The sequence below is a fragment of the Nocardia barduliensis genome (assembly GCF_013315795.1).
GTDB classification, from domain to species: domain Bacteria; phylum Actinomycetota; class Actinomycetes; order Mycobacteriales; family Mycobacteriaceae; genus Nocardia; species Nocardia barduliensis.
On the sequence record NZ_JABLTE010000025.1, the window covers coordinates 1 to 57,671 of the forward strand.

Sequence of the window (57,671 nt, forward strand, 5' to 3'; positions counted from 1 at the left end):
CCCCGCGCCCCCGCGCAAGGGCGCCGGTCTGTGACGGGCCGCACCGCCCGCCCGGCGCCGCACGGACGACCTCGACCAGCGGCGTTCGACCCGTCCCGTAACGTCTTCCGTCGCGTCTTCCAGTTCTGTTCGGGACTTCGAGCCGCATGGTCCGGTTCGCCTACTCGCCGTATCAAGGCCGAGCAGCCGCGCCACGGGCGAATCTCGCTCCAGCGGCCGAAAGAATTTCACGGCGCGCGACCGACCCCGCGAATACACCGCGCCTTCGAACGGGCCGCTTCCGGCAACTCTCGCCGCGGCGGCGAGAAATGCGGCGAAGCGGTCGCTTGACCGAAAATTCCCCGTCCCACCGCAGACGAGCTGACGAGCGCATTCGCCGCCCGCCGCGCGTTCGAAAGGGCCGGGCCACGTGCACCGATGGTACGCGTCTCGTCCCCCTGCAAGTCCGCCGTGCAAGGCCGCGAACACACCGCCGCCACAGGCGCGGGCACGGAAACACCACCTGCGAACACACAGCGCAGCGGGACCCGCGCGACCAACCCAGGGTTAATGGTGTGCCGGTCAGCGGGCACATCTAGGGTAGGTGGGTACAGCCGGTAAGCACGCCGTAGCTGCCGCGCGATCATCGCCGTCAGAAACCCACCCCGCCGTCGACGAAACCAATGTCAGGAGAACCTCGGTCGTGTCGATCACAGACGACATCCGCGCCCTCACTCAGCCGAACCACCCGGACGACTGGACGGATCTGGACACCAAGGCCGTCGACACCATCCGGGTCCTGGCCGCCGAGGCGGTGCAGAACGCCGGAAACGGCCATCCCGGCACCGCGATGAGCCTCGCGCCGCTGGCGTACACGCTCTACCAGCGCACCATGCGCATCGACCCGAGCGATCCCAGCTGGGTCGGCCGGGACCGGTTCGTGCTGTCCTGCGGACACTCCAGCCTCACCCAGTACATCCAGCTCTACCTGGCGGGTTACGGCCTGGAACTGGACGACCTGAAGAACCTGCGCAAGTGGGGCTCGCTCACCCCGGGCCACCCCGAATTCCGGCACACCGACGGCGTGGAGATCACCACCGGCCCGCTCGGCCAGGGTCTCGCCTCGGCGGTCGGCATGGCCATGGCCGCCCGGCGCGAGCGCGGTCTGTTCGACCCGGACGCCGCGCCCGGCACGAGCCCGTTCGACCACTTCGTCTACGTCATCGCCTCCGACGGCGACCTGGAGGAAGGCGTCACCTCCGAGGCGTCCTCGCTGGCGGGCACCCAGCAGCTGGGCAACCTCGTGCTGATCTACGACGACAACAAGATCTCCATCGAGGACGACACCACCATCGCCTTCACCGAGGATGTCGCCGCGCGGTACGAGGCCTACGGCTGGCACGTGCAGGTAGTGGAGGGCGGCGAGGACGTCGTCGCCATCGAGGCCGCGCTGGAGGCCGCCAAGGCCGAGACCGGCAAGCCCTCGATCATCGTGCTGCGCACCATCATCGGCTACCCCGCCCCCGGCAAGATGAACACCGGCTCGGCCCACGGCGCGGCGCTGGGCGCCGACGAGGTGGCCGCCACCAAGAAGGTCCTCGGCTTCGACCCGGACAAGACCTTCGACGTGGACCCCGCCGTCATCGAGCACACCCGCAAGGTCGTCGAACGCGGACGCGCCGCGCACGAGCAGTGGCAGCAGTCCTTCGACGCGTGGGCCGCGGCCAACCCGGAGAACAAGGCACTGTTCGACCGTCTGATCGAGCGGCGGCTGCCGGAGAACTGGACCGCGAATCTGCCCACCTACGAACCGGATCCGAAGGGCATGGCCACCCGCAAGGCGTCCGGCAAGGTGCTCGCCGCGCTGGCGCCGGTGCTGCCCGAGCTGTGGGGCGGCTCGGCCGACCTGGCCGAGTCCAACAACACCACCATGCCCGATCAGCCCAGTTTCGGGCCGGAGTCGATCTCCACCGGCATGTGGAAGGCCGACCCGTACGGCCGCACCCTGCACTTCGGCGTCCGTGAGCACGCGATGGGCGCGATCCTCAACGGCATCGCGCTGCACGGCCCGACCCGTCCGTACGGCGGCACCTTCCTGGTGTTCAGCGATTACATGCGTCCCGCCGTCCGCCTGGCCGCGCTGATGCGGGTGCCCGCCATCTACGTCTGGACCCACGACTCCATCGGTCTCGGCGAGGACGGCCCGACCCACCAGCCGATCGAGCACCTCGCCGCGCTGCGGGCCATCCCCGGCCTGAACGTGGTCCGTCCTGGCGATGCCAACGAGACCACCTACGCCTGGCGCACCATCCTGGAGCGCGACAGCAGCGAGCATCGGTCGCACTTCTCGGTGTCCGAGCCGCCGCACCAGGACGGCCCGTCCGGGCTGGCGCTGACCCGTCAGGATCTGCCGATCCTGGAGGGCACCAGCTACGAGGGCGTGTCCAAGGGCGGCTACGTGCTGGCCGAGGCGTCCACGGGCACCCCGCAGGTGATCCTGATCGCCACGGGTTCGGAGCTGCACCTCGCGGTCGCCGCCCGCACTACCCTGGAGGAGCAGGGCATCGCCACCCGCGTGGTGTCGATGCCGTGTGTGGAGTGGTTCGACGCGCAGGACAAGGCTTACCGGGACGAGGTGCTCCCGCCCGCGATCGCCGCTCGCGTCGTCGTCGAGGCCGGTATCGCGATGCCGTGGCACCGGTTCGCCGGTGACGCGGGCGAGATCGTGTCGATCGAGCACTTCGGCGCCTCCGCCGACTACAAGACCCTGTTCCGCGAATTCGGCTTCACCCCGGAAGCCGTCGTTGCCGCCGCGCAGCGCACGCTCGAGAACGTGAAGGGATAAGCGCCCATGGCTCAGAACGAGAATCTCGCCGCCCTGTCGGCGGCGGGAGTGTCCGTATGGCTCGATGATCTGTCCAGGGACCGGATCAAGTCCGGCAACCTGCGCGAGCTGATCGAGACCCGGTCCGTCGTCGGTGTCACCACCAACCCGACGATCTTCCAAGGTGCGCTCAGCCAGGGCCACGCCTACGACGACCAGCTCAAAGATCTTGCCGCGCAAGGCGCCGACGCCGACGCCGCGATCCGCACCATCACCACCGACGACGTCCGCGCAGCCTGTGACGTGTTCGCCCCGGTCTTCGAGGCCACCAACGGCGTGGACGGCCGGGTCTCCATCGAGGTCGACCCACGCCTGGCCTTCGACGCCGACCGGACCGTCGCGCAGGCGGTCGAACTGTGGAAGATCGTCGACCGCCCCAACCTGTTCATCAAGATCCCGGCCACCGAAGAGGGCCTGCCCGCCATCACCGCGGTGATCGCGGAAGGCATCAGCGTCAACGTCACGCTGATCTTCTCGGTGCAGCGCTACCGCGCGGTGATGGGCGCCTACCTCGAAGGCGTGAAGAAGGCCAAGGTCGCCGGACACGACCCGGCCAAGATCCATTCCGTCGCTTCGTTCTTCGTCTCCCGGGTGGACACCGAGATCGACAAGCGGCTCGACGCCCTCGGCACCGAGGAGGCGCTCGCACTGCGCGGCAAGGCGGGCATCGCCAACGCCCACCTGGCCTACGCCGAATACCAGGACGTGTTCGACGGCGGCAAGCACACCTCGACCTATCAGAACCTGGCGGCGGCGGGCGCGAATCGGCAGCGTCCGCTGTGGGCGTCCACCGGTGTCAAGAACCCGGACTACTCCGACACGATGTACGTCACCGAACTGGTCGCGCCGAACACGGTGAACACGCTGCCGGAGAAGACGCTCCAGGCGGTCGCCGATCACGGCGTGATCCGCGGCGACGCGGTGAGCGGCCAGGCCGCCGCGGCCAAGGAGGTCTTCGACCGGCTCGCCGCGGTCGGCGTCGACCTCGACGACGTGTTCGCGGTGCTCGAGCGCGAGGGCGTGGACAAGTTCGAGAAATCCTGGGAGGAGCTGCTTTCCGCCACCGCCGACGAGCTGAAGTCGGCGTCGACCGGGAACGGCTGACCGATGGCCGGGGCAGCGCCCGCGGAGGGGCCGGACGCCGCCGAATGGCGGAACCCGCTGCGTGAGAAAAGGGACAAACGGCTCCCGCGCATCGCCGGACCGTGCAGCATGGTCATCTTCGGCGTCACGGGAGATCTGTCTCGCAAGAAGCTGATGCCGGCCATCTACGACCTGGCCAACCGGGGGCTGCTGCCCCCGGCCTTCGGCTTGGTCGGCTTCGCGCGCCGGGATTACGCCGACGAGGACTTCGCCCAGGTGGTTCTGGAGGCGGTGAAGGCGCACGCGCGTACGCCCTTCCGCCAGGAGGTCTGGGACCAGCTTTCGGAGGGCATCCGCTTCGTCCAGGGCACCTTCGACGACGACGCGGCGTTCGACCGGCTCGCCGACACCCTGATCACGCTGGACAAGGAGCGCGGCACCGGCGGCAATCACGCGTTCTACCTGTCCATCCCGCCGAATATGTTCCCGGTGGTGCTCGATCAGCTCTCCTCGCACGGATTGGCGCAGACGTCCGGGCCGGACGGGCGCAAACCCTGGCGGCGGGTGGTGATCGAGAAGCCCTTCGGGCACGACCTGCAGAGCGCCCAGGAACTCAACGCGCTGGTCAACGGGGTGTTTCCCGAGGAGCGGGTGTTCCGCATCGACCACTACCTCGGCAAGGAGACGGTACAGAACATCCTGGCGTTGCGCTTCGCCAACCAGTTGTACGAGCCGATCTGGAACGCCAACTTCGTCGACCACGTGCAGATCACGATGGCCGAGGACATCGGCTTGGGCGGCCGCGCGGGCTACTACGACGGCATCGGGGCCGCGCGCGACGTGATCCAGAACCACTTGCTGCAACTGCTGGCGCTCACCGCCATGGAGGAGCCGATCAGCTTCGAGCCCAGGCAATTGCAGACCGAGAAGATCAAGGTGCTCTCGGCGACCAGGCTAATCGAACCGCTGGACGAGACCACCGCGCGCGGGCAGTACACCGCGGGCTGGCAGGGCAGTGAGCACGTGGACGGTCTGCTCCAGGAGGAAGGCTTCGACCCGAATTCGAGGACCGAGACCTACGCCGCGATCAGCTTGGAGATCGACACCCGCCGCTGGGCGGGCGTGCCGTTCTTCCTGCGCACCGGAAAGCGGCTCGGCCGCAGGGTCACCGAGATCGCGGTGATCTTCAAGCGGGCGCCGCACCTGCCGTTCGACCAGACCATGACCGAGGAACTGGGGCAGAACGCGCTGGTCATCCGGGTACAGCCGGACGAGGGCATCACCACGCGGTTCGGCTCCAAGGTGCCGGGCTCCGGCATGGAGGTGCGCGACGTCAATATGGACTTCACCTACGGCGAGGCGTTCACCGAGTCCTCCCCCGAGGCCTACGAACGCCTGATCCTCGACGTGCTGCTCGGCGTGCCGTCGCTGTTTCCGGTGAACGCGGAGGTCGAATTGTCCTGGCGCATACTGGATCCGGTGCTCGAGCACTGGGCCGCCGAAGGCAGGCCGGAACCGTACGAGGCGGGCACCTGGGGTCCGCCCTCGGCCGACGAGATGATCGCCCGCACCGGGCGGGAATGGCGGCGCCCGTGATCGTCGACATGCCCGAGACCAAGACCGGCGAGGTCACCAAGCGCCTCGTGCAGCTGCGCGAGAGCAACGGCGTGATCACCGTGGGCCGGGTGCTCACCCTCGTGGTGTGCACGCTCGACAGCTCCGAGGCCGAGGACGCGATCGACGCGGCGAACGAAGCCAGCCGCGAGCATCCCTGCCGGGTGGTGGTGCTGGCGCGCGGCGACCGGGAGGCCGCCACCCGGCTGGACGCGCAGATCCGGGTGGGCGGCGACGCGGGGGCGGCCGAGGTGATCGTGCTGCGGCTGCAAGGCGAGCTGGTCAGCCACGAGAGCAGTGTCGTCACCCCGTTCCTGCTGCCGGATACGCCGGTGGTCGCGTGGTGGCCGCGCGGCGCCCCGGAGTTCCCGTCCAAGGATTCCGTGGGCCGCTTGGCGGGCCGCCGCATCACCGATGCCACGTTCGCGCCCGATCCCCAGGCGGCCATCAAGAAGCGGCTGCGCTCCTATGCCAGCGGTGACACCGATCTGGCCTGGAGCCGGATCACATACTGGCGCGCGCTGCTGGCGGCGGCCATGGACGAGCCGCCGTTCGAAGCGGTGGAATCGGCGACCGTGTCCGGGCTGCGCGACGAGCCCGCCCTGGACATCCTGGCCGGCTGGCTGGCCGCCCGGCTCGACTGCCCGGTTCGCCGTCGCACCGGCCCGCTGGTGGTGGAACTGCACCGCCCCACCGTCTCCATCGCGATCGAACGCCCGCAGACCGGGCGCACCGCGACGCTGACCCGCACCGGCGAACCGGTGCAGCGGATCGCGCTGGCGCGCCGGGAGACCCGGGACTGCCTCGCCGAGGACCTACGCAGGCTGGACGCCGACGAGACCTACGCGGAGGCGCTGGCCGGAATCGAGAAGGTGATCTATGAGTGAGCACACCGATTCGCCATTCCCCAGCGACACCGTCGAGGTGCACCTCGACACCGACTCGCTGGTCGCCGCCGCGGCGGCCCGCTTCGTCTCCGTCGTGGTCGCGGCGCAGGCCGAGCGCGGCTCCGCGTCGGTGGTGCTGACCGGCGGCGGAACCGGCATCGCCCTGCTGGAGCAGGTACGCAAGTCACCCGGTGACATCGACTGGTCCCGGGTGGAGGTGTTCTGGGGCGACGAGCGTTTCGTACCCGCGAACGATCCCGAGCGCAACGACCTGCAAGCCAGGCAGGCACTGCTGGACCACGTGCCGGTGAACCCGGCGCGGGTGCATCCGGTGGCCGCCTCCGACGGCGAGTACCCCGACCCGGTGGAGGCCGCCGCCGAGTATTCCGCGACGGTGCACGCCTACCTCGCCGAACACGGCGCGTTCGATCTGCACCTGCTCGGTATGGGCGGCGAGGGCCACGTGAACTCGCTGTTCCCGGACACCGACGCGGTGCGGGAGGAACACGAACTGGTCGTCGCCGTCACCAACTCGCCGAAGCCGCCGCCGGTCCGGGTCACCCTCACCCGGCCCGCGATCCGCCGGACCCGCCACGTCGTTCTGGTGGTCGGCGGCGCGGCCAAGGCCGAGGCGGTCGCCGCGGCCATCGGCGGCGCGGACCCGGCGGACGTGCCCGCGGCCGGTGCGACAGGAATCGACTCCACGACCTGGCTGCTGGACCAGGAGGCCGCTGCCGCGCTGCAGTGAGCACGCCACGGCCGATCATCTCGTAAATTTGTCCGATACCATCCTGGATTTCCGAAAGAACACCGACGGATAACCCATCCGGACGGCGGAGTTTACGAGATGATCGGTCGGTGACCGAGCAGGCAGTGGATCTGGACGAGCGGTTCCGCGCCGCCGTCGCCGCCTTCGCGCCGGGGCCGGGCCGTCCGGCGGATCAGCCGATCGTGCCCGGCGGCGCGATCACCGGCACGGCGTGCCTGGAGCTGTTCGACGCACAGGCGACGAGCAGGCAGCTCGATCTCGCGGCCCGCCGCCTCGGCAGCGACCGGCGCGGTTACTACAGCATCGGCTCGTCCGGTCACGAGGGCAACGCCGCCGTGGCGGCCGCCCTGCGCACCACCGACCCGGCCCTGCTGCACTACCGGTCGGGCGCGTTCTTCGTGCACCGGGCGCGCCGCGTACCAGGGCTCGACCCGATCCGGGACGTCCTGCTCGGTGTGGTCGCCGCGGCGGCGGATCCGATCTCCGGTGGGCGGCACAAGGTGTTCGGCAGCGCCGCCGCGAACGTCATCCCGCAGACCTCGACCATCGCGTCGCATCTTCCGCGCGCGGTCGGGTTGGCGTTCGCGATCGATCGCGCGGCGCGGCTGGGGGTCGCCGGTCCCTGGCCCGCCGACGCGGTGGTGCTGTGCAGTTTCGGCGACGCCTCGGCCAATCACTCCACTGCGGCCGGAGCGATCAATGCCGCGATTCACACTGCCGGGCAGGGGATTCCGATGCCGATCCTGTTCGTCTGCGAGGACAACGGCATCGGGATCAGTGTCCCCACCCCATCGAGCTGGATCGAGCGGTCCTACGGCCACCGGCCCGGCCTGGCGTATTTCAGCGCCGACGGTTGCGCCACGCTCGATGCGCTGACCACCGCGGAAGCCGCCGCACGGTGGGTCAGGGACCACCGCGCGCCCGCGTTCCTGCGCCTGCGGACCGTGCGACTGCTCGGTCACGCCGGATCCGACGTCGAAACCGCCTACCGCCGCCCCGTCGAGATCGCCGCCGACCTAGCCCGCGACCCGGTGACGGCGACCGCGCGGCTGCTGATCGAATCCGGCGTCGCCCCACCCGCCGGCCTGCTCGACCGCTACGCCGAACTGGGCCGCCGAGTCGCGACCACCGCCGAACTTGTCTGCGCGGAGCCGAAACTCGACGCGGCGGCGGCCGTGACCGCGCCGATCGCGCCCTCCCGTCCCGCACTCGTGCGCGCCGACGCGCTCCGCACCGACCCGCTCCCGCGCGACGAACGCAAACACGCCGACGCCGGCCATGCGATCACCGGCATCGGTTCGCCGCACCGCGTGAACGGCGCTGCGGCACAGGGTGCACCGACCACCCTGGCGCATGCGGTCAACGCCGCCCTCGCCGGACTGCTCGAACGTGATCGCGACGTGCTCGTCTTCGGCGAGGACGTCGGCCGCAAAGGCGGCGTGTACGGCGTGACCAAGGGCTTGCAGAAGACGTTCGGCGCGCGGCGCGTATTCGACACCTTGCTGGACGAGCAGAGCGTCCTGGGCACGGCGCTCGGCGCGGCGCTGGCCGGATTCGTGCCGATCCCGGAGATCCAGTACCTCGCCTACCTGCACAACGCCGCGGATCAGATCCGTGGCGAAGCGGCCACGCTGTCGTTCTTCTCCGACGGCCGCTACCGCAACCCGATGGTGGTGCGGATCGCCGGATACGCCTATCAAAAGGGCTTCGGCGGCCACTTCCACAACGACAACTCGGTGGCCGCGCTGCGCGACATCCCGGGCGTCGTCCTCGCCTCACCGTCCCGTGCCGACGACGCGGCGGCGATGTTGCGCACTTGCGTGTCCGCCGCACGAGTGGACGGCAGAGTATGTCTGTACCTCGAGCCCATCGCGCTGTACCACACGCGCGACCTGCACCGTCCTGGTGACGACGGCTGGCTGGCTCGCCCGTCCGCCGCGGAGCACGTCGAGATCGGCCGCGCCCGGGTCTACGGCGAGGGGGCCGATCTGACCGTGGTCAGCTTCGCCAACGGCGTGCCGATGAGCCTGCGGGCGGCACGGCGACTGGCCCGGCACGGGATCCACACACGCGTGCTCGACCTGCGCTGGCTGGCTCCGCTACCGGCGGACGACCTGCTGCGCCACGCGCGCGCGACCGGCCGCGTCCTCGTCGCGGACGAGACCCGCCGCTGCGGCGGCGTGTCGGAAGCGGTGTGCGCGGCTCTGCTCGATGCCGGTTTCACCGGACGAATCGCGCGTGTCACCAGCGAGGACAGCTTCGTCCCTCTGGGCCCGGCCGCCGCGACGGTGCTGCTCGACGAGGACCGGATCGAAGCCGCGGCCCTCCGGCTCCTGGGCGCGGCGACCGGCCCGGAGCCGCGGCACGCCGAGGCCCGGCATCCCCGGTAATCCGATTCGGCGGGTGAATAGTGGAAATACAGTGAGGGTGACGGTGACCAGCAGCGGAAAGGACACGGCGATGACCACGATGTCCATGCTCGGCGAGGTACGGCCGGAGCACGAGCACACAGCCGACGGCGATCTGGTGCTCCTGCACTACCTGCGTTCGTTCCACAAGCCGGTGCTGGAGGTGTGGTCGGCGGCCACCGAGCGCGGCCAGCTCGCCCGCTGGCTCGGCGCCGTCTCCGGCGGCAACGGCAACCTCACCATCGAGTTGTTCGACGGTCCCGTCCCCGGCCCGGTCGCGGTGCGCGTCGACCATTGCCAGGCGCCGCACGAATTCGTCGTCCACATCGACGGCTGCCTGCTCGAAGTGCGGATGAGCCAGGTCGGCGTGGTCACCACCGTGGAGCTGACCCGCCGCCACGTCCGCCCCGCCGACGCGGGCGCCATCGGCCCACGGTGGCAATACGTGCTCGATCGCCTGACCGCCTACCTCGATTTCCAGCCGCTGCCGCGGTGGTCGGACTACCCGAAGCTGGCCGACGAATACCGCTAGGCCGCGGGCTCAGTAGAAGAACCCGGCGATCCCCCAGCCCGGACGCGCCTGCGCCTCCCGGATCCACTCGACACAGGACTCGATGGCGGCGAGGACCTCGTGATCGACCTCTTCGCGCTGCGGTGGCGTGGTCGACTCCCACTGCACGAGCGCTTCCGCGCATTGCTCCGGCGTCCATTCGCCGTAGCCGGGCAATTCGTCGGGCTGCGGCAGCGAAGGCGGCAGCGAGTGGTACATGAACGCCCGGACGCTGACCGCTTTGATGCCCAACGTGGCGAGCCCGTCATCGATGTGATCGAGCCAGCGACCGCGGAACGCCGAGAAGTAGCGGTTGTCCGCGAACCGGCCGTAGAACTGGCAGATCGTCTGATAGGCGTAGCCGTATTGGAAACCGTAGGCCGGGTCGAACGGACCGCCGTCGATGACGGCGCGCACCGCCTCGTAGCGTGTGGGCGCGCCGCTCGCGATCTCCTCGGCGAACCAGTCGTCGTCGTGGGTCAGCTGGGCCTTGAACCGGCCCCCGATCATCCGCCGGAGCTTGTCGTCCCGGGACCCGATGGCGCCCTTGACCCTGTCCAGTTCGACAACGTAGATGCTCAGGCTATAACTCATTCACCGAACATTAGCGGTGCCCACCGACAACGAACGGCGCTGGGACCGAAGACGTTTCGTCTCAGGCCGGAAGCCGGTCCGGGTGCGCGGCCAGATGGCCGAGATGCGCGGTGAGCAACGCGTTCACCTGCTCGGTCCGCTCCAACTGGACGAGGTGGCCCGCGCCGCCGATCTCGCTCACCGCGCGCAGGTCAACGACGTGCTCGCGCAAGGTGGCCAGCGGGTCGCGACCACTGAAGCCTTCCATGTCCGGGTCGCGGTCGCCGTACAGGAAATAGGCGGGTACGGTGACTTTCGCGTCCGCGTACTCGGCGGTGAGCTCCCAGTTGCGATCCAGACTGCGGTACCAGTTCAATCCGCCGGTGAACCCGGTGCGCTCGAAATCGGCGGCCAGCACGTCCAACTCGTCCGCGCCGAGCCAGCGCCACGGCAACGCGGGCGCCTCGGGCAGCACATCGAGGTAACCGGTGCCCTCCGCCGGGAAGCGCCAGGTGTCCAGGTAGTGGTAGTCGGCGCTGAGCGCGTAGTAGACGCGGGCCAGGAACTCGCGGGGACGCGCCGCGAGTTCGGCGTCGGCGACTCCTGGCGTCTGGAAGTACTGCAAGTGCAGGAAGTGCCGAGCAGCCGCCTTCGCCCACAGTTGCGACGGAGCCCGCGGCGGACGCGGCGCGAACGGATTGTTCAGGACGATGACGCCGCGCACCCGATCCGGCGTGCGCAGCGCCAGTTCCCACACCAGCGCCGCGCCGAAGTCCAGGCCGACGAACACCGCCTGCTCGGCGCCGATGTCGTCGAGCAGTGCGAGCAGATCTGCGCAGACCGCGCGGTTGGTGTACGCCTCGAGGTCGGCCGGGACGTCGGTCTGCCCGTAGCCGCGCAGGTCCGGCGCGAGCGCGCGGTAGCCCGCCGCGGCGAGCGCGGGAAGCTGGCGGTGCCAGATGTACCAGGTGTGCGGAAAGCCGTGGCAGAAGATCACCGGCTGCCCCGCCCCCTGCTCGGCGACGTGCATGCGGACACCGTTGGTCGTCACGAACCGATGCGTCAGCTCCACTCAGGCCTCCTGAACGATGTACTAGAACACGTTATCGTTTCACGGTAATGTTCCGGTTCCGTGAGCGGAATACCCGAGAGGCTCGAAGGCAAGGTCGCGGTGGTCACCGGCGCCAGCCGCGGCATCGGCAAAGGGATCGCCCTGGAGCTGGGCGCGGCGGGTGCCACGGTGTTCGTCACCGGGCGCTCGGCGGCCCAGGGGCGACTACCCGGCACGGTACACGCAACGGCCGCCGACATCGATGCGGCGGGCGGGATCGGCATCCCGTTCGTGTGCGATCACCGCGACGACGACGCGGTGGAGCGGCTGTTCGAGCTGATCCGCACCGAGCACGGCAGACTGGACGTGCTGGTGAACAACGTCTACAACTCCCCCGCCGCGGCCCGCTGGCTGGGCAAGCCGTTCTGGGAGGTACCACCGGCGGCGTGGGACGAGTCGTTCGACGTGGGTGTCCGATCCCATTACGTGGCAAGCGTGTTCGCCGCGCCGCTGCTGATCGAATCGGGCGGCCTGATCGTCAACATCTCCTCGCCGGGTGCGCGCAGATACATGCACAACGCGGTCTACGGCGTCGCCAAAGCGGCGGTGGACCGGCTCACCGCCGACATGGCGCACAACCTCGCCGGCACCGAGGTGACCGCGGTCTCGCTCTGGCCGGGCATCGTGGATACCGAACTGCTGCAACTGGTTCCGGCCGACGCCGACGGCCGGCGGATGGTCACGCTGCCCGGTGAGGGCACCTTCGACCTGGGCGAGGCGCAGACGCCGCGCTTCACCGGCCGCGCCGTCGTCGCGCTCGCCACCGACGCGGGACGGCGCTCCCGCACCGGATTGCCCTGGCGAGTGGCCGATCTCGCCGAGTACTACGGATTCACCGATCTCGACGGGCGCATTCCGCGCATCGACTGATCCAAGTCGACCCGCCAGGGCCGCTGACGGCAGGGTACGGCTCCAGACGAATCCTGGGCACGTTGCCGCTGACCCGGTGCCCGGGACGAGCTATCCCGCCGCGGTCGTGCTCGGCGCGGCGGGACTCACGGCAGGTGCGGTGACCGCCGGGATCAGGCGAACTTGATCTCCAGACCGATGCCGAGGATGGCGATCAGCCAGATGACGCCGGTGAAGATGGTGACGCGATCGAGGTTCTTCTCCACGACGGTGGACCCGGACAGGCTGGATTGCACGCCGCCGCCGAACAGGCTGGACAGACCTCCACCCTTGGCGCGGTGCAGCAGCACCAGCAGCACCAGCAGCAAGCTGGTGATGATCAGGAGGATATCCAGGAACATCCGCATGCCGGACAGTGTATGCGGTCGGTGCGATCGCACCGAATCAGGCACTCGGACCGCCTCCGCGGGTGCGCCCTAGCGCCGGTCGACCGCGACCAGATGGGTGACCTGTTCCCCCGCTGCCGCGCTGAACTTCGCCACCGCCTGCTCGCGCAGCTGGTCCTGCGCGGTGAGCCGGATCTGATGCTGATGCATGTGCTCGGCCCAGGACCGCACGACGAAGGCCTCCACGTAACGATCGATCACCCCGACGTCGCGATACAGACGCCATTCCATCGCACCGGTGCGCTGACGGGACCGCCCGACGAAGGCCATGGCGGCCAGGAACTCCTCCGCGCTGTCCGGCGGCACGTCGTAGCTGCGCAGGACGAGCACCGGACCGTCGTCGGGATCGGGTTCGACCGCCAGCTCCGGTTCCGGCCAGAACGCCGCGGGGGTCAGGTCGAGCAGTTCGGGATCGTTGCGGATGGGCAGCCATACCGTGCTCAGCGCGCAGAACGCGAGCAGCACCGCGGCCCACAGGAGCGCGGGCACCGCACCGAGAGCGTCCGCGACCAGGCCCCAGACCAGCGAGCCGATCGCCTGGCCGCCCATGAACACCAGCAGGTAGACCGACAATCCGCGGGCGCGCACCCAGGCGGGCAGCAGCAGCTGCATGGTCGCGTTCATCGTGGACATCGCCAGCAGCCACGCCAGCCCCGCGAACACCAGCAGCACCAGCACCACCGGCACGATCCGCAGCAGCGCGGTCCCCGCCGTCGCCACGCCGAACAGGACCGCGGCGATGGTGAGCCGCTGGGTCGGGGTGAGCCAGGCTCGCAAGCGGGACAGCGCCGCGGCGCCGAGCACCGCACCGACGCCCATCGCCCCGAGCATCAGCCCGTACCCCGACGACGACAGCCCGAGCCGGTCGCGCGCGATCACCGGCAACAGCGCCCAGACCGCGCTCGCGGGCGCGATGAACAAGATCGAACGCAGCAGCACCCGCCGGATCGCCGGAGCCGCGCGGATGAACCGGGTCCCCGCCTGCAACGCCGCCAGCGGGCGCTCGGTGGGCAGGCGGCGATCGGTCGCCGGGCGGCGCCACAGCGTCAAGACCACGACGATCCCGACGAACGACACCGCGTTCAGCGCGAACACCAGCGTCGGCCCCGACAGCGAGACCAGCGCTCCGGCCACGGCGGGCCCCACCGCCCTGCCGATGTTGATGTTCATGCTGCCCAGCGCGGACGCCGCGGGGATCTGCTCGCGCGCGACCAGTTCCGGCTGGATCGCCTGCCACGCGGGCGCGGTCAGCGCCTGCCCGCAGCCGAGCAGGAACAACAGCGTGAGCAGCACGACGGGCGTGGTGTGCCCGGTCGCCGTGGAGACGGCGAGGACCAGCGCCAGCACCGCCATCGTGGACTGCGCGCCGAGCAGCAACCAGCGCCGGTCCACCAGATCGGCGATCACCCCGGACGGGATGGCCAGCAGCATCACCGGCAGGGTGATCGCGGTCTGCACGAACGACACCAGCGCCGCCGCGTTGGGCTGGTCGACCATGATCCACTGCGCGCCCACGGTCTGCATCCAGGTGCCCAGATTCGACACCAGCTGCGCCACCCACAGCGCGCGGTACACCGGTGAACGCAGCGGCGCCCAGGTGGAGCCCGGGGTGGTCGCGGCGGAAGTCACTCGCCGAAGCTTAGTCGCGGCGCCGGTGCGGCCCGGACGCCCTGTCCGGACGGCTGATCGGGGGATGCGCGGTGGCCGCGAGCACCAGCGCCCCGACGAGCAGCGCGGCGCCGGTGAGTCCGGTCGCGGTGAGGCGTTCGCCCAGGACGACCGCCGCCAGCGCCGCACCCGTGAGGGGTTCGAGCAGGGCGAGCACCGCGGCGATCCCCGGTCCCGCCTCCGCGAGCCCCCGGAAGTAGCAGGTGTAGGCGATCGCGGTCGGCGCCAGTCCCAGCATCACAACCAGCGCGACGCTGCCGATGGCCGGGTCGAAGGCCAGGCCGCTCGTGGCCGCGAGCGGAGCCAGCAGCAGTGCGCCGCCGGTGAACCCGAGGCCGGTGGTGGTCATCGCGTCGAGCCCGGGCACCGGCACGGCGTTGAGCACGGTGACCGTCGCGAACGCCGCCGCGGCCAGCGAGGCCAGCGCAGCGCCGGCCAGCAACCCACCGGCGTCGGCGGCGCCGGAGGGCACACCGGCCAGCAACGCCAGGCCGCCCAGGGCGAGGCCGATGGTGGCCGCGCGCCGCCGGTCCAGCGGATGCCTTCCGGTGACGTGCTCCAACACCGCGACCACCACCGGCGACATACCGATCGTGAGCAACGTCGCGAGACTGACCGACGACACCGCGACCGCGCCGAAATAGGCCGCTTGGAAGGCTGCCGCGAGCACGGCGACCGCGCCGATCCGGCGCCAGGCCAGCGTATCCCGCGGCCACGGCCGCCGCGCGCCCGCGAGCAGGGCCACCAGCAGGAGTCCACCGACGGCGAGCCGGCAGGTCGCGACGGAGACCGGAGCCAGCCCGGTGGCTCGGTGCACCAGTGTGCCGAGCAGACCGCCGGTGCCCCAGAGGATTCCGGCCGCGACGAGATAGGCCAGCCCCGAACGGCCGGTCGTGGACACAGGTGAGGACATGAGAAATCGCGCTCCTGCGACGAAAGGGGATGGGGGGTCGCGGAAGCGAGGTGCACAGCGATGCCGACGAGAGCGCGCTCACCGCTGGGGTGGCGCGCTGGAAACCTACACCTCGCTCAGGAGGCGGGCGGCGGGGTGATGGGGAAGCATCGGTGCACGGCCCAGATTCTAATACGGTGTGGACGAGTCATCCCATGAGCTTCGATCTCGCGGGTTCCGGCGGGAGCTCTCGCCAGGCCGTCCCGACCGGCGGAAACCGGGGTGACGCCGCTCGGCGTCGGTAGCATCGCCGCATGACGGCACACTCGGCGCGATCAGCAACGCTGGTCCTGCTCGCCCTCTGCGCACTCGCGGCGTGCTCGCGCGGGGAGCCCGACCGCGACGCCGACGAGCCGACACCGATGGGCCGCACCTTCCTCTCGACCGCGGTCGAAGGCACCCCGATTCCCGGTGGGGGGCCGCTGACGATCAGCTTCTCGGAAGGCCGCGTCGCCGCCGACGCTGGGTGCAACAAATTCAGCGGCATGGCCGAACTGGACGACCACGTCCTGCGCGTCTCCGGCCTGGCCACCACCCTGATGGCCTGCGAGGACGATCGGCGCGACGCCGACGAGTGGCTCAGCGGCCTGCTGAATTCACAGCCCAACTGGCGGCTGGACGACGCGCGGCTCACCCTGCACAGCCCCGACCGCACGGTGACCCTGCTCGACAAGAAGGTCGCCCAGCCGGATAAGCCGATCCAGGGCACATCCTGGCTGGTGACCGCGTTCATCACCGACAACAGCCAGGTCCGCTCGCGCGCCCTCGACGAAGCACAGCCCACACTCACCATCGCCGAGGACGGCAGCGTCTCCGGCAGCACCGGCTGCAACAGCATGACCGGCAGCGCCGAAGTATCGGGCACGCAGATCGACTTCCGGGTCGCCACCACGAAGACGCTGTGCTCGCCGGAGACGATGGAGGTCGAGCAGTCCGTGTCGAAAGCCCTGGACGGCAAGACGGCCGCCACGGTGGACGCCGACATGCTGACCCTGCGCAACGACAACGGCGCGGGCCTGGTCCTGCACGCGCGGTGAGCGCGCCCGCTACTTCTTCCGGGTGAGCACGACGCGATCGGCGATCCGCTCCGGTTCGCCGGGCGCGGCGAAGTAGATCTCCATGACGACCCGGTCTGCCGACTCCAGCCGGATCACCGTGCGCATCGGGATCGTCTTGCCCACGAACTGCGCGCCGAGCACGCCGGGATCGGTGAACTCACCGGCCATGACGATGTCGGGGTCGCCGCCGCTCCCCTTCGCGCCCTTGTAACTCATGGTCATCGGTGTGACGCTGTCGACGGTCGTCCACTCGTAGCGGTTGTCGGTCGGTGCGAATCCGAGCAGCCCGAGCCGGTAGTACTCGCTGCTGCCGTGGACGTCCCTGGCTTCCTCACGCAGAAAGTTGTTGCCGGTCTCGGCGATCCACTCCCAGCGCGAGACGATTTCGCGCTTGGTGGGATTGTCGGCCGTGCCGCCCGCGACGAAGGTCGATTTCTCGCCCGTCCACTCCCCGACCAGTTGGCCGATCCTGCGGTGCCCCGGGTCCTGCTGCTCGGGCCGGACCGCCGCGGCGGGGGTGCTCGATGCCGCGTGGTGGAGGTGATCGTGATCGTCTGCCGAGTCGTCGGAACAGCCGACAAGCGCGGCGAGCGCGATCAGCACGGCCGGAACAGCGGTGGACAGCTTGCGAAGAGTCACGAAAATCCTTGTCGGGCCGGTGGTTCGAGCTCCGTCATCATCGCACGGGCGTCGGCCGCCGAGCACCCGTGCTCACTCTCGGCGAAATCGGCACAGCCCGGTATCGCTGTCCGCGATACCGGGCTGTCGGGTGTGGTGCCGAGATCAGGGCAACGGGCCGCCCGCGGCGATCGCCGACAGGGTGGCGAACTCGTCACCCTTGAGCGAAGCGCCGCCGACCAGCGCGCCGTCGATGTCGGTCTGCGCGACCAGCTCTCCGACGTTCTTGGCGTTGACCGATCCGCCGTAGAGCACGCGAACTCCGGCGGCGACCTCCGGCGAGGCCAGCTTCTCCAGCTCCCCGCGGATCGCGCCGCAGACCTCCTGCGCGTCGGCGGGGGTGGCGACCTTGCCGGTGCCGATCGCCCACACCGGCTCGTAGGCGATCACGATCTTGGAGATCTCTTCTGCCGTCAGGCCCTTCAGCGACCCGCGCAGCTGCTCGAGGTTGTACTCCACGTGCGTCCGCGCGTCACGGACGTTCAGGCCCTCGCCGATGCACACGATCGGGGTGATCCCGTGCTTCAGCGCCTGCTTGGCCTTGGCCAGCACGGTGGCGTCGTCCTCGTTGTGGTACTGCCGCCGCTCGGAGTGCCCGACCACGGCGAACGTGCAGCCCAGCTTGGCGAGCATGCTCGCGCTGATCTCGCCGGTGTAGGCGCCCGACTCGTGCACCGAGACGTCCTGGCCGCCGTAGGTGAGCAGGAGCTTGTCGCCTTCGACCAGCGTCTGCACGCTGCGCAGGTCGGTGAACGGCGGGATCACCGCGACGTCGACCTTGTCGAAGTACTTCTCCGGCAGCGCGAACGCGATCTTCTGCACCAGGGCGATGGCCTCGAGGTGATTGAGGTTCATCTTCCAGTTGCCCGCGATGAGCGGTTTGCGTGCCATGTTCAGTCCTCCAACACCGCGATACCGGGAAGTTCCTTGCCCTCCAGGTACTCCAGCGACGCGCCGCCGCCGGTGGAGATGTGCGAGAAGCCGTCCTCCGGCAGGCCCAGCGCGCGCACGGCCGCAGCCGAATCGCCGCCGCCGACCACGGTGAACGCACCCTTGCCGGTGGCGGTCACGATCGCCTCGGCGACCCCGCGGGTGCCCGCGGCGAACTTCTCGAACTCGAACACGCCCATCGGCCCGTTCCAGAAGACGGTCTGCGCCTCGGTGAGCAGCACCGAGAAGCGATCCGCCGACTCCGGGCCCACGTCCAGTCCCAGCCAGCCGTCCGGGATCTCGTGCGCCGGTACGACTTTCGACTCCGCGTCGGCGGCGAACGCGTCCGCCACCACGATGTCGCGGGGCAGGTGGATGACATCGGCGTACTGCTCGAGCAGGTGCTTGCAGGTGTCCACCATCTCCTCCTGCAACAGCGACGCGCCCACCGAAAGGCCCTGTGCGGCAAGGAAGGTGAAGCACATACCGCCACCGATCACCAGCGTGTCGACCTTCGGCGCGAGCGCCTCGATGACCGCCAGCTTGTCGGAGACCTTGGAGCCGCCGAGCACGACCGCGTACGGCCGGTCCGGGTTCTCGCTCAGCTTGGCCAGCACCTCGACTTCGGCCGCGACCAGCGTGCCCGCGTAGTGCGGCAGCAGCGCGGCCACGTCGTACACCGAAGCCTGCTTGCGGTGCACCACGCCGAAGCCGTCGGAGACGAACGCGCCGTCGTCGCCGACCAGCTCGACCAGCGCAGCGGCCAGCTTGGCCCGCTGCGCGTCGTCCTTGCTGGTCTCGCGCGCGTCGAACCGGATGTTCTCCAGCAGCAGCACGTCGCCGTCGGTGAGGCCCTCCGAGCGCGCCAGCGCGTCCTGGCCCACCACGTCACCGGCGAGCTGGACGTTGCGGCCCAGTTCCTCGGCGAGCCGGGCGGCCACCGGCGCCAGCGAGAGCTTCGGGTCCGGCTCGCCCTTCGGGCGGCCCAGGTGCGCGGTCACGACGACCTTGGCGCCGGCCTCGGCGAGCGCCTTGATGGTCGGCGCCGAGGCGATGATGCGGCCGGGATCGGTGATCTGTCCCTGGTCGTCGAGGGGGACGTTCAGGTCGGAGCGCACCAGCACGCCCCGGCCCTCGACGCCCTCACCGAGCAGGTCCGCGAGTGTCTTGACAGCCATACGCGTCAGAGCGACTTGCCGACGAGGCCGATGAGATCGGCGAGACGGTTGGAGTAGCCCCACTCGTTGTCGTACCAGGACACGACCTTGACCTGGTCGTCGATCACCTTGGTCAGCGGAGCGTCGTAGATCGACGAGGCCGGGTCGGTGACGATGTCGCTGGAGACGATCGGGTCGGTGTTGTACTTGAGGATGCCCTTCAGCGGGCCTTCCGCGGCGGCCCGGTAGGCGGCGTTGATCTCCTCGAGCGTGGCCGACTTGCGCAGCGTGGCGGTGAGGTCGGTGACCGAACCGGTCGGGACCGGCACGCGCAGCGCGTAGCCGTCCAGCTTGCCCTGCAGCTCGGGCAGCACCAGGCCGATGGCCTTCGCGGCGCCGGTGCCGGTGGGCACGATGTTCAGCGCGGCGGCGCGGGCACGGCGCAGGTCGCTGTGCGGGCCGTCCTGCAGGTTCTGGTCCTGGGTGTAGGCGTGGATGGTGGTCATCAGGCCACGCTCGATGCCGAACTCGTCGTTGAGCACCTTGGCCAGCGGGCCGAGGCAGTTGGTGGTGCACGAGGCGTTCGAGATGATGTTCTGGCTGCCGTCGTACTTGTCGTCGTTGACGCCCATGACGATGGTGATGTCCTCGCCCTTGGCCGGGGCGGAGATGATGACCTTCTTGGCGCCCGCGGCGAGGTGGCCCTTGGCCTTGGTGGCATCGGTGAAGATGCCGGTGGATTCGACGACCACGTCGACGCCGAGGTCGCCCCAGGGCAGCGCGGCGGGGCCCTCCTTGATGGCCAGCGCCTTGATCCGCTGGTCGCCCACCACGATGGTGTCGTCGCCGTCGAGCGAGACGTCCTGGGGCAAGCGGCCCAGGATCGAGTCGTACTTGAGCAGGGTCGCGAGGGTCGCGTTGTCGGTGAGGTCGTTGACCGCGACGATCTCGATGTCGGTGGTGCCGAGCGCCTTCTGCGCCTCCACCGCCCGGAAGAAGTTACGTCCGATACGACCGAAGCCGTTGATGCCTACCCGGACAGTCACGTTATCGCTCCTCAACTTTCCAGCGGATCGTTCCGATGCCCACTCACACTAACGTCCTGCCGTGACCTCGCCGACACGCACCTGGCATTCGGGAGGGCGGCATGCCTGGTCAGACGCCCGACCAACACGGTTTCCGCAGTCGGAACGCCGCGATCCCCGCGACGGGCGACGTCGTGGGGATCGCGGGGGAAAGCGCGGCTCAGGCTTCGTCGAGCAGCTCGGCCGTCACGGCCGATTCGGTGTCCGGGACGCCCAGTTCCTTGGCGCGCCGGTCGGCCATCGACAGCAGCCGCCGGATGCGGCCCGCGACAGCGTCTTTCGTCATCGGGGGGTCGGCGAGCTGGCCGAGTTCCTCCAGCGACGCCTGCCGGTGCTGCACCCGCAGCCTTCCCGCGGCGGCGAGATGGTCGGGGACGTCGTCGCTGAGGATCTCCAGCGCGCGTTCCACCCGGGCCGCCGCGGCGACCGCGGCCCGCGCCGAGCGGCGCAGATTGGCGTCGTCGAAGTTGGCCAGCCGATTCGCGGTCGCGCGCACCTCACGGCGCAGCCTGCGTTCCTCCCAGACCATCCGGGTGCCGTGCGCGCCCATCCTGGTCAGCAGCGCGCCGATGGCCTCGCCGTCGCGGACCACCACGCGGTCGGTGCCGCGCACCTCGCGGGCCTTGGCCGTGATGCCGAGCCGCCGGGCCGCGCCGACCAGCGCCAACGCCGCCTCGGGGCCGGGGCAGCTGACCTCGAGCGCCGAGGAGCGGCCTGGCTCGGTGAGCGAGCCGTGCGCGAGAAACGCGCCGCGCCAAGCGGCTTCGGCGTCGGCGATGCTGCCGCCGACCACCTGGGCGGGCAGGCCGCGCACCGGACGACCGCGCACGTCGAGCAGACCGGTCTGCCGGGCCAGCGCCTCGCCCTCCTTGGAGACGCGCACCACGTACCGGGAGGTCTTGCGCAGTCCCCCCGCGCCGAGGACGTGCACGTCGGAGCCGTAACCGTAGAGCTCGAAGATCTCCCGGCGCAGCCGGCGCGCGATGGAACCCATGTCCACCTCGGCCTCGACGATCACCCGGCCGCCGACGATGTGCAGGCCGCCCGCGAAACGCAGCAGTGCGGACAGTTCCGCCTTGCGGGAACTCACCTGCGACACCGTGAGCCTGCTCAGCTCGTCTTTCACATCGGCTGTCATCGCCACGGGACGCGCTCCTTTCCACCCAACCCGGAACGCACATCCTGACCCATGTGCCGTCCCTCGACTCGAAGCCCTGCCATTTGCGGCCGAGGTTGCCGGATCAGTTGATCCAGTGCGGCGGCAAGCTTTCCGGGGTGATGCCGGTCCGTTCCCGCTTCGGCGACATCGGAGAAGGTTACTCGTGCCCGCAACTGTTCGGCAGCCCTGGCCACATGTTCCCGCTCGCGGCCCTCCGGCACCGAGCCGGAATCGACCAGCACCTCGTCCACGACGAATTCCGGTGCGTGCTGGGACAGTACATGCAAATGCCGCTCGGCGGAGAAACCCGCGGTCTCCCCCGGCTCGGCGGCGAGATTGAGCACGAGGACTTTGCGCGCCCTGGTGTAGACCAGGGCTTCGCGTAGCTCCGGGACGAGGACGTGCGGAATCACGCTGGTGAACCACGATCCCGGGCCGAGCACCACGACGTCCGCGTGTTCGATCGCCGAGGTGGCCTCCGGGCTGGCCGGTGGATCGGACGGAATCAGCCGCACTCGCCGCACCTTACCGGGCGTCGTCGCGATGGCAACTTGGCCGCGAATGCAGCGGCTCACCCGTGGATCCGCCTCCAGCCCGGACACATCCGCCTCGATGTCGAGCGCGATGGGCGACATGGGCAGGACTCGTCCGGTGATGCGCAACATGCGGGCGACTTCGTCGAGCGCGGCGACCGGGTCGCCGAGCACCTCGGTGAGCCCGGCCAGGATCAGGTTGCCCACGGAGTGCCCGGCCAGCGCGCCGGTGCCGCCGAATCGATGCTGGACGGTCTGCGTCCACACGCCGTCGGCGTCCGCGGCCAGGGCGGCCAGCGCCATCCGGAGATCCCCCGGTGGCAACACCCCCAGCTCGGCGCGCAACCGGCCCGATGAGCCGCCGTCGTCGGCGACGGTGACCACCGCGCAGATCTTCCTGGTCAACCGCCGCACCGCGGTCAGCGTCGCGTACAGCCCGTGTCCGCCACCCAGCGCGACGATGCTGGGATTGGATTCCCAGCCGGTCATTCGCGCCCCAGGTCTCGATGCACGACGCGGACCACGTCGGCGGACTCCTCCGGCTTGCCGGTGACCTCGCTCATCAACTCGCCCAGTGCCTCGGCAATCGCGACGCTCCGGTGCTTGCCTCCGGTGCAGCCCACTGCGACCGTCATGTATCGCTTCCCCTCTTGGCGGTAACCGTTCGTGGTCAGCTCGACCAGGTGGTGGCAGGTACGCAGGTAGTCGTCCGCGCCGGGACGCGACAACACGTACTCGCTGACCACCGCCTCCTGACCGGTGTGTTCCCGCAACTCCGGTATCCAATGCGGATTGGGTAGAAAACGCACATCCAACACCATGTCCGCGTCCAGCGGAACCCCGTACTTGAAGCCGAAGGACTGCACGGTGAGCTGCAACGCGGTGGGGGCGCCGCCGCCGTACGCCTCCTCCATCTTGCGGTGCAACTGATGGATGGACAGTTCGGTGGTGTCGATCACCAGGTCCGCGGCAGCCTTCACGGCCGACAGCCGCACCCGCTCGGCGGCGATGCCGGCCGAGAGCGTGCCGTCCTTGCTCTCGCTCTGCAGCGGATGCCTGCGCCGCGCGAAGCCGAAGCGGCGGATCAGCACGTCGTCGGAGGCCTCCAGGAACAGGACCCTGGTACGCACGCCGCGGGTCCGCAACTGCTCGGTGACCGCCGAGAGGTCACCGGTGAAGAAGCGGCTGCGCACGTCCATGACCAGCGCGAGACGGCGGATCGGCGGCTTGGCGGACGCGCCGAGTTCGACCATCCGCTCGAACAGCTCGGGCGGCAGGTTGTCGGCCACGTACCACCCGAGGTCCTCGAGCACCCGGGCGGCGGTGCCGCGGCCCGCGCCCGAGAGCCCGGTCACGATCACCACCTCGACCTGCGGGTTCGCTCCGCCGACGACGCCGGACGAAACCATTCGTCCCGCACTCGCCTGCGGGCTGCCCGCACTGCTGTTCGATTCGACGCGTGTCATGTCCTACCGGATCCGTCTCTGGGGGTGCCTTCCGATCATCGCGCACCGGTTTCGGTATCGGGCACAGACACACAACGTACGCGAAACCGAAACTTCCGGTGCACTGTCGACTGTCTATTCGGACTCGAGGGCCGCAAGGACCGCTTTCGCGGTCGCCATCCCGATGCCGGGCACCTCGGTGATCTCCTCGACCGTGGCCTGCTTCAGCTTCGCCACCGACCCGAAATGCGTGACCAGCGCGGTCCGGCGCGCCGCGCCGAGACCCGGCACCGCGTCCAGCGCCGAGGCGGTCATCCGGCGCGAGCGTTTGCTGCGATGGAAGGTGATGGCGAAGCGGTGCGCCTCGTCGCGGACCCGCTGCAGCAGATACAGCGCCTCGCTGGTGCGCGGCAGGATCACCGGGTCGCTCTCGCCCGGCACCCACACCTCCTCCAGCCGTTTGGCCAGGCCGATCACCGCGACATCGGTGATGCCCAGCTCGTCGAGCACCTCGGCGGCCGCCGCGACCTGGGGCGCGCCGCCGTCGACGACGTAGAGATTGGGCGGGTAGGAGAACTTGCGCGGGCGTCCGGTGCGGGGATCGATGCCCGGACGGGAGGTCAGGTCGAGCGCGTCGTCGTCGGGTCCCGAGGCGGCGAGGTCTTCGTGTTCCATCAGGTCGCGCTCGCGGCGCAGTTTGAGGAACCGGCGGCGGGTCACCTCGGCGATGCTGCCGACATCGTCGGAGCGGCCCTCGCCGGCCGCCTCCTTGATCGTGTAGTGCCGGTAATCGGCCTTGCGGGCCAGGCCGTCCTCGAAGACCACCAGCGAGGCGACCACGTCGGTGCCCTGCACGTGGCTGACGTCCACGCACTCGATGCGCAGCGGCGCGGTGTCCAGGTCGAGCGCGTCCTGGATCTCCTGCAGCGCTTGCGATCTCGAGGTCAGGTCCCCCGCCCGCTTGAGCTTGTGCTGGGCCAGCGCCTCCATCGCGTTGCGCTGCACGGTCTCGGCGAGCGCCTTCTTGTCCCCGCGCTGGGGCACCCGCAGCTTCACCGCCGAGCCGCGCAGATCCGACAGCCAGTGCTGAACCTGATCGAGGTCGGCGGGCAGTTCGGGCACGAGCACCTCGCGCGGCACCACGGCGGCGGGCTGCTCGCCTGCCGCCTGCTCGGCCACCGCGACCTGCTCGCCGTAGAACTGGGTGAGGAACTGCTCGACCAGCGCGGCGAGCTCACCGCCCGCCTCCGGGACGTCGACCGCGTCACCCGATTTGTCGACCACCCAGCCGCGCTGGCCGCGCACCCGGCCGTCGCGCACGTGGAAGACCTGCACCGCCACCTCCAGCTCGTCGGTGGCGAAGGCGATCACGTCGGCGTCGGTGCCGGTGCCGAGCACCACCGCCTGCTTCTCCAGGGCGCGGCGCAGCGCTTGGACGTCGTCGCGCAGCCGGGCGGCGACCTCGAAGTCCAAGTCCTCGGCGGCCTGGTGCATGCGGCGCTCGAGCTCCCGGACCAGGCGGTCGGTGCGGCCCGCGAGGAAGTCGCAGAAGTCCTCGACGATCGCGCGGTGCTCGGCGGCGCTGACCCGCCCGACGCACGGCGCCGAGCATTTGTCGATATAGCCGAGCAGGCAGGGGCGTCCGATCTGGCGATGCCGCTGGAAGACTCCGTTGGAGCAGGTGCGCGCGGGAAACACGCGCAGCAGCAGATCGAGCGTCTCGCGGATGGCCCAGGCGTGCGCGAACGGACCGAAATAGCGGACGCCCTTGCGGCGCGCGCCACGGTAGACGAACAGCCGCGGGTACTCCTCGTTCAGGGTGACCGCGAGCACGGGGTAGGACTTGTCGTCGCGGTAGCGGACATTGAAGCGCGGATCGAATTCCTTGATCCAGTTGTATTCCAGCTGCAGCGCCTCCACCTCGGTGGAGACGACCGTCCACTCGACGCTCACGGCCGTGGTGACCATCTGCCGCGTCCGCGGATGCAGGTTCGCGACGTCGGCGAAGTAGGAGTTCAGTCTGCTGCGCAGGCTCTTGGCCTTGCCGACGTAGATCACCTGTCGATGGGCGTCCCGGAACTTGTAGACACCGGGTTCGACGGGAATCGTGCCCGGCGCGGGCCGGTACGTCGCTGGATCTGCCACCCATCCAGCCTATCGGCGCGGTCGGACACGATTCGTCCGCAGCCCACGCCCCCGCCGAGCGGAGGGTCGGCCGCCTGTCGACCGCGCCCGGCGGCCCGGCCACCGCGACGCCCGGGACGGCTCAGAGTGCGCGGACGCCGAACCACGCCTTGGCTTCCTGGCGGCACAGCAGGTGCACGACAGCGCCCGAGGTGGCGAGCGAATAGGCCGCCGCGACGACGCCGACGACGGGCGGGACGGTCGCCAGGTCCCGGATCGCCCAGCATCCGAGGAACGCCTGCAAGACGGCCAGCGTGAGTGTCAGCCTGCGCACCGCGGGCGCTCCCTCGGTGAATCCGAGCACGAGCAGACCCAGCGCCCAGGCCACGCAGAACTGCGTGGATGCCGTGGCGGCCGCGTCGCCACCCCGGGTCAAGTTCATCAGCACGGGATAGGCGAGTCCGAAACCCGCCATCCCGGCGACGGCTCCTCGCACGTCCCTAACCGCTTCCGGCATGGTGGTTTCCACGCCGATGGAGGGCTCCTCACCGGAGAACGCCAAGCTCACAGCCGTACCCCCGTTGGTACCGAACCTTTCGGCGCACCCTGCGAATACGCCGAAATCGCACCGTAACACGGTGACCGCGCGCACAAGCCGGAGTTCGGCAAATGAACCAGAGGTTGCGACGAGGTGCGCGCCACGCGGCTCGACCGGCCGAGGGAACTACTCCATCAGACCGTGCCGCCGCAGGGCGGTCAGCAGCGCGTCCGGACGCTCGGCGGTGGGCCGGGCCTCCACCAGCGCGAATCGGCTGCCCAGCGCCTCGGCGCCGCCGTCGGCCTCGGCGCTGTCGCCGATCATCAGCGCCGCCTCGGCGGGCACGCCCAGTTCGCCGAGAGCGGAGTGGAAGATCTCCGGATCGGGTTTCATGGCGCCGACCTCGTAGGAGAAGGTGAACGCGCCGACCAGCCGATCCCAGCCGCGCGCCGCGAACGACGGACGGATGTCGAACGGGATGTTGCTCACCACCGCGACCGGAACACCCTGCGCCGCCAGCTGGTTCAGGACCACCGCACTGTCGGGGTACGGCGTCCACTCCAGCGGGTCGAGCAGGCGGGCGTACAGCCGCTCGGCATCCTCGTCGGTGGGCACGCCCGAGCTGCGCAGCACGTGCATCATCACCTTGCGGTGCAACGCCGGGTCCAGGTCGCGATGGTCCCAGGCGTACTGCGTCTCGGCGTCGAATTCGGCGATGTGGTCGACCGGCGCCGTCATCCGCCGCATGATCTCGGCCTTCTCGCTCACGTCGAACGCCCGCCCGTCCGGCCAGGTCAGATCCGCGTACCAGGATTCGTCGTCCTCCAGCCGGAACAGGGTGCCGGAGAAGTCGAACAGCACCGCCTCGATCGCCACCCGGCCAGCCTACCGACGGACCGCCCGCCGCCACCGCCGAGCGCGGGACGACCGCAGTCACCCTCGGCTCGACACACGCTGCGGCCAGGTCGATTTCGCGGGTGGGAAGGAAACCGGCGCGGCTGTCGGTACCGGAGGTTAGAGTCCGGGCATGGGGCGCAAGCGAGGAAGTTGGGCCGCCGCCGTGGCGGCGTTCGCACTCACCGTCGGGACGGCCACCGCCTGTTCATCCGGTGAAAGCCGGGCGGGTGGCGTCTGCGAGACGGTTCCGAACGGCACCCCGGTCGCCGCCGCGACGAGCCCGGCGGGCAGCGGCAGCAAGGATCTCAGCACCAATCCGGAGATAGCCACCGGCTATCGCTCGAACATGACGCCGGTGCGCACGCACACCTTCGCGGTGTCGACGGCCAACCCGGTGTCGACCAAGGCCGCCTGCGAGGTCCTGCGCGACGGCGGCACCGCGGCGGACGCGCTGATCGCGGCGCAAACGGTGCTCGGTCTGGTGGAACCCCAGGCGTCCGGTATCGGCGGCGGCGCGTTCCTGCTCTACTACGACGCGAACACCGCGACCGTCGACGCCTACGACGGCCGCGAGGTGGCCCCCGCGGCCGCCACCGAGAACTACCTGCGCTGGGTCAGCGACACCGACCGCACCGAGCCCAAGCCGAACACGCGGGCCAGCGGCCGCTCCATCGGCGTACCCGGCGTGCTGCGGATGCTCGAACTGGCACATCGCGACCACGGCAAGACCGCGTGGCGCGAGCTGTTCGACCCCGCCATCGGCCTGGCCGATCAGGGCTTCCCGATCAGCCCCCGCCTCGCGGGCCAGATCGCGGAGTCGGCCGCGGAGCTCGCGGCCGACGAGGACGCCAAGGCGTATTTCCTCGAGCCGGACGGCAAACCGAAGGCCGCCGAGACCGTACTCACCAACCCCGCCATGGCCAAGACGCTGAGCGCCATAGCCACGGAGGGCGCCCAGGCCTTCTACACCGGCGCCATCGCCCGGGACATCGTCGCGGCGGCGGGCCGGTCCTCCGGCGGGCGCACCCCGGGCCTGATCACGACCGAGGACCTGGCCGGCTATCAGGCGAAGAAGCGCACCGCCTTGTGCACGGGCTACCGGGAGCACGAGATCTGCGGCATGCCCAACCCCTCGTCCGGCGGCATCACCGTCGCCGCCACCCTGGGCATCCTGGAGAACTTCGACCTGGCCACCATGCGGCCCGACGACATCGACCGCAACGGGGGCAAGCCCGACCCCCAGGCCGTGCACCTCATCTCGGAGGCCGAACGCCTCGCTTACGCCGACCGCAACAAGTACGTGGCCGACCCGGATTTCGTCCCGCTGCCGGGCAATTCGGCGCAGACCCTGCTGAATCGGGATTACCTGCGGCAGCGCGCCGGGCTGATCGATCCCAACCGCAGCATGGGCACCGCCCAACCGGGCGACTTCGGTCCCGTGCCGCTGGGCGTCGGCCCGCAGCCGCCCGAGCACGGCACCAGCCACATCTCGGTGGTCGACCGTTACGGCAACGCCGCGGCGATGACCACCACCGTCGAGTCGGCGTTCGGCTCGTTCCACCTGGTCGACGGATTCGTGCTGAACAACCAGCTCACCGACTTCAACGCCGACCCGCTGGGCGCCGACGGCGTGCCGATGGCCAACCGCATCCAGCCCGGGAAGCGCCCGCGTAGTTCGATGAGCCCGACGCTGGTGTTCGGCAAGGCCCCCGACGGGTCGCGTGGCGAACTCACCCACGTCGCGGGTTCGCCCGGCGGATCGGTGATCATCCAGTTCGTGGTGAAAACGCTGGTCAACATGTTCGATTGGGGGCTGGACCCGCAGCAAGCGGTCTCCGCGGTCGCGTTCGGGGCCGGAAACAGCCCGTCCACCGGCATCGGCGGTGAGCACCCCGCGATCGACGCCGCCGACAACGGCGACCACGACCCGCTCGTGCTCCGGCTACGTCAGCTCGGCCATCAGGTCTCGGTCGCCCCTCAGGTCAGCGGCCTCAGCGCCCTGAAACGCACCGGCACGGACGGCTGGATCGGCGGCGCGGACCCACGGCGCGAAGGCGCGGTCCTCGGCGACGCCCACTGACCGGCCCGTAGCAGCGGGCTCGATCGCGCCGGTCCGTTCACCGTCGCGAATCGGTGTACTCGGCGATAGGGACCGTCAGGTCGTTCGTCGCATCGGATACACCACCGGCCCCCGGCCGATCGCCAGCTCGCCCTGCGGCTCGAAGCCGAACCGGCGGTAGAAGGGCACGGTGCCGCTGGTGTTCGAGATCAGGAAGCAGTCCTGCTCGGCCGCCGAGAGACGCCGCTCGAGCAGCGTGGTCGCCAGCCCGCGCCCTTGCGCGCCTGGCAACGTCCCGATGGCGGCCAGGTACAAGTGCGGCGTCGCCGGGCGCGCGTGCTCCATCTGCCGCCCGGCCGCCAGTGCCCGCGCCGCGCCCGGCCCCAGTGCGCGCAGCAAGGTCAGCGGCTTGGCCATCGGCGATATCGCGTTCGCGGGCTCCCACAGCGCCACGCAAGCGAGATCGCCCTGCGCGTCGTGCACCGAATCGACCAGCCCGTTCTTCCGGCGCGCGGCGATGCGTGAATACCAGAACAGCGGCAACGCTTTTCGCCGCCGCGACGCGTCCGGCCAGAAGTAGGTCATCAGCGGATCGTCGGCGAAAGCCGCCGCGAGGACGAACGCACCTGGCTCCATATCGGCCAGGCTAGACCGACCTTCGCACCGGTGCGCAGCGAACTGTCCGGGGGCGAACGGCTCGGCCCGCTCACTCGCTCCCGGAGTACTTCGCGCCGAGTTCGCGCAGCCGGGTCATCGCCCGCGCCGCGTGCTCCTTGTCGTTGGAGCGGATCGCCAGCAGCGGGACGTAGTCGTCGTCGGCCAGTTCCAAACGCGCCCACGACTTTCGGTCCGGAAACGACACGCCCCGGATGTAGTCCCACGGAAAATCGTTGTCGCCCAGGATGTTCCGCACCGACACGCCCCGCGCACCGGCCCGCACCCGCGGCCTGGTCAGCAGCAGCACCGCCGCCGCGCCGAGCACGCCGATCCCGATCATCGCGATCTGATCGACCACCCGGAAATTGACGCCGGTCGACCCGCTGCGCAACCAGATACCGCCGACGGTGAACGTGGCCGCGACCAGCACCGCCACGATCCAGGCCGTCCGCACCGCGCGCCGGGGCCGCACTTCGAACTCCCACTCGGAGGCGTCGCCTGCCGTCGCGGCCGATCCCACGTTCCTGCGGAAGATACGGACGACCGGCATCGCTACGCGGACTGCCGCAGGGCCCGCAGCGTCAGCGCGGCGTCCAACGCCGCGGCGGCCGCCTGCTCGCCCTTGTTCTCGGGTGATTCCGGCAGCCCCGCCCGATCCAGCGCCTGCCGCTCGGTATTGGTCGTGAGCACACCGTTCGCGACCGGCGTGCCCTCGTCCAGCGAGACCCGGGTGAGCCCCGCGGTCACCGCGTCGCACACGTACTCGAAGTGCGGCGTGTCACCGCGGATCACCACGCCGAGCGCCACCACCGCGTCGTGCGACTTGGCCAGCTCCTGAGCCACCACCGGCAGCTCCATGGCACCGGCGCAGCGCACCACGGTGATCTGCTGGACGCCCGCCTCCTTGGCCACCCGCTCGGCGTTCGCCACCAGGGTGTCGCAGATCTGGGTGTGCCAGCGCGAGGCGACGATGCCCAAGGAGAGGTCCTTGGCGTCGGCCAGCGCGAAAGTCGGTACCCCGGTACCGCTCATCGATATCCGCCTTTCCGGTTCGCTCGCAGTTCAGTGCGCCGTCTCGCCCAGATCGAGCTCGTCGAGCCCGATCAGGTCGTGCCCCATCCGGTCCCGCTTGGTGCGCAGGTAACGCAGGTTCTCCGCGTTCGCCCGCAACGGCATCGGCACCCGCTCGGTGATCCGCAATCCGTAGCCGTCCAAGCCGACCCGCTTGGCCGGGTTGTTCGTGAGCAACCGCATCGACCGCAGACCCAGATCCACCAGAATCTGCGCGCCGGTGCCGTAATCGCGCGCATCGGCGGGCAGACCGAGCTCCAGATTCGCGTCCACCGTGTCGTGGCCGGAATCCTGCAGCTGGTAGGCCTGCAGCTTGTGCATCAGGCCGATGCCGCGCCCCTCGTGACCGCGCATGTACAGCACCACGCCGCGCCCCTCGGCCGCCACCATCTCCAGCGCCGCGTCAAGCTGCGGACCGCAGTCGCAGCGCAGCGACCCGAACACGTCGCCGGTCAGGCACTCCGAGTGCACGCGCACCAGCACGTCCTCGCCGTCACTGATGTCGCCGCGCACCAGCGCGACATGCTCCACCTCGTCATAGATGCTCTGATAGCCGACGGCCATGAACTCGCCGTGCGCGGTGGGGATGCGGGCCTCGGCGACGCGCACCACATGCTTCTCGTGCCTGCGCCGCCACGCGATCATGTCCGCGATCGAGATCAGCGCGAGCTCGTGCTCGTCGGCGAAGACGCGCAACTCCTCGGTGCGGGCCATATGGCCCTCGTCCTTCTGGCTGACGATCTCGCAGATCACGCCCGCGGGCCGCAACCCGGCCATCCGGGCCAGATCCACCGCCGCCTCGGTGTGGCCGGGGCGACGCAGCACGCCACCGTCCTTGGCGCGCAACGGCACTACGTGGCCGGGACGGGTGAAATCGTCGGCCTTGGCGTCGGCGTCGGCCAGCAGCCGCATGGTGGTGGCGCGGTCGGCGCCGGAGATACCGGTCGTGACGCCCTCGCGCGCGTCCACCGAGACGGTGTACGCGGTGCCGTGCTTGTCCTGGTTCATCGCGTACATCGGCGGCAGGCCGAGCCGGTCGCAATCGTCACCCGTGAGCGGCACACAGATGTAACCGGAGGTATAGCGGATCATGAAAGCGACCAGCTCCGGGGTGGCCTTCTCCGCCGCGAAGATGAGGTCGCCCTCGTTCTCGCGGTCCTCGTCGTCGACGACGACGACCGCCTTACCGGCGGCGATATCGGCGACTGCGCGCTCGATGCTGTCGAACCTGGTCACGTCTGCTGTGCTCCATCTCGAAATAGGTGCCTCACCACAGTACTGTGTTCGATTTGCAGCGCCTGCGGCGCTGCGTGTTCGCGGCTGTGTTGGTTTTCCCAGCGCCTGCGGCGCTGGGTGTTCGCGGCCCCTTTGTGGCTCGCGTCCGAGCGGCCGCCGCTGGCGACTTCGTCGCGGACGCGGCGGCCGCTCGGACGCGAGCCGGGCCGCGAACGGCGCATGCTCGGTCTCGCTCCGCTCGAAAGGCGGAGTGAGGTTCGTCTGAGCGCGTGTGATGGTGAGCACCGGACCTTGGGGTTCGCCGCTTTTGTCGGCATGGGGGCGAGCGATCGGGAGTGGCTTCGGCCGCGTGGCGAACACGACGGCATCCGAAATGATTGCCACGACGGATGCTCTGTCTCGGTGCGCTCATGGACCGGAACGAAGCGGGTTCGGCCGTGGGGCGAGGCGAGCTGGGTCATCGTGATCGCTTTCCCGGTTTCGGCTCGTGCGGAAATGCCGCGCGCGCCGGTGGGCCGCCTGCGGCGGTCAGCGCGAGGCGGCGTGTCCGCCGACGCCCGACCGCTCCGAGCGCAAGCTCGAGACGGCTTCGCACGCGCTTCCCCGGCGCGCACCCTCGTCCGGCGTGGGCGCGGACGGGCGGGGCGGTCACGGCTAGCCGCGCTGCTGGAGGCGTTCGACGTACTTGGCGATCACGTCGACTTCCAGGTTGACGGTGGTGCCGACGGTGGCGAAACCGAGGTTGGTCAGCGAGAGGGTGGTGGGGATGAGGGAGACCTCGAACCAGTCGCGGCTGCCGGTCTCGGCGGGCTCGTCGGAGACGCCGAGTCCGGAGACGGTGAGCGAGATGCCGTCGACGGTGATCGAACCCTTCTCCACGACGTACCGGGCGATGTTCTCCGGCAGCGAGATCCGGACCACGTCCCAGTTCTCCGAGGGGGTGCGCGAGAGGACGGTGCCGGTGCCGTCGACGTGGCCCTGAACCAGGTGGCCGCCGAGCCTGCTGTTCAGCGCCGCGGCACGCTCCAGATTCACCTTCGAACCGACGTCCAGCTTGCCGATGCCGGAGCGGTTGAGCGTCTCGGCCATGACGTCGACGGTGAACGAGTCGCCGCCGACCACGTCCACGACGGTCAGGCACACCCCGTTCACGGCGATCGAATCACCGTGTCCGGCATCGGAGGTCACCAGCTTGCCCTTGATCGTCAACCGCGCGGCGTCGGTCAGCCGCTCGCTGGCGACGATCTCGCCGAGCTCCTCGACGATGCCTGTGAACATGTGCTTCGACTCCCTGTCGCGTCGTTGTCTTCGAGTTCCGGAACAGCGCGAGGCCCGGCCGCTATTCCCGCGCCCTCAGCCTAACGACGCCCGGTCGTAGGAGATAGCGGCGTTCCCGATCCACGCGGAACGGCTTCGCGACGGGGTCGTAAGCAAACCGCTGGGCGGCCGGGACCGGCCGGAACCGGCCGGTCCCATCGAAAGTGGAACGAAGTATGCCCGAACATGCCGCGTTTCCGCGGCGATACGGGGCCGGGCATTCGTTCGAGGACTTTCGGCATACCACGCGAATTAATTACCCCGAGTGGTCCCGATTCTTTGTCGATACCCGAAAGAAACACGATTATAACGCAGTTTCCGCGCATCCACGACACGGAAAGCGATATCGTTATGCGGCTGCCTTCTCGTGTTCAACTATTCCGAACAAGTAGTTCGATGTGCCGCTCTACCTGGGACGCACGGCGTTCGCCCGTACCGCCCGCCACACGACTTCACTACTCGAGAAAGCCGGAGACGACAGTGGGACAAATCTGGTCGGACACAGTTGGAGGCGCGGTGTGACCACTTTTCTCGATTCGACGCCGGAAGTTCGCTGCCTGCGTTATCGCCGCGAATTCCAGCTGCCCGCATCGATGGATCCCGGTTCGCACCGCATTCTCCTGCACATCGGCGTCGACTACGGCGCGGTCACCATGCCCGCCGAACTCGGCGAGCGGGTGCTGCGGCGACTGGTCCAGGACGGAAAAGCCGGACCGGTCGTCGACCACCCGCGGGCCAGGCACTGGACCTTCCTCACCGGCCCGGCCGGACCCGACGCGTTCAGCCCGGCGGTCTCGGCCGAGTTGTTCCGGCTGTACGCGGCGGTGGCCTGCCCGGGCAGTCAAGTGGTGCTGCCTTCCCCGGAGGACGAGCGCACCGGATACCGCATCTGGATCAGGTCGCCGGAGTCCGGTGCCCGCCGCCCGCCGCTCAGCGCCGTGCTGGAGACGATCCGCGCGGTCGCCGCGCGCAGAACCCCGGCCCGATAGCGCTTTTCAGTGCACCCACGCCGAGGCCGCCTGCCTGCGCAACTTCTCCACGGTGGCCCCCGGATCGGCGGTGCTGTAGACCGCGGAACCGGCGACGAAGCAGTCCACGCCGGCCTCCGCGGCCGCCTCGATGGTGTCGGCATTGATGCCGCCGTCGATCTCGACCAGCAGCCGCAGTTCACCGGAGTCGACCAGGTTCCGCACGACGCGCGCCTTCGCCAGCACCTCGGGGATGAACGACTGCCCGCCGAAACCCGGTTCCACGCTCATCACCAGCAGCGTGTCGAATTCGCGCAGGATCTCCAGGTACGGCTCGATCGGCGTGCCCGGCTTCACCGAGAGCCCCGCCTTAGCGCCCGCGGCGCGGATATCGCGCGCGACCGCGATCGGATCGTCCGTCGCCTCCGCGTGGAAGGTCACATTGTGCGCGCCCGCCTCGGCGTACGGCGGCGCCCAGCGGCCGGGATCCTCGATCATCAGATGGCAGTCCAGCGGGATCTCGGTCGCCTTCAGCAAACTTTCGACCACGGGAAGCCCGATCGTGAGATTCGGCACGAAGTGCGCGTCCATCACGTCCACGTGCAGCCAGTCCGCGCCTGCTACGGCGCCTGCCTCCCGCGCGAGGTGCGCGAAGTCGGCGGAGAGGATGGACGGAGCGATCATCGGAGCGGCCGGACGCGGGTAAGTCGGGTTGGACACAACGCCGGAGTCTAACGGTACCGAGGGTTGTCCAGAGCAGGAGTGGGTAGCCTGCATAGGGTGATCAATATATCGGCGGAACAGGGGCTCTACAGCACCCCGGTGGAGATTCGGGTGGCGGCATCGGTGACTCAACTGCCCATCGTGCGTGGGCTCGCCGAAACTCTCGTCCTACTCAGCGAATTCACGCTGGACGAGGTGGCCGACATCCGGCTGGCCGTCGACGAGGTCTGCTCGACGCTGATCGCGGTCGCCGCCCCGGATACGAGCCTGAACTGCCGGTTCACCGTCGGTGACACCGAACTGCTCGTCCGGGTCGAGGGCATCGCCGAGAAGCCGGGGCTGCCCGACCAGCGCAGCTTCGGCTGGCACGTGCTGCGCACGCTCACCGACGCGGTGGACGCGACACAGGATTCGTTCGATGCGACAGTCTCCGGATATCCGACGACGGTCCAGTTCCGTCGGGTCCGGGGGAAGGCGTAGTGGCGGACGAGGACACCGTGTTCGACGCACAGCGCGACGAGGACTCCGACACTTTGACCGCTGAGGATGCCGCCGACGACAGCGAAACCCTGGAAGCGGCCGGTGCGGTCCCCGGGTACGACGACGTCGGACTGCTCTTCGAGCAACTGGCGGGCAGCGAGGCAGGGACGGCGCGGCACACCGCGCTGCGAGCCGAGTTGATCAGTCGCTGCATTCCGCTCGCCGATCACATCGCGCGCAAGTTCAGCGGACGCGGTGAGCCGTTCGACGACCTCACCCAGGTGGCGCGGGTCGGCCTGGTGCACGCGGTGGATCGGTTCGACGTCGAGCGCGGCTCGAACTTCCTGTCGTTCGCAGTGCCGACGATCATGGGCGAGGTCCGCAGGTACTTCCGCGACAACACGTGGGCGATGCGGGTGCCGCGCCGGGTCAAGGAGACTCACCTACGCATCGGGGCGGCGATCGATAGCCTCTCCCAGACCCTCGGCCGCTCGCCGACGGCGAAGGAGATCGCCGCGGAGCTGGACGTCGATCCGGACGAGGTGACCCAGGCGGTCATCGCGGGCAACGCCTACCAGCCGAGCTCGATCGACGCGGCCACGCTCGGCCGGGACACCGACGCCTCGCTGCTGGACACCCTCGGCGAGGAGGAGTCCCAGTTCGACCGCGTCGAGGAGTACGTCGCGATCCGGCCGCTACTGGACGGGTTGCCCGAGCGGGAACGACGCATCCTCACCATGCGGTTCTTCGAATCGATGACCCAGACCCAGATCGCGCAGCAGATGGGCATCTCGCAGATGCACGTCTCGCGCATCCTCGCGAAAACCCTCGCTCGGCTGCGCGAACAGTCCAGCCGGGAATGAGCGGGCTCAGCGGGCGCCGCGTTCGCGCAGCGCGCGCACCTTCGCCGGAGCGGTGAGCCACCACGCGTCGTCCAGCAGTTCGCGCAGGTGGTCGGGCGCGACGCGATCCAGGTCGATCAGGATGTAGGCGTAGCCGTCGTAATGCGGCGTGGTGTAGAAGGCCGCGTCGCCGGAAGCCAGCAGCGCCTCCTTCTCGGCGAGGTCACAAGCCAGGGCGAGACCACCCTCGGCCTCGCTGCGCAGCCGGGCGAATCCCTTCCCGCCGACCTTCAGCGCCGGGCTGCGCCACCAGGTGGCTTCCTGCACCTCCGGGAGTTCGGTCGCCATCGCCACCACGTCCTGCCAGGTCATCGTCATGGGCCGAGTGTGCGGCAGGACGGCGCGTCCGGCTTGGACGAATGGAATCGCGCTCAGCGCGGCTTGCGCAACGCGGCCAGGAACATGGCGTCGGTGCCGTGCCGGTGCGGCCACAGCTGCGCCCCGGGTCCGTCACCGACGTCGGTGACACCGGGTAGCAGCTCGCGCGTGTCGAGTTGCTCGGCGCCCAGGCGGCGCGTGGCGTCGGCGACGATCGACACGGTCTCCGGCAGGTGTGGTGAGCAGGTCGAGTACACCACGACCCCACCCGGGCGCAGCAGATCCCATGCTGCGGTGAGCAATTCGCGCTGCAATACCACCAGGTCACGCACGTCGGCCGGGGTGCGCCGCCAGCGCGCCTCGGGCCTGCGGCGCAGCGCGCCGAGCCCGGTGCACGGAGCGTCCACCAGGATGCGGTCGTAGCCCGGGGTCAGTCCGCTGGCGCGACCGTCGACGACGTGGACGTCGACCGGCAGGTCGCGCACGGCCTTGCGCACCAGTTCGGCGCGATGCGCGGCGGGCTCGACCGCGTCCACCCGGAAGCCGTCGATCGCGGCGATCGCCCCGAGCAGCGCGGCTTTGCCACCCGGTCCCGCGCACAGATCGAGCCAGCGGCCGGTGTCCTGGCCGTCGAGCTCGGCCCTGGTCAGCGCCAGGGCCACCAGCTGGCTGCCTTCGTCCTGGACGGCCGCCATGCCCTCGCGCACCGGCTCGAGCTTGCCCGGGTCGCCGCCGTCGAGGTAGACCGCGTACGGCGACCAGCGCCCTTCCTCGCCGCCGGTCACCAGCGCGAGTTCCTCCGCCGTGATGTCGCCCGGACGGGCCACCAGGTGCACCAGCGGGCGCGCGTCGTCGGCGGCGAGCACCGCGCCCAGCTCCGCCGCTCGCGCTCCCAGCGCGTCGGCGAACGCCTGCGCGATCCACACCGGATGCGCGTACTCGAACGCCAGCCGCCCGACCGGGTCGGCGGGTGCGAGCGCCTCGACCCACTGCTCAGGGGTCTTCTCCCCCGCCCGCCGGAGTACGGCGTTGACGAAACCGGCCTTGCCCGCGCCTGCTTCGGCGCGTGCCAGCGCCACGGAGGTGTCCACGGCGGCGTGCGCGCCGATCCTTGTGCGCAGCAACTGGTAGACGCCGAGCCGGAGCACGTCCAGCAGGGAACCGTCGATCTCCTCGATCGACCGGCCCGCGCCTTCGGCGATCACCGCGTCGAGCAGGCCGAGCGACCGGCACGCGCCGTAGGCGAGTTCGGTGGCCAGTGCGGCGTCGCGCCCCGACAAACCCCGCTCGCGCAGCAGCGCGGGCAGGACGAGGTTGGCGTAGGCGTCGCGCTCCCGGACCGCACGCAGCACATCCCTGGCCACCGCTCGCGGCGGATCGGCGGGCGCTTTCCGCTGAGGTCGCCCGGCAGCTTTCACCCCTTGCCGCGCAGCTGCTTTGGGGCCGGTATTCGCTCGGCCCACTGCCCGCTGGCCCGTGGACCCGCGCCGCTCGTCACGATCGCGGCCGCCCGGCTCGGCTCGGCCGCTGCCGGACCGCTGATCGGACGCCCGTGGCCGCCCCGCACCGTCGCGGTCCCGCCGGGGGCCGCCCTGCGCACGAGCCCGGCCGGCCTCGCCGGAACGATTCGGCGCGGACGAGCGCTCTCCGCGCCGCCGCTCCCGTGCGCCGTCGTCACCGGGCCGATCGCCACGCGGCGTCATTCGACCACCGCGCCGGGCTGCAGGCGGGCGCCGCGGGCCCAGTCGAGCGCGGGCATCATGCGCTTACCCTGCGGCTGAACCTGATCGAGCCGAACGGCGGTGGTGGCGGTGCCGACGAAGACGCCGGACTTACGGACCTCGATCACGCGCTCCGGCAACTCGTCCTCGACCAGCTCGACCGGTCCCAGTTTCAGCCGGAGGCCGCCGACCTCCGTCCACGCTCCCGGAGCCGGGGTGACGGCGCGAATCCGCCTGCTGATGGCCAGCGCCGGTTGATCCCAGCGCACGTGCCCGGCCTCGACACCGACCTTGGGCGCATAGGAAACGCCGTCCGTCGACTGCGGGACCGCCTGCAACGTCCCGTCCTCCACCCCGTCGAGCGTCGCTTCCAGCAGACGGGAGCCGCTGTCGGCCAAGCGCTGCAAAAGGGTGCCCGCGGTGTCGGTGACCGCGATCTTCTCGGTGACCATGCCGAAAACCGGGCCGGTGTCCAGCCCGGCCTCGATCTGGAAGGTCGAGGCACCGGTGATCTCGTCACCCGCATCGATCGCCGCCTGCACCGGCGCCGCGCCCCGCCAGGCGGGCAGCAGCGAGAAATGCAGGTTGATCCAGCCGAAGCGCGGGATGTCGAGCAGTTGCTGGGGCAGCAGCGCGCCGTAGGCGACGACGGGGCAGCAGTCCGGCGCCAACTCGGTGAGCCGCGCGACGAATTCCGGCTCCGACGGCCGCCGCGGGGTGAGCACCGGGATGCCGTGTTCATCGGCCAGCTGACCGACCGGCGACCTGGTCACTTTCCGGCCGCGCCCGGCTACCGCGTCCGGCCGGGTCACCACGGCGATCACGTCGTGCCGCGCCGATTCCAGCAAACGCCGCAGCGACGGAACCGCCGGTTCCGGGGTCCCCGCGAAGACGACGCGCATCAGCGGCCGGCCCCGAACGGGTTGGGGCGGCCCGCGCCGCTCATCGAGCGTGCCGGGCGCACCGTCGTTCCCGCGGCGAACCACTCGGATTCGCGAATCACCCGCATCGCCTCCTTGCGCTGGGCCGGGTCCAGACGATCGATGAACAGCACACCGTCGAGGTGATCGGTCTCGTGCTGCACGCACCGCGCCAGCAGGCCCTCCGCCTCGAACGAGACCGGCGCGCCGTCGGCGTCCACACCCGAGGCGCGTACCCGCAACGCCCGGCGCGTGTCGTAGCGCACTCCGGGAATGGAGAGGCACCCTTCCGGACCGACCTGCTCCTCGTCGCCGACGACCTCCCACCGCGGGTTCACCAGATGCCCCGCGGCATCGCCGGTGTCGTAGACGAACACGCGCAGTCCGACCCCGATCTGCGGCGCGGCCATCCCGACCCCGCCGTCGTCGTGCATGGTCTCGGTCAGATCGGTCACCAGCTGCCGCAGATCGCGGTCGAACGCGGTGACCTCCGCGGCTCGGGCACGCAGAATGGGATCGCCGAACAGGCGAACGGGCTGGATGGTCACGGCTGGCTCCCGGAAGCGGACGAGTACGGTCGCCCCATTCTAGTGAGACGCCCGGAAATCCCCGATTCACCAGGCAGAAGCTGGTAGAACTCCTATGCGGTCCGGGCGGGGTGTCGATCCCTCCGCCCGGCCGCCCGGAAAGGTCCTGGTCAGCGACCAGCAGGCGTCACCGTTGTGCTGTCGAGTGCGCGACGGCGGCGGGGGTGTTGCGGCCGACGATGGCGGGGGCGCGGTGCACGAGCGCGTCGTCGGTGAGGGCTTCGACCATGAACAACGCGAAATCGGTTCGCCTGGTGCGGTTGTCGGCGAGCGCGGGATCACCCACGTGGTCGCGCCAGATGGGCAGGCCCTGGCCGGGACCTTCCTCGAGGTCGCTGCCGCGCACGACGGTCCAGCGGGTGTCGCTGGCGAATATCAGGTCGCAGGCGCGCACCTGGTCATCGAGGTCGGCGATGCGGGTGAGCCGGCCGACCAATCGGAACAGCGCCACGAACACGCGCAGACCTCGGGTGTAGCGGTCGCGTCCGTCGCGGGTGATATGCCAACCGCACGAGAAGATCAGCCGAGCGTGCGGCGCGGCGTGGTCGAGCACGGCGCGAGCGGTGCCCGAAGAGTAATCCCGCATGCCCCACGGGACGAGCACGGTGAGTACCCCGTCGCAGCCCTCGACCGCGCGGGCGATCACGGCGCGGTCGTCGGTGTCTCCCGGCACCACCCGGATCCGGTCGCCGAAGCGATCGAGTTTGCCGACACTGCGTTCCCGGCACACACCGGTGACCTCGTAGCCGCGGTCGAGTGCGTGCTGAACCATGTACTGCCCGAGCTTCCCCGAGGCTCCGACGATGCAGACCCGCCGCATCCGAGCGGCGCCCGCGGGGTCCGGCTTCGAATCTGTGGTGACCACTCCGCTCTCCCTTACAACATAAGGTCGCCTTACAAGCTAAGGTAGGCTTACGTCATAAGGTTGTCAAGGGTGCGGAGTGGGAGCGATATGGCCGGCGAGGCGAACAGTGGTGCGGAACAAAGGATTCCATTGACCCGGCAGCGTGTTCTGGCTGCCGCCGTCGCGGTCGCGGACGAGCAGGGAGTCCACGGCTTGACCATGCGCAAGATCGCCGATCGGCTCGGCGTCGAGGCGATGTCGCTCTACCATCACTTCGGCGGGAAGTCCGAGATCCTCGACGGCATGGTCGACCTCGTGTTCGACGAGGTCGATCCGCCCGATCGGAGTGCCGGCTGGCGCACCGCGTTGCGGGACCGCGCCGTCTCGCTCCGGGCGGCGTTGCGACGGCACCCGTGGGCGGTCGGCCTGATGGAATCGCGGGCCACCCCCGGTCCGGCGACATTGCGCCATCACGACGCGGCGATCGGCCTGCTGCGCGAGGCGGGCTTCTCACTCGTCATGACCGCGCACACCGTGTCGGTCCTGGACAGCTACATCTACGGATTCGTCCTCCAAGAGGTCAACATGCCGTTCGAAGGCGCTGCCGACCTCGAATCGGTCGCCGCGGGCATCCGACGATCCATACCCGCCGGCGAATATCCGCACTTCACCGAACTCATGACCGACCACGCCCTGCTTCCGGGCTACGCCTACGCCGACGAATTCACCTACGGACTCGATCTGATCCTCGACGGCCTCGCCAACCGCCACACCGAGCAGTCCCCACCTGAGCATCCTTGATCCGCATCGGCATTCGATGCCGACCGGTCTCAGCGGGGCCGTCATCGGCTGCGGGCAGCGGCGTATAGCAGCCGGTCCGGCGAAAACCGGATGCCGAACAGTGGGCTTCGTCAATGATACTTTCACAGACGTAGTCGCCGGTGTCTTCGTGTTCAGCAGCCAGCACAGCACCGATGGTCAGCGACCCGTCGTACGCGGTGTCGCGTCCGAATCGGGTGGGGCAGAACGAGGATGAGCATGACGGATACGGCGGCAGCTGCCCGCACCGCAACCGAGCAGGCAGTGACGGCCGCGGGCCAAGTCGAGTTGCGCCAACTGCTGGCGGGATTGACGGCGGTGCGCGACGGCGATTTCGGCACCCGGCTACCGACGGACGCCGACGGGCTGCTCGGCGAGATCGCGACGGTGTTCAACGGCATGGTGGATCAGCTGTCGCTGTTCACCTCCGAGGTCACCCGCGTCGCGCGCGAGGTGGGTACGGACGGGCGGCTGGGTGGTCAAGCCGATGTGCCCGGCGTGTCCGGCACCTGGAAGGACCTGACCGACTCGGTGAACGCGATGGCGGGCAACCTGACCAGTCAGGTGCGCGACATCGCCCAGGTCGCGACGGCCGTGGCGCGGGGGGACCTCTCCCAGAAGATCGACGTGGACGCCCGCGGTGAGATCCTGGAGTTGAAGGACACCGTCAACACGATGGTGGACCAGCTGTCCGCGTTCGCGGACGAGGTCACCCGGGTCGCGCGCGAAGTGGGTTCGGAGGGCAGGCTGGGCGGTCAGGCGGAGGTGCCCGGCGTCGGCGGTGTGTGGCGTGACCTCACCGCCTCGGTGAACTTCATGGCGGGCAACCTGACCGACCAGGTCCGCAACATCGCCCAGGTGACGACCGCGGTGGCGCGCGGCGACTTGAGCCAGAAGATCACGGTGAGCGCCCGCGGCGAGATCTTGGAGTTGAAGAACACCATCAACACGATGGTCGATCAGCTGTCGTCCTTCGCCGACGAGGTGACGCGGGTGTCGCGCGAGGTGGGCACGGAGGGCGCCCTCGGCGGTCAGGCCGATGTCAAGGGTGTCTCCGGTACCTGGCGGGACCTCACCGACTCGGTGAATTTCATGGCGGGCAACCTGACCGCCCAGGTGCGTTCGATCGCCCAGGTCGCCACCGCGGTGGCCCAGGGTGATCTGTCCCAGAAGATCAGGGTGGACGCCCGCGGCGAGATCCTGGAGTTGAAGAACACCATCAACACGATGGTCGACCAGCTCTCCGCCTTCGCCGACGAGGTCACCCGCGTCGCCCGCGAAGTGGGCACCGAGGGCAGGCTGGGCGGTCAAGCGGACGTCAAGGGCGTCTCCGGCACCTGGAAGGACCTCACCGAGTCGGTCAATGTCATGGCCGACAACCTCACCGCGCAGGTGCGTTCGATCGCGCAGGTCACCACCGCGGTGGCCCGCGGCGACCTGAGCCAGAAGATCCGGGTGGACGCCCGCGGTGAGATCCTGGAACTCAAGGAGACCATCAACACGATGGTCGATCAGCTCTCGGCCTTCGCCGACGAGGTCACCCGCGTCGCCCGCGAGGTCGGCACCGAGGGCAACCTCGGCGGCCAGGCGACGGTGCGGGGTGTGTCGGGCACCTGGAAGGACCTGACCGACAACGTCAACGTGATGGCCTCCAACCTGACCGGCCAGGTGCGTTCGATCGCTCAGGTCGCCACGGCGGTGGCGCGCGGTGATCTGAGCCAGAAGATCACCGTGGAGGCGAAGGGCGAGGTCGCGGCGCTCGCCGGGGTGATCAACACGATGGTCGACACGCTGTCGGCGTTCGCCGACGAGGTCACCCGCGTCGCCCGCGAGGTCGGCACCGAGGGCATGCTCGGCGGCCAGGCCCGCGTGCCGAACGTGGCGGGCACCTGGAAGGACCTGACCGACAACGTCAACTCGATGGCGAACAACCTGACCAACCAGGTCCGCAACATCGCCCAGGTCACCACCGCGGTCGCGCAGGGCGATCTGACCCGCAAGATCGACGTGGACGCCCGCGGCGAGATCCTCGAGTTGAAGACCACGATCAACACGATGGTCGACCAGCTGTCCGCGTTCGCGGCCGAGGTGACCCGCGTCGCCCGCGAGGTGGGGTCGGAAGGCAGGCTGGGCGGGCAGGCCGAGGTCGAGGGAGTCTCGGGCACGTGGAAGCGGCTGACCGAGAACGTCAACGGGCTGGCGGGCAACCTGACCCGCCAGGTCCGCGCGATCGCCGCGGTCACCAGCGCCGTGGCCGAGGGTGACCTGACCCGCTCCATCACCGTGGAGGCCTCCGGCGAGGTCGCGGAGTTGAAGGACAACATCAACGCGATGGTGGAGTCGCTGCGCGAGACCACCATGGCCAACCAGGACCAGGACTGGTTGAAGACCAACCTGGCCCGCATCTCCGGTCTCATGCAGGGACAGCGAGACCTGCATGTGGTGGCCGGGTTGATCATGGACGAGCTGGCGCCCCTGGTCTCCGCGCAGTTCGGCGCGTTCTACCTGGCCGATGACAGCGACGAGCAGCCGGAGCTGCGGCTGATCAGTTCCTACGGCAGTCCGGAGGAACCGGGCAGCCCGACGCGGTTCGCCTTCGGCCAGTCCCTGGTGGGCCAGGCCGCGCGCAGCCGCCGCACGATCGCCGTGGACAACGTGCCCGGCGACTACGTCACCATCTCCTCCGGACTGGGACAGACCGCGCCGCTCAACCTGCTGATGCTGCCGATCGTGGTGGAGGACCAGGTCCTCGGGGTGATCGAGCTGGCCACACTGCACCGCTTCACCCGCATCCACCGGGACTTCCTCGACCAGCTGATGGAGACGGTGGGCGTCAACGTCAACACCATCGTCGCCAACGCCCGCACCGACGAGCTGCTGGTCGAGTCCCAGCGCCTGACCACCGAACTGCAAGCCCGTTCGGAGGAGTTGCAGGTGCAGCAGGAAGAACTCCAGCGATCCAATGCCGAACTGGAGGACAAGGCGGCTCTGCTGGCCATGCAGAACCGCGACATCGAAGCCAAGAACCTCCAGATCGAGCAGGCCAGGCAGGAATTGGAGACCCGGGCCCAGCAGCTCGCGCTCGCTTCGAAGTACAAGTCGGAGTTCCTGGCCAATATGAGCCACGAACTGCGCACCCCGCTGAACAGTCTGCTGATCCTCGCGCAACTGCTGGCCCAGAACCCGAACCGCAACCTCACGCCCAAGCAGGTCGAGTACGCGGGCATCATCCACTCGGCGGGCTCGGACCTGCTGCAGTTGATCAACGACATCCTCGACCTGTCCAAGGTGGAGGCGGGCAAGATGGACCTCACGCCCGAGCGCGTGTCGCTGCGTCAGCTGCTGGACTACGTCGAGGCCACCTTCCGGCCGATGACCACCCAGAAGAGTCTCCGCTTCCGGGTCACGACTTCGCCCGGCCTGCCGGTCGACCTGCTCACCGACGACTCCCGGCTGCGGCAGGTGCTGCGCAACCTGCTGTCCAACGCGGTGAAGTTCACCGAGACCGGGTCGGTGCAGCTGCGGATCGAGCCCGCGGAGGCGAGCGAGCTGCCCGCCGCCGTTCGCCAGCACGGCCCTGCCGTCGCGTTCCGGGTGATCGACACCGGTATCGGCATCGCCGAACACCAGCTTGAGTCGATCTTCGGCGCGTTCCAGCAGGCCGACGGCACGACCAGCCGCAAGTACGGCGGCACCGGCCTCGGCCTGTCGATCAGCCGCGAGATCGCCTACCTGCTCGGCGGCGCCATCAGCGCCGAAAGCACGCTCGGCCAGGGCAGCACGTTCACGCTGTACCTCCCGGTCGCCCGGCCGGACTTCCAGGACGCACCGCCCCGTGAGCGAGAGGACGCGCAGCAGGCCGACAGCCGCCCGGAGCAGACTCCGGCTCCGGCCCCGCCCCAGCAGCACCGCCGATTGCTGGTCGTGGAGGAACGCCCGCAGGGCCTGCTGTCGCTGGTCGCGCAGAGCGCCGTCGCCGAACTGGCGGACAGCAACGACCCGCGCGGTCCGGTCCAGGTGGTCACCACGGTCGGGGTGGAGGAGGCGGCGGCGGCGCTGGCTGCCGAAGCGTTCCACTGCGTGGTGCTCGAGATAGACATGCCCGACGGCGCCGCGCTGCGGTTCTTGGAGACGATGGACGGAGACGCAGCGTTGAGCGGCGTCCCGGTCCTCGTCCACAACCGCAGGCTCGATGCCGAGCAGGAACGCGTGCTGCAACATCGCGTCACGCGCCAGCCGCTGGAGTTGTTGTCCAGCCTGGACGATCTGCGGGAACGGATCGCCCTGCACGTCACCGCCGAGGCGCCCGGCGACATGGTGCCCCTGGTACGTCGCGAGGACGCGCCTGCCGCCGCGCCGCAGCGTCCCGACGGCAAGCTCGAAGGCCGCACGGTGCTCATCATCGACGACGACGCCCGCAACCTCTTCGCGCTCAGCAGCATCCTCGAACTGCACGGCGTGAGCGTGCTGCACGCCGAGGACGGGCGCGAGGGCATCGACAAGCTGCTCGCTCACCCGGAGACGGATCTGGTCCTGATGGACGTGATGATGCCGGAGATGGACGGCTACACCGCGACGGCGAAGATCCGCGAGATGCCGCAGTACGAGAGCCTGCCGATCATCGCCGTGACGGCCAAGGCGATGCTGGGCGACCGCGAGAAGAGTCTCGCTTCGGGTGCCAACGACTACGTCACCAAGCCGGTCGACGCGGACGCGTTGATCACGTGCATCCAGCACTGGCTGGGTGTCTGATGACCGATCTGGAAAGCCCCGGCGCCCAGACCGGGACGACACCGAACGAGCCTCCGGGCGCGGGGGCAACCGTCCACCGCCTCGCGGCCACCGTGGAGCGGTTGCGCCAGCAGATCCAGCAGGCTCAGGCGACCGCCGACGGACGCGCGCTGATCGAGATGGCCAAGGGCGTCCTGGTCGAACGGCTGCGCTGCGGGCCCGCGCAGGCGGTGCGGCAGCTCGAGGCCCTCGCCGAGCAAGCGGGGATCACTCCGTTGGAGTTGGCCGCCGACCTGGTCAACCAGGCGGCTCAGGACAAGGTCAGCGCGGTGGTGGGGGAATTCCTGCTGCGTACCGCCACGACGGAGGAGCCATCGGCGGCTGTGCGTTTGCGCACCGCCGAGAGCGGGCTGCTGGCCGCCGGCGACACGCAACGCGTGGCGGAGTCGGTGCTGGAGCACGCCGTGACGCCGCTGGGCGCCACGGCGGTGGCGATCTGGTCCGCGGGCGCCGACGCATCGCTGACCCTGGCGGGTTTCGCCGGCATCGGCCCGCACGAAGCCGAGCGATGGCGATACGTGCCGCCCGGCGTGGCCACCCCGGCCCGGCAGGCGCTGGTAGAGCGCAACCCGGTGTGGATAGCGGACCTGGGCCGGTCCGGGCTGCCGTCGATCGGTGACCGCGACGGCGGCCGCGCGGCGATTCCGGCGGGCGCCGGGGGCAAGGTGGTCGGCGTGCTGGAGGTGTGCTGGCCGCGGCCGCTCGAGCCGCAGCCGCCGCAGGTGCACCGGCAGTTGGAGGCGCTGGCCGAGCTGTGCGCGCACACCCTGGAGTCGGATCTGGCCTCGGTGCGGGCACCGGTCCGTCCCGAGGTCGCCGAACTCGTGCGGCTCGCGGACGGCCTTTTCGACCCGGCGCTCGTGCTGCTGCCCCACCACGACGACGACGGCGCGCTCGTCGATTTCTGCATCCACCACGTCAACAGCTGCTTCGTCGACCCGGCGGGACGCCCCCGCGGCCTGGTCAACGGCGCGCTGCTGCTCGAGGCGTACCCGCTTGCCGCGGGTGAGGGGCAGCTGTTCGGGCGGATCGAGCACGTCTTCGCCACCGGCGAGACCTATCGCACCGACCGAGCGATGCTGACCGAACTGGTCGACCAGGTGCCGCTGACCGTCTCGACCGCGCTCAGCATCAGCCGCCATGGCGACACCGTGCTCGTCGTATGGCGGGTGGAGGACGAGACGGTGCGGCTGGCGGCGTTGTTGCAACACGCGCAGCGCCTGGGCCGGGTCGGCGGGTTCGAGGAGAACGCGGCCACCGGCGAGATCACGTGGAGCAGCCAGCTTTTCGCTCTCTACGGGCTGGCGCCGACCGCGGCTCCGATTCCACTCGCGCAGTTGCCGGGGCACGTCCACGACGACGACGCCGATGCGGTGGGGCGGTTCCTGCGGACCGTGCTGCGCTACCGCCGTCCGGCCTCCACCGCCTTCCGCCTGATCCGGCCGGACGGCGTGACCCGGCACATCCGGATCGTCGCCGAACCGGTCCTGGAGGCGGGGCACCTCGCCGCCATCCGCGGCGCCTATCAGGACATCTCCGCGCAGCACTGGACCGAGGTCGCGCTGTCGGCGACGCGCGACCGGCTCGCGCACACCGAGCAGCACGCCGCCGAACAGAGCCAGCTGGCGCGCCAGCTCCAGCAGGCGATCATGCCGGACGCGCAGCCGTCCATCGAGGCGTTCGGGCTGCGCATCGCGGTGCGATACCGACCTGCCGAGCAGGACCACACGGTCGGCGGCGACTGGTACGACGCGGTCGTGCTGCCCTCCAAACGGATCCTGGTGTCCGTCGGCGACATCACCGGCCACGGCATCAAGGCGGCCACCGGCATGGTCGTGCTGCGCAACGCCCTGCGCGGCCTCGCCGCGACGGGCGCCGGCCCGGGTCAGATGCTGACGTGGCTGAACCAGGTGGCCCACCACCTGTCGGACAACATTTTCGCCACCGCCATCTGCGGGCTCTACGACCCGCACACCCGGGTGCTGCGCTGGGCCCGCGCCGGCCATTTACCCCCGGTGCTGATACGCGACGGCCGAGCGTCCAGCCTGCCCATGCTGGCGGGGATGCTCCTCGGCGCTGTGGCGGAAACGACGTTCGAGGAAGCCGAAATCCAACTGGAACCCGACGACACCCTCCTGCTCTACACCGACGGGCTGATCGAGCGCCGGGATCGGCTGCTCGACGAGTGCGTGGAACGGCTACTCGCGACGTCGGCCCAGCTCACCGGTAGCCTGGACGACCGTCTGGACGAATTGCTCGACGGTAGCGATGCCGACACCGACGACGACACCTGCGTGGTGGGCATCCAAGTGGGACCGGGCCAGGACTCGTCGGGCAACGGCTAGCAGCCCTACACCCACGGCAGGACAGCAACCTTCGCCCACGAGCCCCGGCTTGGAGTTCCGCCGTGTAGCTCTCGGCCATCCCCGGGCCGCGGCCTCGGCGCTGACTCGTTGCGTTCCGGGGCCGGCCTCGACGCAGGCCCTTTCACGCTCCGAGGTCGGCGGTGGCGCGGAAATCGCTGGGGCGGATACCCCGATGTCGCTTGAACGCCGCACTGAAACCGAAAGCGTCCGCATAACCGACGGCCTTCGCCACCTGCGCCACAGTGAGGCTCCGGTCGGCCAGTAGTTCCTCCGCCTCGTCCATCCGGCATTCGGTGAGATACGCCAGGGGCGACTGCCCCATGACCTCGGAGAACCGCCGTGCGAACAGCGCCCGCGACACCCCCGCCTCGGCGGCCAGCGACGCGACCGTCCAACCGGCGGAAGGCTTTCCGTGCATGGCCGCCAACGCCGGCCCGACCACCGGATCGGCAGGCCCGCGATACCAACCGGGCGCGTCGGCGTCCAGCTCCTCGAACCAGTTGCGCAGCGTGCAGACCAGCGCCCAGTCCAGCAGCCGGTCCATCATCGCCTGTGCTCCGGCCGGACGCCGGGCCGCATCCGCGGCGATCGACTCCATCCACGCGCACACCTCCACATCGTCGGTCACGACCAGGACGGGCGGTACCGCACGCAGCAGCCGTTCGTGGCGCCGGCCGGTGGCCCGATAGGCGCCGACGATCAGAGCGGTCTCACCGGCGGGGTCGTTGCCCCAGCGACCGCTGTCCAGCGCGGGATCGCATTTCGCGTCCGGCGCGAAGCAGGCGACCTCGTATTCCTCGTGCGGCCGGCCGACAGTATCCGCGCGGTCGGCGAGGACGAACGCTTCCGGGCCACGCACGATCGCGGTGTCCCCGGCCGTGATACGACGCTCGAGACCGCCCGGCAGCAGCAGTGTTCCCCCACCGCGCAGCACGGTGACCATGGTCAGCGGTGCCTCGTCGGCGAACCGGATGCTCCACGGCGCTTCCAAGACCGCGGTGGTGAGCATGGCCCCCTCGGCACGGATACCGCCCAGCAGTTTGCTCAATGGATCCACACCATCGAGAGTAGACGAACTCCTATCGAATGTAGATCTTTACCCATAGATCGTCCATTGCCCGGGGTGTGGAATGAAACCCGAACCGCACAACCGATCGTCCGGAACCCCGGACCCACAGGAGGCCCCGTGCAGCACAATCCGACCGTGGACACCGCGACCACCCGCACCGCGCTGGTCGTCGTCGCCCACCCCCGGCCCGATTCGCTGACCGCCCATATCGCCGAACTGGCCACCGAGCGGCTCACCGCGGCCAGCTACCGGATCGACCTGCTCGACCTGCACGCCGAGAACTTCGATCCCCGGATGACCGCCGCCGACCTCCCGGATTGGGGCAACCGGGAGAAGGCCTACTCTCCCGAGGTCGAGAACCATATGCGGCGCGTTCTCGCCGCCGACGTGATCGTCGCGGTGTTCCCGGTGTACTGGATGCAGGTCCCGGCGATTCTGAAGGGCTGGATCGATCGGGTGTGGAACTACGGATTCGCCTACGGCCGCAGCAAACCTCGGCTGGCGGGCAAGCGGATGCTGTGGCTGGGCCTGGCGGGGGCGGCAGACGACGACGCGGTCGTCGAACTCATGCAGGATGCGCTGAGCGCGCAACTCAACGACGGTATCGCCTACTACTGCGGCCTCACACAGTCGTCGGTGGGGCTGTTGGCCGGCGCGGAAGAAAAGCGGCAGCGCTTGGACGCCGCGGGCAATCTGTTGTTCGACGCAGCCCTCACCGGCGCGGTCCGGGAAGCTCACTACGCGGCCTTGGAAAACCGGGCGCTGGGCTTCGTCGACGATTTCCTCGCCGCGGACCGGGTTCCGGCCTGACCACCGAAGAGTCGGTCGCCGGTGCCGGGCGCAGACCGAACCAGGCCGCCGCCGAGGAAGTCCGGTGATCACTTGACCGGCAAGAGCAATCCGGTCTCCGGGTCGTACCAGCGGCATGCCTCGGGCGGCAGGTACAGACTCGCGGGGCCGCCCTCGTCGGCGCGGAAGCCGGGTGGCGCTTGGACTTTCACCGACTGCCCGCTGACACGGATGGTGAGCAGGGTCGAGGAGCCGAGTGGCTCGAGCACTTCGAGTTCGCCCCGCACCGTCGTGGTCGCCGGTTCGCCGGTCACCACGATGGCCTCGGGGCGGATCCCGAGCCGCAGCGTCTCGCCTTCGAACGACGACAGCGCGGCGGGAACGTCGAGCGATTGCCCACCGAGGTCGATGCGCAACCCCGCCTCCGACGCGCGGACTGTGCCGGTGAGGAAGTTCATCGGCGGGCTGCCGAGGAAGCCGCCGACGAATTCCGTCGCCGGATCGTCGTAGACCTCGGTGGGCGGGCCGCACTGGACGATCGCCCCGTCACGCATCACGGCGACGCGATTGCCCAGCGACAACGCCTCGACCTGGTCGTGGGTGACGTAGATCGTGGTGGTGCCCAGTTCCGCGACGAGTCTTTTCAGCTCGGCCCGGAACGACAGCCGCAGCAGCGCGTCCAGGTTGGACAGCGGCTCGTCCATGAGCAGCACGTCGGCGTCCATCACGATCGCCCGCGCCACCGCGACGCGCTGGCGCTGCCCGCCCGACAGCCGCGCCGGGTACCGGTCCAGGTACGGGGTCAGCTGCAACAGTTCCGCGGCCCAGGCGACTTTGCGACGGATCTCGTCGGCCGGCACGCCGTGCACGCGGAGGCCGAAGCCGATGTTGTCGGCGACCTTCTTGTTCGGGAACACGGCGTAGGACTGGAACACCATCGACAGATTGCGCCGCCGCGGCTCGAGATAGGTGACGTCTTTGCCGCCGATCACGATCTGTCCCGAGTCCGGCAGCTCCAACCCGGCGATCATGCGCAGCAAGGTGGTCTTGCCACAGCCGGACGGCCCGAGCAGCACCATGAACTCGCCGTCGGAGATCTCCAGCGAGATCTCGTCGGTGGCACGCGCCGTGCCGCCGGGATAGGTCTTCGCCAGATCCCGGACAACCACTTCAGCCATCAGCGAACCCCTGTCATCGCAGCGTCGTACCCCACATGTTCACCAGGTAGCGCCGCATGACGAAGATGAACACCAGCGCCGGGATGATCAACGCGAAACCGCCGGCGAAGCGGTACGCGGTCGACGCCTCGTCCAATGCCGTGAGCACCTGAGCGGGCAGCGTGCGGTGCCCCAGTGTCACGATCGTCGCGCCGAGGATCTCGTTCCACGACAGGACGAACGTGAAGATCGACGAGGCGGCCAGCCCCGGAAGCGCGAGCGGCACCACGATCCGGCGCGCGGCCTGCCAGCGGCTGCATCCGAACACCTGCGCCGCCTCCTCCAGATCGCTGGGCACCGCGACGAAGATGCTCGCCGTGATGAGCACGGTGGTCGGCAACGCGAGCGTTGTGTGCACCAGCGTCACGGCCAGCACCGTGTCGTACATCTCGAAGCGCAGGAACATCGTGGCCAGAGGCACCGAGAGCACCACGATCGGCAACGCGCGCACGAACAGGATGAAGACCTGGTAGGTGTCTTTGCCGCGAAAGGCGTGGCGCGCCAGCGCATATCCCGCGGGCGCGCCGATCACCAAGGACCAGAACACCGTGTAGAGGCCGACCAGCACCGAATTGCCCAGTGCCTCGACGGTTCCCGTGGCACGGAAGAACGACACCAGCGTCTCGGTGGAGAAATCTCTCGGGATCAGCCGCTTCGGGAATTCGTTGAGCGCCTCGCGGGAGGACACCGCGGCCAAGCCGATGAGCACGATCGGCAACGCCATGAACAGGCTCACGGCCGAGCAGGCCACCTGCACCGACACCGCGCGTCGGCGGCGCCTGCGCAAGGGTGCGCGATCGATGGGTGGCAGTGGCCGCACGGCGCTGCCGGGGCTCATCGCGCCTGCTCCGGCTGCCGGACCGCCCGCAGGTAGAACACCGCGGTGGCGAGCGAGATCGCCAGCACGATCAGCGAGACAGCGCTGGCGACCGCAGGATTCTGCAGATTCGCGTACCACTCGTAGGTCTCACCCACCAGCAGGGGAAAGTCCCGGCCGGTCAGAGCCTGTGCCACGGCGAACGCCTGCAGCGCGAGGATGGTCCGCAGGATCAGCGCCACCTGAAGGCTCGGCCCGAGTAGCGGCAGCGTCACGTGCCGTAGCCGCTGCCACAGATTCGCGCCGAACACCTGCGCGGCCTCGTCGTAGTCCCGCGGGATCATCTGCACGCCCGCCACCACGATCACGAACACCAGGGACGTCGCGCGCCAGATCTCGGCGACCACCACGGCGAGCAGCATGGTGCCCGCGTTCTGGTAGCTGAGCCACTGCACTCCGTCGTCCGAGACCCCGATGCCGACCAGCAGTGAGTTCAGGTAGCCGCGATTGTCGAAGATGGACAGCCAGACCAGGCCCGCGGCCAGCTCGGAGATCGCCAGCGGCAGGCACCACAGGTAGAAGTGGCCGCCGGCGAACCGCGGCCGCGCCTGCATGAGCAGCGCCATGCCGACGGCGAGCGCGAGTTGGACCGGCACCACGATCACGATCAGCAGGAGGGTGTTGCGCAGCGCGGTCCGGACATAGGGATCGGCGAACAAGCGCTCCCAGTTGGCGAGGGTGAAGCCGTGGTCGCCACGGAACGCCTCCAGCACGCCCTGCACGAGCGGCCAGCCGAACAGCGCCGTCATCAGGACGATCGAGGGCAGCAGCAGCATCCACGGCGAGCGCGGTCGGGACATCACGGCTAGCCCACCCGGCACAGGTCGGCGGCGGGATCGGGAGCCCAGCACGGCGCCCGCACGTCGTCGAGGATGCTTTGCAGGACCCGAGCCTGCCGGTCCAGCGTGGCGCGGATATCGGCCCCGTCCAGCACGATCGAGCGGAAGCTGTCCTTGAAAACCTTGCTCACCTCGCCTTCGCGCTGGCCCAGACCCACCGGCGGCAACGACAGAATGGCACCGGGCGCCTCCTGCTGCCTGCGCACCGCGTCGGCCTCGAGCTGGATGGCCGGTGGCAGGTCGCCCGGGATCGCCGTGCCGACGGCCGGGAAGAAGCCATTGGAACGGAGCAGTCGCAGTTGTGTTTCCGGGCGGGTGAGCGTGTCGATCGTCCGCCGCGCCAGATCGGGGTCCGAGCTGCCCGCGGGAATCGCGAGTCCGGCGATCACGGCCATGTAGCCGAGGCCGTGCGCACCCCGGGGCGCGGGCAGCATCCGCCAATCGTGCGGATCGCGCTCGGGGGCGTGCACGAGGCGCACGACGTGGTCCCACGCCAGACGCACCTCGCCGCTGTCCAACGACTCCTGCATGAAGTCGAAGTTCGTGCTCGCCGGGGCGCAATTCGCCCACAGCTCACGCAGATACCGCCATGCCGTCACGGCCTCGTTCGAGCGGAAGGTGGTGATCTGCCCGCCGGTGAAGGAAGGCAGCAGGAACCCTTGGACGAACCGGTGCAGCAGGCCCTTGGGGCCCGCGGGCAGGCCGAGCACAGGGCGATTGCCATTGGCGCGGCGCGCGGCGATGGCCCAGTCGAGGAACTGGTCATAGGACAGCGACGCGGCATCGGCGCCCGAGGGCAGGTGCTCGAGCGCATCCGCGTGAGCGGCGAGGACATAACTCGCTGTCGCCCACGGGATGTACCACGTGCGGTCGGTGCCCACCCTGGCCAGCTCCAGGTAGTCGGCCGGCCAGCCGCGGGCGCCGAGGTCGGCGAGGAAGCCGCTGAGGTCTTGCAGATAGCCGTCGGCGAGCGGCGCGATGTCGCCGTGCAGGCCGCCCAGCAGGCCGATCTGCGTCGCGCCCGCATGGACTTGGCTACGCACCTGGCTCGCGAACGGGCTCTCCTCGATGGTCACGTAGCCGACGCCGGGTGCGGCATCGGCGAGCAGACCGCGGAACCGCTCGGCCTCGTCGGCGGGCCGGAACTGCGTGGACAGGAAAATCATTCCGCCGTCGCCGCTGGTCGAGAATCCGGTACAGGCCGCGGCGGAGAGGGCCGCCGCGCCGGAACCCGCCGCGCGCAAAAACGATCTGCGCGTCAAACCGGGTACCGGCATGCATGGCTCCTGTTCGCGCACAACCTGTTTCAGCCGAATGTCAGGTGGGCCACCGTAAGTGCGCTGAAAGACATTGTCAATTGCCAACCCTGGTGATAGCGCGGGAAAACCCCTACCGCGCCGTGGCGAGGGAGCCGGCTGATCCGAGTCGCCCCGGTCCACCTGGATACCCACCAGAAAAGAGGACCGGCACAGCCCGGGATGGATCGGCAGCGGCGGGAACGCAGTCGCCCGGGGTAGCCGTCACCCTTGTGCGGCTACCCCGGGCGCGCACGGGAGATCAGCGCAATGCGCCGCGTCGCCCGGTCACCAGCCCGACCAGGAACAGCAGGACCACCGCGCCGCCCAGGCAGGTGAAGAAGCTGAACCACAGTCCTCCGCCTTCGACATCCACCCCCAGCAGCTTCAGCAGGAACCCGCCGAGCAACCCACCGATGACGCCGACGACGATGTTGAGCAAAATGCCCTGCTGGGCATCGGTTTTCATGATCTTGCTGGCGATCCAACCCGCCAATCCACCGATGATGATCCAGCCGAGTATTCCGAGTCCGAGCATTGCGTTGTTCCTTTCATCCAGTCCAGCTGCTCACGAATGAGCGTGCGTTCGCGCTCGACATACCCGCCGTGCTCGCAGCCAATCCATTTGCCACGGTGCTTTATTCGAGGGGGCGCGACCGCAAGTGCGACAGCGGACCATTGCCTCGGCGCCGATCCGGACGCGCGCCACTATCCCGATCGAATCCCTCGTCGACTTCCTGCGCGGAGACACACCGGCGTGGATCGGCTCACCAGCCCCGAGCCGTCGGAGGTACGGCCGCCGGCCCTGTTCGGTGCGGCTGGGGCCGCGGACCGGGCGCCTGGACCGGGACGAGGCTGGTGACCGAGGACATCGACCTGCGCATCATCGGCCGGAGCGGTCCACCCCTTCACCGCCGCGCGGCACACGTCAGGGAGGGAACCCGGCGCCACAGCGGCGGCGAGGTCGGCGTGGCGAACTCGGCGTTTCGCGAGCACACTGAGGACGTAGCGCCCAACTCGTCCCCAGGAGCACATGCGATGTCAACCAACGGGCCTTTCGGCATAGATCCGGAGGATTTCGAACGCGCACTGCGCGGGGCGGGAACCGAACTCCGCGATTTGCTCGGGAAAGCAGGCGTCTACCTGGATCGCATAGATCACGCGGGCGTCGGTTCACTGGCGTCGCTGTTCGGTCAGTTCGTCCAGCCGCAACCGCAACGCCCACCGAAACCCGAGGGCGAGACCACCGGTGAGACCGGCAGTGGGGTGTGGGCGATCTACACCATCGATGACACCGGCGAGGCCAGGGTCGACCAGGTCTTTCCCAGCGAGCTGGAGGCGTTGCGCGCGCATCGCGACAACACCGACGATCGCCGCCGGGTGCGGTTTCTGCCCTACGGGGTTCCGGCAAGTGTCTTGGATGCGCCCTGACAGCGCTGACCAGCTCGACCCCACCGGGGATTGAACAGCCACGATCCGGGTAGCCGGGAGTCGAACACTTGTTCTGTCGAGCGGGAGGAGTGGCGATGGTGCAGCCGAAACCGGAGAAGGATCCGGATCAGTGGACCACCGGCGACGAGCCGATGACCGGCCCACAGGAGTCCTACCTGCACACCCTGGCCCAGGAGGCGGGTGCTGAGGTGCCAGAGAAGCTGACCAAGGCGGAAGCGTCGCAGCTGATCGACGAACTCCAGCAGCGCACCGGCCGCGGCGCCTGATCGGCCCCGGCGGGCGGCGTCGCACGGGAAGCGACGCCGACCCGCCGGGCCGATCCGCCCGCCGAGATACCGCGTACCTCGGTCCGAGCGCTACTGCTGCAGGACGGACAGGACGTTGCCCGCGGGGTCGGTGAACCAGGCGATCAAGGGACCGCCACCGCGGTGAATGCCTTTCTCGTCCTGCTCGGCGAATTCGTAGCGTTCGAAGCGCACGCCGCGGCGGGTGAGTTCGTCGACGGCCGCCTCGATATCGGGGACCGGGAAGTTCAGCACGGTGAAGGTCGCGGGCGTGTGGTCCGGTTTCGGGTACACCAGGACCGTGGCCCCACCGCCGAGGTGGAGCTGGAGCATCCCGTTCTCCTCGGCGACCCGTATCCCCAGCGTCTCGGCGTAGAACTTCTCGGCCGCGCCGATGTCGTCCACCGAGAATCCACTGAACGCGTTGCTGTCGGTGAGCATCACTAGCCCCTGTCGGTCATCTCGGCCCGGTGCTGCGGGCTCAGCTGCACGAGTTGCACGTAATTGCCATCCGGGTCGATCGCGGTGGCGAACAGGCTGCCGTCGCGATCGTCGAGTTCGGCGAGCCATTTCCCGCCGAGGTCATCGATGCGACCCGCCACCGCCCGGGCGTCGTCCACTTCGACGTTCAGGATCACCCGGCCCGGTTCGGGGTTCGCCGGCCCGACATCGTCGCGGCTGTCGATCATCAGG

General features: G+C 69.6%; 53 protein-coding genes (1 of these 53 running past the window's edge). 19 read left to right on the forward strand and 34 right to left on the reverse strand.

Annotation, left to right across the window (positions count from 1 at the left end; translation table 11 throughout):
• Positions 1-682: 682 nt before the first annotated feature.
• The 7 genes from tkt (at position 683) to HOV91_RS13260 (ending at position 10,156) form a co-directional block, all read left to right on the forward strand.
• Positions 683-2,824, forward strand: coding sequence for a transketolase (tkt, locus tag HOV91_RS13230; RefSeq protein WP_174185679.1), 2,142 nt, complete (start codon positions 683-685; stop codon positions 2,822-2,824).
• A gap of 6 nt (positions 2,825-2,830) precedes the next feature.
• Positions 2,831-3,967, forward strand: a complete 1,137-nt coding sequence (gene tal, locus HOV91_RS13235) for a transaldolase (RefSeq protein ID WP_174185680.1) — start codon at positions 2,831-2,833, stop codon at positions 3,965-3,967.
• Between the two features lie 3 nt (positions 3,968-3,970).
• Positions 3,971-5,542, forward strand: coding sequence for a glucose-6-phosphate dehydrogenase (zwf, locus tag HOV91_RS13240; protein WP_174185681.1), 1,572 nt, complete (start codon positions 3,971-3,973; stop codon positions 5,540-5,542).
• Entirely contained in the window at positions 5,539-6,447 is a 909-nt protein-coding gene (gene opcA, locus HOV91_RS13245; protein ID WP_174185682.1) for a glucose-6-phosphate dehydrogenase assembly protein OpcA, read from the forward strand. The genes zwf and opcA overlap by 4 nt, the downstream gene beginning before the upstream one ends.
• Positions 6,440-7,195 carry a 6-phosphogluconolactonase gene (gene pgl, locus HOV91_RS13250; protein ID WP_174185683.1) on the forward strand — a complete coding sequence of 252 codons (756 nt, stop codon included), beginning with the start codon at positions 6,440-6,442 and terminating at the stop codon, positions 7,193-7,195. The genes opcA and pgl overlap by 8 nt, the downstream gene beginning before the upstream one ends.
• 110 nt (positions 7,196-7,305) lie before the next feature.
• Positions 7,306-9,606 (forward strand): thiamine pyrophosphate-dependent enzyme, encoded by a 2,301-nt coding sequence (locus HOV91_RS13255; RefSeq protein ID WP_174185684.1) that lies wholly within the window; start codon positions 7,306-7,308, stop codon positions 9,604-9,606.
• 43 nt (positions 9,607-9,649) lie between these two features.
• Positions 9,650-10,156: an SRPBCC family protein gene (locus tag HOV91_RS13260; RefSeq protein WP_312884590.1), complete on the forward strand. Its 507-nt coding sequence runs from the start codon at positions 9,650-9,652 to the stop codon at positions 10,154-10,156.
• Positions 10,157-10,165: 9 nt separating this feature from the next.
• Here HOV91_RS13260 and HOV91_RS13265 read toward each other — a convergent pair whose 3' ends face one another.
• Together HOV91_RS13265 and HOV91_RS13270 are read right to left on the reverse strand one after the other, a co-directional pair.
• Positions 10,166-10,768 (reverse strand): DUF7691 family protein, encoded by a 603-nt coding sequence (locus HOV91_RS13265; protein ID WP_174185685.1) that lies wholly within the window; start codon positions 10,766-10,768, stop codon positions 10,166-10,168.
• Between the two features lie 61 nt (positions 10,769-10,829).
• On the reverse strand, positions 10,830-11,819 hold the full coding sequence (locus HOV91_RS13270; protein ID WP_312884591.1) for an alpha/beta fold hydrolase: 990 nt from the start codon (positions 11,817-11,819) through the stop codon (positions 10,830-10,832).
• A gap of 60 nt (positions 11,820-11,879) precedes the next feature.
• Between HOV91_RS13270 and HOV91_RS13275 the strand changes: the two genes are divergently transcribed.
• On the forward strand, positions 11,880-12,728 hold the full coding sequence (locus HOV91_RS13275; protein ID WP_174185686.1) for an SDR family NAD(P)-dependent oxidoreductase: 849 nt from the start codon (positions 11,880-11,882) through the stop codon (positions 12,726-12,728).
• Positions 12,729-12,880: 152 nt separating this feature from the next.
• On the opposite strand, the gene secG is transcribed toward HOV91_RS13275, so the two are convergent.
• The 3 genes from secG to HOV91_RS13290 all read right to left on the reverse strand — a co-directional run bounded on the left by secG (position 12,881) and on the right by HOV91_RS13290 (position 15,734).
• A complete protein-coding gene (secG, locus tag HOV91_RS13280) occupies positions 12,881-13,114 on the reverse strand; it encodes a preprotein translocase subunit SecG (RefSeq protein WP_043693695.1) in 234 nt (77 codons plus the stop codon).
• 69 nt (positions 13,115-13,183) lie between these two features.
• The gene (locus tag HOV91_RS13285; RefSeq protein WP_174185687.1) at positions 13,184-14,782 is read right to left on the reverse strand and encodes an MFS transporter; all 1,599 of its coding nucleotides are present in this window, start codon (positions 14,780-14,782) and stop codon (positions 13,184-13,186) included.
• A gap of 10 nt (positions 14,783-14,792) precedes the next feature.
• Positions 14,793-15,734, reverse strand: a complete 942-nt coding sequence (locus HOV91_RS13290) for a DMT family transporter (protein WP_174185688.1) — start codon at positions 15,732-15,734, stop codon at positions 14,793-14,795.
• A 293-nt stretch (positions 15,735-16,027) separates the two neighbouring features.
• Between HOV91_RS13290 and HOV91_RS13295 the strand changes: the two genes are divergently transcribed.
• The gene (locus HOV91_RS13295) at positions 16,028-16,810 is read left to right on the forward strand and encodes an META domain-containing protein (RefSeq protein WP_174185689.1); all 783 of its coding nucleotides are present in this window, start codon (positions 16,028-16,030) and stop codon (positions 16,808-16,810) included.
• Between the two features lie 9 nt (positions 16,811-16,819).
• On the opposite strand, the gene HOV91_RS13300 is transcribed toward HOV91_RS13295, so the two are convergent.
• From HOV91_RS13300 to HOV91_RS13345, 10 genes are all read right to left on the reverse strand, one after another.
• Complete coding sequence (locus HOV91_RS13300; RefSeq protein WP_174185690.1) at positions 16,820-17,470, reverse strand: DUF1579 family protein; 651 nt, start codon at positions 17,468-17,470, stop codon at positions 16,820-16,822.
• A gap of 144 nt (positions 17,471-17,614) precedes the next feature.
• A complete protein-coding gene (gene tpiA / locus HOV91_RS13305) occupies positions 17,615-18,400 on the reverse strand; it encodes a triose-phosphate isomerase (RefSeq protein WP_174185691.1) in 786 nt (261 codons plus the stop codon).
• Between the two features lie 2 nt (positions 18,401-18,402).
• A complete protein-coding gene (locus HOV91_RS13310) occupies positions 18,403-19,617 on the reverse strand; it encodes a phosphoglycerate kinase (RefSeq protein ID WP_174185692.1) in 1,215 nt (404 codons plus the stop codon).
• A 5-nt stretch (positions 19,618-19,622) separates the two neighbouring features.
• Entirely contained in the window at positions 19,623-20,642 is a 1,020-nt protein-coding gene (gene gap / locus HOV91_RS13315; protein ID WP_174185693.1) for a type I glyceraldehyde-3-phosphate dehydrogenase, read from the reverse strand.
• Positions 20,643-20,841: 199 nt separating this feature from the next.
• Entirely contained in the window at positions 20,842-21,825 is a 984-nt protein-coding gene (gene whiA, locus HOV91_RS13320; RefSeq protein ID WP_043693711.1) for a DNA-binding protein WhiA, read from the reverse strand.
• Positions 21,816-22,862 carry a gluconeogenesis factor YvcK family protein gene (locus HOV91_RS13325; protein ID WP_043693713.1) on the reverse strand — a complete coding sequence of 349 codons (1,047 nt, stop codon included), beginning with the start codon at positions 22,860-22,862 and terminating at the stop codon, positions 21,816-21,818. Before HOV91_RS13325 ends, whiA begins: the two co-directional genes overlap by 10 nt.
• Positions 22,859-23,839, reverse strand: a complete 981-nt coding sequence (gene rapZ, locus HOV91_RS13330; RefSeq protein ID WP_174185694.1) for an RNase adapter RapZ — start codon at positions 23,837-23,839, stop codon at positions 22,859-22,861. Before rapZ ends, HOV91_RS13325 begins: the two co-directional genes overlap by 4 nt.
• A gap of 114 nt (positions 23,840-23,953) precedes the next feature.
• The gene (gene uvrC / locus HOV91_RS13335; RefSeq protein ID WP_174185695.1) at positions 23,954-25,963 is read right to left on the reverse strand and encodes an excinuclease ABC subunit UvrC; all 2,010 of its coding nucleotides are present in this window, start codon (positions 25,961-25,963) and stop codon (positions 23,954-23,956) included.
• Positions 25,964-26,084: 121 nt separating this feature from the next.
• Positions 26,085-26,510 carry a hypothetical protein gene (locus tag HOV91_RS13340; RefSeq protein ID WP_174185696.1) on the reverse strand — a complete coding sequence of 142 codons (426 nt, stop codon included), beginning with the start codon at positions 26,508-26,510 and terminating at the stop codon, positions 26,085-26,087.
• 156 nt (positions 26,511-26,666) lie between these two features.
• Positions 26,667-27,356, reverse strand: a complete 690-nt coding sequence (locus HOV91_RS13345) for an HAD family hydrolase (protein ID WP_174185697.1) — start codon at positions 27,354-27,356, stop codon at positions 26,667-26,669.
• Positions 27,357-27,507: 151 nt separating this feature from the next.
• Here HOV91_RS13345 and HOV91_RS13350 point away from each other — a divergent pair, with 151 nt between their 5' ends.
• Positions 27,508-29,457 (forward strand): gamma-glutamyltransferase family protein, encoded by a 1,950-nt coding sequence (locus tag HOV91_RS13350; protein ID WP_174185698.1) that lies wholly within the window; start codon positions 27,508-27,510, stop codon positions 29,455-29,457.
• Between the two features lie 75 nt (positions 29,458-29,532).
• On the opposite strand, the gene HOV91_RS13355 is transcribed toward HOV91_RS13350, so the two are convergent.
• The 5 genes from HOV91_RS13355 to HOV91_RS13375 form a co-directional block, all read right to left on the reverse strand.
• Positions 29,533-30,072: a GNAT family N-acetyltransferase gene (locus tag HOV91_RS13355; RefSeq protein ID WP_174185699.1), complete on the reverse strand. Its 540-nt coding sequence runs from the start codon at positions 30,070-30,072 to the stop codon at positions 29,533-29,535.
• Positions 30,073-30,142: 70 nt separating this feature from the next.
• Positions 30,143-30,643 carry a PH domain-containing protein gene (locus HOV91_RS13360; protein ID WP_174185700.1) on the reverse strand — a complete coding sequence of 167 codons (501 nt, stop codon included), beginning with the start codon at positions 30,641-30,643 and terminating at the stop codon, positions 30,143-30,145.
• 2 nt (positions 30,644-30,645) lie between these two features.
• Positions 30,646-31,125, reverse strand: coding sequence for a 6,7-dimethyl-8-ribityllumazine synthase (gene ribH / locus HOV91_RS13365; protein ID WP_174185701.1), 480 nt, complete (start codon positions 31,123-31,125; stop codon positions 30,646-30,648).
• Between the two features lie 30 nt (positions 31,126-31,155).
• Complete coding sequence (locus HOV91_RS13370; protein WP_063017728.1) at positions 31,156-32,400, reverse strand: bifunctional 3,4-dihydroxy-2-butanone-4-phosphate synthase/GTP cyclohydrolase II; 1,245 nt, start codon at positions 32,398-32,400, stop codon at positions 31,156-31,158.
• 654 nt (positions 32,401-33,054) lie between these two features.
• Entirely contained in the window at positions 33,055-33,678 is a 624-nt protein-coding gene (locus tag HOV91_RS13375; protein ID WP_174185702.1) for a riboflavin synthase, read from the reverse strand.
• 557 nt (positions 33,679-34,235) lie between these two features.
• On the opposite strand from HOV91_RS13375, the gene HOV91_RS13380 reads away from it, so the two are divergent.
• Complete coding sequence (locus HOV91_RS13380) at positions 34,236-34,706, forward strand: hypothetical protein (RefSeq protein WP_174185703.1); 471 nt, start codon at positions 34,236-34,238, stop codon at positions 34,704-34,706.
• A 6-nt stretch (positions 34,707-34,712) separates the two neighbouring features.
• On the opposite strand, the gene rpe is transcribed toward HOV91_RS13380, so the two are convergent.
• Complete coding sequence (gene rpe, locus HOV91_RS13385; RefSeq protein ID WP_174185741.1) at positions 34,713-35,369, reverse strand: ribulose-phosphate 3-epimerase; 657 nt, start codon at positions 35,367-35,369, stop codon at positions 34,713-34,715.
• Positions 35,370-35,465: 96 nt separating this feature from the next.
• Here rpe and HOV91_RS13390 point away from each other — a divergent pair, with 96 nt between their 5' ends.
• Both HOV91_RS13390 and HOV91_RS13395 read left to right on the forward strand, forming a co-directional pair.
• Positions 35,466-35,888 (forward strand): ATP-binding protein, encoded by a 423-nt coding sequence (locus tag HOV91_RS13390; RefSeq protein WP_174185704.1) that lies wholly within the window; start codon positions 35,466-35,468, stop codon positions 35,886-35,888.
• The gene (locus tag HOV91_RS13395) at positions 35,888-36,751 is read left to right on the forward strand and encodes an RNA polymerase sigma factor SigF (RefSeq protein WP_280494920.1); all 864 of its coding nucleotides are present in this window, start codon (positions 35,888-35,890) and stop codon (positions 36,749-36,751) included. Before HOV91_RS13390 ends, HOV91_RS13395 begins: the two co-directional genes overlap by 1 nt.
• Before the next feature lie 6 nt (positions 36,752-36,757).
• On the opposite strand, the gene HOV91_RS13400 is transcribed toward HOV91_RS13395, so the two are convergent.
• The 5 genes from HOV91_RS13400 to HOV91_RS13420 form a co-directional block, all read right to left on the reverse strand.
• Positions 36,758-37,108 (reverse strand): MmcQ/YjbR family DNA-binding protein, encoded by a 351-nt coding sequence (locus tag HOV91_RS13400; protein ID WP_174185705.1) that lies wholly within the window; start codon positions 37,106-37,108, stop codon positions 36,758-36,760.
• 53 nt (positions 37,109-37,161) lie between these two features.
• Positions 37,162-38,571: an RsmB/NOP family class I SAM-dependent RNA methyltransferase gene (locus tag HOV91_RS13405; RefSeq protein WP_438822657.1), complete on the reverse strand. Its 1,410-nt coding sequence runs from the start codon at positions 38,569-38,571 to the stop codon at positions 37,162-37,164.
• Positions 38,572-38,807: 236 nt separating this feature from the next.
• Positions 38,808-39,731 (reverse strand): methionyl-tRNA formyltransferase, encoded by a 924-nt coding sequence (gene fmt / locus HOV91_RS13410; protein WP_174185707.1) that lies wholly within the window; start codon positions 39,729-39,731, stop codon positions 38,808-38,810.
• Positions 39,731-40,297, reverse strand: a complete 567-nt coding sequence (def, locus tag HOV91_RS13415; RefSeq protein ID WP_174185708.1) for a peptide deformylase — start codon at positions 40,295-40,297, stop codon at positions 39,731-39,733. Before def ends, fmt begins: the two co-directional genes overlap by 1 nt.
• Positions 40,298-40,463: 166 nt before the next feature.
• Complete coding sequence (locus HOV91_RS13420; RefSeq protein ID WP_312884593.1) at positions 40,464-41,201, reverse strand: NAD(P)-dependent oxidoreductase; 738 nt, start codon at positions 41,199-41,201, stop codon at positions 40,464-40,466.
• Between the two features lie 87 nt (positions 41,202-41,288).
• On the opposite strand from HOV91_RS13420, the gene HOV91_RS13425 reads away from it, so the two are divergent.
• The 3 genes from HOV91_RS13425 to HOV91_RS13435 all read left to right on the forward strand — a co-directional run bounded on the left by HOV91_RS13425 (position 41,289) and on the right by HOV91_RS13435 (position 49,135).
• Positions 41,289-41,981, forward strand: a complete 693-nt coding sequence (locus HOV91_RS13425) for a TetR/AcrR family transcriptional regulator (RefSeq protein ID WP_174185744.1) — start codon at positions 41,289-41,291, stop codon at positions 41,979-41,981.
• Between the two features lie 237 nt (positions 41,982-42,218).
• The gene (locus HOV91_RS13430) at positions 42,219-46,751 is read left to right on the forward strand and encodes a HAMP domain-containing hybrid sensor histidine kinase/response regulator (RefSeq protein ID WP_174185709.1); all 4,533 of its coding nucleotides are present in this window, start codon (positions 42,219-42,221) and stop codon (positions 46,749-46,751) included.
• The gene (locus HOV91_RS13435) at positions 46,751-49,135 is read left to right on the forward strand and encodes a SpoIIE family protein phosphatase (RefSeq protein ID WP_174185710.1); all 2,385 of its coding nucleotides are present in this window, start codon (positions 46,751-46,753) and stop codon (positions 49,133-49,135) included. Before HOV91_RS13430 ends, HOV91_RS13435 begins: the two co-directional genes overlap by 1 nt.
• Positions 49,136-49,277: 142 nt before the next feature.
• Here HOV91_RS13435 and HOV91_RS13440 read toward each other — a convergent pair whose 3' ends face one another.
• Positions 49,278-50,213: an AraC family transcriptional regulator gene (locus HOV91_RS13440; RefSeq protein ID WP_312884594.1), complete on the reverse strand. Its 936-nt coding sequence runs from the start codon at positions 50,211-50,213 to the stop codon at positions 49,278-49,280.
• A 129-nt stretch (positions 50,214-50,342) separates the two neighbouring features.
• Between HOV91_RS13440 and HOV91_RS13445 the strand changes: the two genes are divergently transcribed.
• Positions 50,343-51,035, forward strand: coding sequence for an NAD(P)H oxidoreductase (locus HOV91_RS13445; protein WP_174185711.1), 693 nt, complete (start codon positions 50,343-50,345; stop codon positions 51,033-51,035).
• A 68-nt stretch (positions 51,036-51,103) separates the two neighbouring features.
• Here HOV91_RS13445 and HOV91_RS13450 read toward each other — a convergent pair whose 3' ends face one another.
• The 5 genes from HOV91_RS13450 to HOV91_RS13470 all read right to left on the reverse strand — a co-directional run bounded on the left by HOV91_RS13450 (position 51,104) and on the right by HOV91_RS13470 (position 55,780).
• Complete coding sequence (locus tag HOV91_RS13450) at positions 51,104-52,192, reverse strand: ABC transporter ATP-binding protein (RefSeq protein ID WP_174185712.1); 1,089 nt, start codon at positions 52,190-52,192, stop codon at positions 51,104-51,106.
• A 13-nt stretch (positions 52,193-52,205) separates the two neighbouring features.
• On the reverse strand, positions 52,206-53,069 hold the full coding sequence (locus HOV91_RS13455; protein ID WP_174185713.1) for a carbohydrate ABC transporter permease: 864 nt from the start codon (positions 53,067-53,069) through the stop codon (positions 52,206-52,208).
• Positions 53,066-53,908 carry a carbohydrate ABC transporter permease gene (locus tag HOV91_RS13460; protein WP_174185714.1) on the reverse strand — a complete coding sequence of 281 codons (843 nt, stop codon included), beginning with the start codon at positions 53,906-53,908 and terminating at the stop codon, positions 53,066-53,068. The genes HOV91_RS13455 and HOV91_RS13460 overlap by 4 nt, the downstream gene beginning before the upstream one ends.
• Positions 53,909-53,913: 5 nt before the next feature.
• The gene (locus HOV91_RS13465) at positions 53,914-55,224 is read right to left on the reverse strand and encodes an ABC transporter substrate-binding protein (protein WP_174185715.1); all 1,311 of its coding nucleotides are present in this window, start codon (positions 55,222-55,224) and stop codon (positions 53,914-53,916) included.
• A 280-nt stretch (positions 55,225-55,504) separates the two neighbouring features.
• Positions 55,505-55,780 carry a GlsB/YeaQ/YmgE family stress response membrane protein gene (locus tag HOV91_RS13470; protein WP_174185716.1) on the reverse strand — a complete coding sequence of 92 codons (276 nt, stop codon included), beginning with the start codon at positions 55,778-55,780 and terminating at the stop codon, positions 55,505-55,507.
• 500 nt (positions 55,781-56,280) lie between these two features.
• Here HOV91_RS13470 and HOV91_RS13475 point away from each other — a divergent pair, with 500 nt between their 5' ends.
• Together HOV91_RS13475 and HOV91_RS13480 are read left to right on the forward strand one after the other, a co-directional pair.
• Positions 56,281-56,673, forward strand: coding sequence for an Rv0313 family protein (locus tag HOV91_RS13475; RefSeq protein WP_174185717.1), 393 nt, complete (start codon positions 56,281-56,283; stop codon positions 56,671-56,673).
• Positions 56,674-56,768: 95 nt separating this feature from the next.
• Complete coding sequence (locus HOV91_RS13480) at positions 56,769-56,960, forward strand: DUF3072 domain-containing protein (RefSeq protein WP_174185718.1); 192 nt, start codon at positions 56,769-56,771, stop codon at positions 56,958-56,960.
• 90 nt (positions 56,961-57,050) lie between these two features.
• On the opposite strand, the gene HOV91_RS13485 is transcribed toward HOV91_RS13480, so the two are convergent.
• Together HOV91_RS13485 and HOV91_RS13490 are read right to left on the reverse strand one after the other, a co-directional pair.
• Complete coding sequence (locus HOV91_RS13485; protein ID WP_174185719.1) at positions 57,051-57,419, reverse strand: VOC family protein; 369 nt, start codon at positions 57,417-57,419, stop codon at positions 57,051-57,053.
• A 2-nt stretch (positions 57,420-57,421) separates the two neighbouring features.
• Positions 57,422-57,671 carry the 3' portion of a VOC family protein gene (locus HOV91_RS13490; protein WP_174185720.1) on the reverse strand. The gene runs 146 nt beyond the window's last position, so the window shows 250 of its 396 coding nt (coding positions 147-396); its start codon lies beyond the right edge, outside the window; the stop codon is at positions 57,422-57,424.

Bases quoted from the DNA above. Each gene is read 5' to 3' on its own strand.
- tal (WP_174185680.1), top strand. From the start codon at position 2,831: ATGGCTCAGAACGAGAATCTCGCCGCCCTGTCGGCGGCGGGAGTGTCC.
- zwf (WP_174185681.1), top strand. From the start codon at position 3,971: ATGGCCGGGGCAGCGCCCGCGGAGGGGCCGGACGCCGCCGAATGGCGG.
- pgl (WP_174185683.1), top strand. From the start codon at position 6,440: ATGAGTGAGCACACCGATTCGCCATTCCCCAGCGACACCGTCGAGGTG.
- HOV91_RS13265 (WP_174185685.1), bottom strand. From the start codon at position 10,768: ATGAGTTATAGCCTGAGCATCTACGTTGTCGAACTGGACAGGGTCAAG.
- secG (WP_043693695.1), bottom strand. From the start codon at position 13,114: ATGCGGATGTTCCTGGATATCCTCCTGATCATCACCAGCTTGCTGCTG.
- HOV91_RS13290 (WP_174185688.1), bottom strand. From the start codon at position 15,734: ATGTCCTCACCTGTGTCCACGACCGGCCGTTCGGGGCTGGCCTATCTC.
- HOV91_RS13295 (WP_174185689.1), top strand. From the start codon at position 16,028: ATGACGGCACACTCGGCGCGATCAGCAACGCTGGTCCTGCTCGCCCTC.
- tpiA (WP_174185691.1), bottom strand. From the start codon at position 18,400: ATGGCACGCAAACCGCTCATCGCGGGCAACTGGAAGATGAACCTCAAT.
- HOV91_RS13310 (WP_174185692.1), bottom strand. From the start codon at position 19,617: ATGGCTGTCAAGACACTCGCGGACCTGCTCGGTGAGGGCGTCGAGGGC.
- HOV91_RS13325 (WP_043693713.1), bottom strand. From the start codon at position 22,862: ATGACCGGCTGGGAATCCAATCCCAGCATCGTCGCGCTGGGTGGCGGA.
- rapZ (WP_174185694.1), bottom strand. From the start codon at position 23,839: ATGACACGCGTCGAATCGAACAGCAGTGCGGGCAGCCCGCAGGCGAGT.
- HOV91_RS13350 (WP_174185698.1), top strand. From the start codon at position 27,508: ATGGGGCGCAAGCGAGGAAGTTGGGCCGCCGCCGTGGCGGCGTTCGCA.
- HOV91_RS13355 (WP_174185699.1), bottom strand. From the start codon at position 30,072: ATGGAGCCAGGTGCGTTCGTCCTCGCGGCGGCTTTCGCCGACGATCCG.
- HOV91_RS13360 (WP_174185700.1), bottom strand. From the start codon at position 30,643: ATGCCGGTCGTCCGTATCTTCCGCAGGAACGTGGGATCGGCCGCGACG.
- ribH (WP_174185701.1), bottom strand. From the start codon at position 31,125: ATGAGCGGTACCGGGGTACCGACTTTCGCGCTGGCCGACGCCAAGGAC.
- HOV91_RS13375 (WP_174185702.1), bottom strand. From the start codon at position 33,678: ATGTTCACAGGCATCGTCGAGGAGCTCGGCGAGATCGTCGCCAGCGAG.
- rpe (WP_174185741.1), bottom strand. From the start codon at position 35,369: ATGATCGCTCCGTCCATCCTCTCCGCCGACTTCGCGCACCTCGCGCGG.
- HOV91_RS13400 (WP_174185705.1), bottom strand. From the start codon at position 37,108: ATGACGATGACCTGGCAGGACGTGGTGGCGATGGCGACCGAACTCCCG.
- fmt (WP_174185707.1), bottom strand. From the start codon at position 39,731: ATGCGCGTCGTCTTCGCGGGGACCCCGGAACCGGCGGTTCCGTCGCTG.
- HOV91_RS13425 (WP_174185744.1), top strand. From the start codon at position 41,289: ATGGCCGGCGAGGCGAACAGTGGTGCGGAACAAAGGATTCCATTGACC.
- HOV91_RS13430 (WP_174185709.1), top strand. From the start codon at position 42,219: ATGACGGATACGGCGGCAGCTGCCCGCACCGCAACCGAGCAGGCAGTG.
- HOV91_RS13435 (WP_174185710.1), top strand. From the start codon at position 46,751: ATGACCGATCTGGAAAGCCCCGGCGCCCAGACCGGGACGACACCGAAC.
- HOV91_RS13450 (WP_174185712.1), bottom strand. From the start codon at position 52,192: ATGGCTGAAGTGGTTGTCCGGGATCTGGCGAAGACCTATCCCGGCGGC.
- HOV91_RS13455 (WP_174185713.1), bottom strand. From the start codon at position 53,069: ATGAGCCCCGGCAGCGCCGTGCGGCCACTGCCACCCATCGATCGCGCA.
- HOV91_RS13460 (WP_174185714.1), bottom strand. From the start codon at position 53,908: ATGTCCCGACCGCGCTCGCCGTGGATGCTGCTGCTGCCCTCGATCGTC.
- HOV91_RS13465 (WP_174185715.1), bottom strand. From the start codon at position 55,224: ATGCCGGTACCCGGTTTGACGCGCAGATCGTTTTTGCGCGCGGCGGGT.
- HOV91_RS13470 (WP_174185716.1), bottom strand. From the start codon at position 55,780: ATGCTCGGACTCGGAATACTCGGCTGGATCATCATCGGTGGATTGGCG.
- HOV91_RS13475 (WP_174185717.1), top strand. From the start codon at position 56,281: ATGTCAACCAACGGGCCTTTCGGCATAGATCCGGAGGATTTCGAACGC.
- HOV91_RS13480 (WP_174185718.1), top strand. From the start codon at position 56,769: ATGGTGCAGCCGAAACCGGAGAAGGATCCGGATCAGTGGACCACCGGC.
- HOV91_RS13485 (WP_174185719.1), bottom strand. From the start codon at position 57,419: ATGCTCACCGACAGCAACGCGTTCAGTGGATTCTCGGTGGACGACATC.